General features: G+C 73.3%; 48 protein-coding genes (2 of these 48 cut by a window edge). 22 read left to right on the forward strand and 26 right to left on the reverse strand.

The window, feature by feature from the left end; all coding sequences use genetic code 11:
* The 4 genes from AOM04_RS06845 to glnA form a co-directional block, all read right to left on the reverse strand.
* Nucleotides 1-267, reverse strand: the 5' end (the start) of a protein-coding gene (locus AOM04_RS06845) for an HNH endonuclease (protein WP_169816421.1). It extends 1,200 nt beyond the left edge of the window; 267 of the gene's 1,467 nt are visible here — the first part of the coding sequence; the start codon lies at nt 265-267; its stop codon lies off the left edge, out of view.
* A 319-nt stretch (nt 268-586) separates the two neighbouring features.
* Nucleotides 587-1,465, reverse strand: coding sequence for a hypothetical protein (locus AOM04_RS06850; protein ID WP_062464042.1), 879 nt, complete (start codon nt 1,463-1,465; stop codon nt 587-589).
* The gene (locus tag AOM04_RS06855) at nt 1,462-4,461 is read right to left on the reverse strand and encodes a bifunctional [glutamine synthetase] adenylyltransferase/[glutamine synthetase]-adenylyl-L-tyrosine phosphorylase (protein WP_082104465.1); all 3,000 of its coding nucleotides are present in this window, start codon (nt 4,459-4,461) and stop codon (nt 1,462-1,464) included. The genes AOM04_RS06850 and AOM04_RS06855 overlap by 4 nt, the downstream gene beginning before the upstream one ends.
* A gap of 6 nt (nt 4,462-4,467) precedes the next feature.
* Complete coding sequence (gene glnA, locus AOM04_RS06860; protein ID WP_062464043.1) at nt 4,468-5,802, reverse strand: type I glutamate--ammonia ligase; 1,335 nt, start codon at nt 5,800-5,802, stop codon at nt 4,468-4,470.
* Nucleotides 5,803-5,876: 74 nt separating this feature from the next.
* Between glnA and AOM04_RS06865 the strand changes: the two genes are divergently transcribed.
* From AOM04_RS06865 to AOM04_RS06885, 5 genes are all read left to right on the forward strand, one after another.
* Nucleotides 5,877-7,514 carry an NAD+ synthase gene (locus AOM04_RS06865; protein WP_062464044.1) on the forward strand — a complete coding sequence of 546 codons (1,638 nt, stop codon included), beginning with the start codon at nt 5,877-5,879 and terminating at the stop codon, nt 7,512-7,514.
* A gap of 64 nt (nt 7,515-7,578) precedes the next feature.
* Nucleotides 7,579-8,385 carry a 3-methyl-2-oxobutanoate hydroxymethyltransferase gene (gene panB / locus AOM04_RS06870; protein ID WP_062464045.1) on the forward strand — a complete coding sequence of 269 codons (807 nt, stop codon included), beginning with the start codon at nt 7,579-7,581 and terminating at the stop codon, nt 8,383-8,385.
* A 2-nt stretch (nt 8,386-8,387) separates the two neighbouring features.
* Nucleotides 8,388-9,239, forward strand: a complete 852-nt coding sequence (locus tag AOM04_RS06875) for an NAD-dependent epimerase/dehydratase family protein (protein ID WP_062464046.1) — start codon at nt 8,388-8,390, stop codon at nt 9,237-9,239.
* Nucleotides 9,240-9,249: 10 nt separating this feature from the next.
* Nucleotides 9,250-9,687: a hypothetical protein gene (locus AOM04_RS06880; protein ID WP_062464047.1), complete on the forward strand. Its 438-nt coding sequence runs from the start codon at nt 9,250-9,252 to the stop codon at nt 9,685-9,687.
* Nucleotides 9,684-10,163, forward strand: a complete 480-nt coding sequence (locus AOM04_RS06885) for a hypothetical protein (RefSeq protein WP_156160645.1) — start codon at nt 9,684-9,686, stop codon at nt 10,161-10,163. Before AOM04_RS06880 ends, AOM04_RS06885 begins: the two co-directional genes overlap by 4 nt.
* On the opposite strand, the gene AOM04_RS06890 is transcribed toward AOM04_RS06885, so the two are convergent.
* Together AOM04_RS06890 and AOM04_RS06895 are read right to left on the reverse strand one after the other, a co-directional pair.
* On the reverse strand, nt 10,160-12,322 hold the full coding sequence (locus AOM04_RS06890; RefSeq protein ID WP_062464049.1) for an acyltransferase family protein: 2,163 nt from the start codon (nt 12,320-12,322) through the stop codon (nt 10,160-10,162). The two genes, AOM04_RS06885 and AOM04_RS06890, sit on opposite strands and share 4 nt — an antisense overlap.
* A gap of 86 nt (nt 12,323-12,408) precedes the next feature.
* Nucleotides 12,409-12,612, reverse strand: coding sequence for a hypothetical protein (locus AOM04_RS06895; protein WP_062464050.1), 204 nt, complete (start codon nt 12,610-12,612; stop codon nt 12,409-12,411).
* Between the two features lie 31 nt (nt 12,613-12,643).
* Here AOM04_RS06895 and map point away from each other — a divergent pair, with 31 nt between their 5' ends.
* The 3 genes from map to AOM04_RS06910 are packed head-to-tail and all read left to right on the forward strand — an operon-like array spanning nt 12,644 to nt 15,002.
* Nucleotides 12,644-13,525, forward strand: coding sequence for a type I methionyl aminopeptidase (gene map, locus AOM04_RS06900; protein ID WP_062464051.1), 882 nt, complete (start codon nt 12,644-12,646; stop codon nt 13,523-13,525).
* Nucleotides 13,522-14,364: a polyphosphate--glucose phosphotransferase gene (gene ppgK / locus AOM04_RS06905; RefSeq protein WP_062464052.1), complete on the forward strand. Its 843-nt coding sequence runs from the start codon at nt 13,522-13,524 to the stop codon at nt 14,362-14,364. Before map ends, ppgK begins: the two co-directional genes overlap by 4 nt.
* Before the next feature lie 35 nt (nt 14,365-14,399).
* Complete coding sequence (locus AOM04_RS06910) at nt 14,400-15,002, forward strand: GNAT family N-acetyltransferase (RefSeq protein ID WP_062464053.1); 603 nt, start codon at nt 14,400-14,402, stop codon at nt 15,000-15,002.
* 22 nt (nt 15,003-15,024) lie between these two features.
* Here AOM04_RS06910 and AOM04_RS06915 read toward each other — a convergent pair whose 3' ends face one another.
* Nucleotides 15,025-15,720 carry a PadR family transcriptional regulator gene (locus AOM04_RS06915; RefSeq protein ID WP_156160646.1) on the reverse strand — a complete coding sequence of 232 codons (696 nt, stop codon included), beginning with the start codon at nt 15,718-15,720 and terminating at the stop codon, nt 15,025-15,027.
* A 298-nt stretch (nt 15,721-16,018) separates the two neighbouring features.
* On the opposite strand from AOM04_RS06915, the gene AOM04_RS06920 reads away from it, so the two are divergent.
* From AOM04_RS06920 to AOM04_RS06930, 3 genes are all read left to right on the forward strand, one after another.
* Nucleotides 16,019-17,830, forward strand: a complete 1,812-nt coding sequence (locus AOM04_RS06920; RefSeq protein ID WP_082104466.1) for an AMP-dependent synthetase/ligase — start codon at nt 16,019-16,021, stop codon at nt 17,828-17,830.
* Between the two features lie 83 nt (nt 17,831-17,913).
* On the forward strand, nt 17,914-19,143 hold the full coding sequence (locus tag AOM04_RS06925; protein ID WP_062464054.1) for a bifunctional glycosyltransferase family 2/GtrA family protein: 1,230 nt from the start codon (nt 17,914-17,916) through the stop codon (nt 19,141-19,143).
* Complete coding sequence (locus AOM04_RS06930) at nt 19,140-21,317, forward strand: mannosyltransferase YkcB-related protein (protein ID WP_062464055.1); 2,178 nt, start codon at nt 19,140-19,142, stop codon at nt 21,315-21,317. The genes AOM04_RS06925 and AOM04_RS06930 overlap by 4 nt, the downstream gene beginning before the upstream one ends.
* Nucleotides 21,318-21,371: 54 nt before the next feature.
* Here AOM04_RS06930 and AOM04_RS06935 read toward each other — a convergent pair whose 3' ends face one another.
* A complete protein-coding gene (locus tag AOM04_RS06935; RefSeq protein WP_062464056.1) occupies nt 21,372-22,424 on the reverse strand; it encodes a zinc-dependent alcohol dehydrogenase family protein in 1,053 nt (350 codons plus the stop codon).
* A 57-nt stretch (nt 22,425-22,481) separates the two neighbouring features.
* A complete protein-coding gene (locus AOM04_RS06940) occupies nt 22,482-23,876 on the reverse strand; it encodes an O-antigen ligase family protein (RefSeq protein ID WP_062464057.1) in 1,395 nt (464 codons plus the stop codon).
* A gap of 170 nt (nt 23,877-24,046) precedes the next feature.
* Between AOM04_RS06940 and AOM04_RS06945 the strand changes: the two genes are divergently transcribed.
* Nucleotides 24,047-24,922, forward strand: coding sequence for an oxygenase MpaB family protein (locus AOM04_RS06945; protein ID WP_062464058.1), 876 nt, complete (start codon nt 24,047-24,049; stop codon nt 24,920-24,922).
* A 240-nt stretch (nt 24,923-25,162) separates the two neighbouring features.
* Here AOM04_RS06945 and AOM04_RS06950 read toward each other — a convergent pair whose 3' ends face one another.
* The 5 genes from AOM04_RS06950 to AOM04_RS06970 form a co-directional block, all read right to left on the reverse strand.
* Nucleotides 25,163-26,086, reverse strand: coding sequence for a DUF559 domain-containing protein (locus AOM04_RS06950; RefSeq protein WP_062464059.1), 924 nt, complete (start codon nt 26,084-26,086; stop codon nt 25,163-25,165).
* Between the two features lie 64 nt (nt 26,087-26,150).
* Entirely contained in the window at nt 26,151-27,371 is a 1,221-nt protein-coding gene (locus AOM04_RS06955) for an LCP family protein (protein ID WP_228373656.1), read from the reverse strand.
* Nucleotides 27,372-27,459: 88 nt separating this feature from the next.
* Nucleotides 27,460-28,227, reverse strand: coding sequence for a CPBP family intramembrane glutamic endopeptidase (locus tag AOM04_RS06960; RefSeq protein ID WP_062464060.1), 768 nt, complete (start codon nt 28,225-28,227; stop codon nt 27,460-27,462).
* A 101-nt stretch (nt 28,228-28,328) separates the two neighbouring features.
* Nucleotides 28,329-28,988, reverse strand: coding sequence for a response regulator (locus AOM04_RS06965; protein WP_062464061.1), 660 nt, complete (start codon nt 28,986-28,988; stop codon nt 28,329-28,331).
* The gene (locus AOM04_RS06970) at nt 28,985-30,142 is read right to left on the reverse strand and encodes a sensor histidine kinase (RefSeq protein WP_062464062.1); all 1,158 of its coding nucleotides are present in this window, start codon (nt 30,140-30,142) and stop codon (nt 28,985-28,987) included. The genes AOM04_RS06965 and AOM04_RS06970 overlap by 4 nt, the downstream gene beginning before the upstream one ends.
* Nucleotides 30,143-30,259: 117 nt before the next feature.
* Here AOM04_RS06970 and AOM04_RS06975 point away from each other — a divergent pair, with 117 nt between their 5' ends.
* Nucleotides 30,260-30,937, forward strand: coding sequence for a GTP pyrophosphokinase (locus AOM04_RS06975; protein WP_062464063.1), 678 nt, complete (start codon nt 30,260-30,262; stop codon nt 30,935-30,937).
* A gap of 8 nt (nt 30,938-30,945) precedes the next feature.
* On the opposite strand, the gene AOM04_RS06980 is transcribed toward AOM04_RS06975, so the two are convergent.
* Genes AOM04_RS06980 through AOM04_RS06990 form a run of 3 tightly spaced genes read right to left on the reverse strand, consistent with a single transcriptional unit; the run spans nt 30,946 to nt 37,167 of the window.
* A complete protein-coding gene (locus AOM04_RS06980; RefSeq protein ID WP_062464064.1) occupies nt 30,946-31,908 on the reverse strand; it encodes an aldose 1-epimerase family protein in 963 nt (320 codons plus the stop codon).
* Entirely contained in the window at nt 31,886-34,831 is a 2,946-nt protein-coding gene (locus AOM04_RS06985; RefSeq protein ID WP_062464065.1) for a DUF5107 domain-containing protein, read from the reverse strand. The genes AOM04_RS06980 and AOM04_RS06985 overlap by 23 nt, the downstream gene beginning before the upstream one ends.
* Nucleotides 34,828-37,167: a beta-galactosidase gene (locus AOM04_RS06990; RefSeq protein WP_062464066.1), complete on the reverse strand. Its 2,340-nt coding sequence runs from the start codon at nt 37,165-37,167 to the stop codon at nt 34,828-34,830. The genes AOM04_RS06985 and AOM04_RS06990 overlap by 4 nt, the downstream gene beginning before the upstream one ends.
* A gap of 134 nt (nt 37,168-37,301) precedes the next feature.
* On the opposite strand from AOM04_RS06990, the gene AOM04_RS06995 reads away from it, so the two are divergent.
* The gene (locus AOM04_RS06995) at nt 37,302-38,516 is read left to right on the forward strand and encodes a cellulase-like family protein (RefSeq protein ID WP_062464067.1); all 1,215 of its coding nucleotides are present in this window, start codon (nt 37,302-37,304) and stop codon (nt 38,514-38,516) included.
* A gap of 1 nt (nt 38,517) precedes the next feature.
* Here AOM04_RS06995 and AOM04_RS07000 read toward each other — a convergent pair whose 3' ends face one another.
* Nucleotides 38,518-39,381, reverse strand: coding sequence for an AraC family transcriptional regulator (locus AOM04_RS07000; RefSeq protein WP_062464068.1), 864 nt, complete (start codon nt 39,379-39,381; stop codon nt 38,518-38,520).
* Between the two features lie 117 nt (nt 39,382-39,498).
* Between AOM04_RS07000 and AOM04_RS07005 the strand changes: the two genes are divergently transcribed.
* The gene (locus AOM04_RS07005; RefSeq protein ID WP_062464069.1) at nt 39,499-40,260 is read left to right on the forward strand and encodes a patatin-like phospholipase family protein; all 762 of its coding nucleotides are present in this window, start codon (nt 39,499-39,501) and stop codon (nt 40,258-40,260) included.
* A gap of 138 nt (nt 40,261-40,398) precedes the next feature.
* Here AOM04_RS07005 and AOM04_RS07010 read toward each other — a convergent pair whose 3' ends face one another.
* The gene (locus AOM04_RS07010) at nt 40,399-41,403 is read right to left on the reverse strand and encodes a LacI family DNA-binding transcriptional regulator (protein WP_062464070.1); all 1,005 of its coding nucleotides are present in this window, start codon (nt 41,401-41,403) and stop codon (nt 40,399-40,401) included.
* Nucleotides 41,404-41,566: 163 nt separating this feature from the next.
* Between AOM04_RS07010 and rhaI the strand changes: the two genes are divergently transcribed.
* The 5 genes from rhaI to AOM04_RS07035 all read left to right on the forward strand — a co-directional run bounded on the left by rhaI (nt 41,567) and on the right by AOM04_RS07035 (nt 48,872).
* Entirely contained in the window at nt 41,567-42,733 is a 1,167-nt protein-coding gene (gene rhaI / locus AOM04_RS07015) for an L-rhamnose isomerase (protein ID WP_062464071.1), read from the forward strand.
* 91 nt (nt 42,734-42,824) lie between these two features.
* On the forward strand, nt 42,825-44,861 hold the full coding sequence (locus tag AOM04_RS07020; protein WP_062464072.1) for a bifunctional rhamnulose-1-phosphate aldolase/short-chain dehydrogenase: 2,037 nt from the start codon (nt 42,825-42,827) through the stop codon (nt 44,859-44,861).
* Entirely contained in the window at nt 44,858-46,276 is a 1,419-nt protein-coding gene (locus tag AOM04_RS07025) for a rhamnulokinase (protein ID WP_062464073.1), read from the forward strand. The genes AOM04_RS07020 and AOM04_RS07025 overlap by 4 nt, the downstream gene beginning before the upstream one ends.
* Before the next feature lie 10 nt (nt 46,277-46,286).
* On the forward strand, nt 46,287-47,657 hold the full coding sequence (locus AOM04_RS07030; RefSeq protein ID WP_082104530.1) for an alpha-hydroxy acid oxidase: 1,371 nt from the start codon (nt 46,287-46,289) through the stop codon (nt 47,655-47,657).
* A gap of 384 nt (nt 47,658-48,041) precedes the next feature.
* Nucleotides 48,042-48,872 (forward strand): class II aldolase/adducin family protein, encoded by an 831-nt coding sequence (locus AOM04_RS07035; protein WP_062464074.1) that lies wholly within the window; start codon nt 48,042-48,044, stop codon nt 48,870-48,872.
* 313 nt (nt 48,873-49,185) lie between these two features.
* Here the strand turns inward: AOM04_RS07035 and fucO are convergent, their stop codons facing one another.
* A complete protein-coding gene (fucO, locus tag AOM04_RS07040; protein WP_062464075.1) occupies nt 49,186-50,352 on the reverse strand; it encodes a lactaldehyde reductase in 1,167 nt (388 codons plus the stop codon).
* Between the two features lie 181 nt (nt 50,353-50,533).
* On the opposite strand from fucO, the gene AOM04_RS07045 reads away from it, so the two are divergent.
* Nucleotides 50,534-51,169: an MBL fold metallo-hydrolase gene (locus tag AOM04_RS07045; protein ID WP_062464076.1), complete on the forward strand. Its 636-nt coding sequence runs from the start codon at nt 50,534-50,536 to the stop codon at nt 51,167-51,169.
* Nucleotides 51,170-51,322: 153 nt separating this feature from the next.
* Complete coding sequence (locus AOM04_RS07050) at nt 51,323-52,231, forward strand: endonuclease domain-containing protein (protein ID WP_062464077.1); 909 nt, start codon at nt 51,323-51,325, stop codon at nt 52,229-52,231.
* A gap of 124 nt (nt 52,232-52,355) precedes the next feature.
* On the opposite strand, the gene AOM04_RS07055 is transcribed toward AOM04_RS07050, so the two are convergent.
* The 6 genes from AOM04_RS07055 to AOM04_RS07080 form a co-directional block, all read right to left on the reverse strand.
* On the reverse strand, nt 52,356-53,141 hold the full coding sequence (locus AOM04_RS07055) for an ATP-binding cassette domain-containing protein (RefSeq protein ID WP_062464078.1): 786 nt from the start codon (nt 53,139-53,141) through the stop codon (nt 52,356-52,358).
* A 4-nt stretch (nt 53,142-53,145) separates the two neighbouring features.
* A complete protein-coding gene (locus AOM04_RS07060; RefSeq protein ID WP_082104470.1) occupies nt 53,146-54,252 on the reverse strand; it encodes an ABC transporter permease in 1,107 nt (368 codons plus the stop codon).
* A 15-nt stretch (nt 54,253-54,267) separates the two neighbouring features.
* On the reverse strand, nt 54,268-55,290 hold the full coding sequence (locus tag AOM04_RS07065; protein WP_062464080.1) for a sugar ABC transporter substrate-binding protein: 1,023 nt from the start codon (nt 55,288-55,290) through the stop codon (nt 54,268-54,270).
* 154 nt (nt 55,291-55,444) lie between these two features.
* Entirely contained in the window at nt 55,445-56,332 is an 888-nt protein-coding gene (locus AOM04_RS07070) for an NAD(P)H-dependent oxidoreductase (RefSeq protein WP_062464081.1), read from the reverse strand.
* 12 nt (nt 56,333-56,344) lie between these two features.
* On the reverse strand, nt 56,345-57,289 hold the full coding sequence (locus tag AOM04_RS07075) for a ketopantoate reductase family protein (protein ID WP_062464082.1): 945 nt from the start codon (nt 57,287-57,289) through the stop codon (nt 56,345-56,347).
* Nucleotides 57,286-57,549, reverse strand: partial view of a GlcG/HbpS family heme-binding protein gene (locus tag AOM04_RS07080; RefSeq protein ID WP_062464083.1) — the 3' end only. It continues 708 nt past the right edge of the window; the window shows 264 of its 972 coding nt (coding positions 709-972); the start codon falls outside the window, past its right edge; its stop codon occupies nt 57,286-57,288. The genes AOM04_RS07075 and AOM04_RS07080 overlap by 4 nt, the downstream gene beginning before the upstream one ends.

Genomic DNA, 57,549 nt, shown 5'->3' on the forward strand with positions numbered 1-57,549 from the left:
GTCGCCGGCGTGCTCCCTCTCCTCCAGGGCTCGCCCGACCTCGAGCAGCCTGACGGCCTCGGCGCGCGTGGCGCCCATGATCGAGGCCACCAGGTCCGCGGCCGAGCGGTAGCCATGGAGCTTCGCCACCCCGCCCCCGGGGACATCGGAGTCGACCTCGATTCGGCGTGCCTCACGCGCGAGCACGAGGTCCACCTCACGGGCCAGCTGCGCCGCCCCGCTCAGGTGCGCGACCGCCTCACCGGACTGGTCATGGGAGGCGGCCATGAGCATAGTCCCCACCGCGATCCGCGCCTCGAGACACGCGTGCGCAAACCCATCCACGGCGGGACCTCCGCCGGGAAGATCGTCGAACAAGCTCTGCGCGTCCATGAGACCAGTCCATCACGAGGGTCTGACACTCACTCGCGGGCATCATCCCTGCTATGTACATATATCGCGAGGCGTCGGGGGCTGGGGACATCGGCGCAGCGGCGGGGCAAGGGCGGCGGCACGCTGGAAGCACCGTGAGCGGCAGACGGCCGGCACCGGCACCGCCAGCGAGCAGCGAGCGGCGAGCAGCGAGCACCACCAGCGAGCCGCAGCCCTACCTCCTGGCCCGCGGCCGCGTCACCAGCGCGACCACGAGGAACACCGCGGCGACCGCGAACCCGACCAGCGACACCACGCCCAAGCGCGCCTGCAGCGCGTCCACCGTGTCCTGGGTCACGAGCCGCGTGAGCGCCTCCCCCGCGGTCCCGCCGGACCCGCCGGGCAGCACCGAGGCGATCCCGTCGACGCCCCACCACGTCAGCACGAGCCACAGCCCGCCCGCGATCGCGCCGACCGCGAGCCCCGCCTTCGCCACGAACCACCGCGCGCGGTGCGTGACGAACAGCCCCAGCACCACGAGCGCGATGCCCGCCCACAGCGCCCACCGCTGCGCCAGCTCCATCACGTGGTACCCGGTGCGGACGTCCTCGAACGTCGAGGCGTCCATCACCTGGACCGGGATGGGCGCGAGGTCCACCTGGGGCGCGCGCGAGCCGACCACCGGGATCCGGGCGATCTGGGAGTTCACGTACTGGTCCGCGTCGAGCTCGAGGATCAGCGGCGCGGGGGCGCGGTCGGGCTCGGTGACCTGGGTCGCGAACTGGGCGCGCGCATCGTCCACCTGCGCGAGGAGCGCAGTGCGGAACTCGTCCGTGCGGGCGGCGTCCTCGATCCAGCCGCGCACCGTGTCGTCCAGGCCGAGGCGCGACAGGTCGACGCCCGCGTCGGCGAGCGCCGTGAGGGCGCCGTCGGCGATGGCGGTGCCCACGGCGTCGACGATCTCCTGGTCCGACAACGCGCGGGTCGCGATCGAGTGCACCGCGCTGCCATCCTCGACCGCGCTCACGACCACCCCGCTCACGGCCCACAGCGCGATGAGCGAGGCGCCCACGAGGATCAGGACGGCGGACGCGACCGTGCGGAGCGCCCTCACCGGGCGTCCTCGTCCCACCCGAAGAACAGCCGCTCCGTGACCGCGCGGGCGCGGCGGGCGTTGCGGGTGTACCGCTCGTCCAGCTCGGGCCCGGTCTGACGCGAGCCGAGGATGCCGGCGAGCACGCCGAGCTCGCGCATGTCGGCGGGCAGCACGTCGGTGTCCTTCGCGCTGCCGCGCAGGGCCAGCGCGCCACGCAGGTCGGTGGCGAGCACCCATGCCGAGCGCAGCGTGGTGGCGTCCGGGCGCGCGATGAGGTCGAGGTCCGCGGCCGCGACCAGCGCGTCCATCGTCACGGTGGTCCGCAGCTCGGGGTAGGTGCGGCCGTGGCGCAGCTGCGTGAGCTGGACCACCCACTCGACGTCCGACAGCCCGCCCGGTCCCAGCTTGAGGTGGCGGCGCGGGTCGATGCCCCGGGGCAGCCGCTCCGCCTCCATGCGGGCCTTGAGCAGGCGCATCTGCTTGAGCGCCGCGCCCGGCAGCTGCACCGGGTAGCGCACCGCATCGATCATCTGCACGAAGGCTGCACGCAGGTCGAGGTCCCCCGCGCAGGGCCGCGCCCGCAGCAGCGCCTGCGCCTCCCAGGCGTCCGACCACCGGCCGTAGTACTCGGTGCACGATGCGAGGGACCGGGCCAGCGGCCCGTTCCGTCCCTCGGGGCGCAGGTCCGCGTCGATCGCGAGCGGCGGCTGCGGGCCCACCTTCTGCAGCAGGGTGCGGATCTCCTGCGCGACCTGGACGGCGATGGCCTGTCCATCCGGGGCGTCGCCGTCCCACACGAACTGCACGTCCGCATCGGACAGGTAGCCCATCTCCAGCCCGCCGTAGCGACCCATCGCGATGACGGCGAAGCGGATGGGGAGCTCCTCGAGCCCCCGCGCCTCCGCGACGGTGTGGCGCGCGATGCGCAGCGCGCCCTCGATGAGCATGTCGGCGCTGTGGGAGACGGCGCGCGCCGCGTGCGAGGAGTTGATCATGCCGAGCGTGTCCGCGGCGGCGACGCGGGACAGCTCGCGCCGGCGCAGCCCGCGCAGCGCGGTGATCGCCTGCGCGGCGTCGTTGGAGCGCCGCAGCACCGCGTCCGCCTCGCCCCACAGCCGCTCGTAGTCGCGCGGCGCGAGGTCCTCGTCGCGGTCGAGCCACGTGACGGCCTCGCCGGAGGCGAGCAGCGCACGGGCGACGTACGCGGAGGTCGACAGCAGGCGCGCGAGCCGCTCCGCCGCCGTGCCGGAGTCCCGCAGCAGCTTGAGGTACCACTGCGTGCCTCCGAGCTGCTCGGACAGCTGGCGGAACGCCAGCAGCCCGGCGTCGGGGTCGGCGCCCTGCGCGAACCAGCCGATCATGGCGGGCAGCAGCTGGCGCTGGATCGCGGCGGAGCGCGACACGCCCTCGGTCAGCGCCTGGATGTGCCGGTACGCGCCCGCGGGATCCACGAAGCCGACCGCCCCGAGGCGCGCCCGGGCCGCGGCATCGTCCAGCCTCGCCTCGCCGGCGCTGAGCCGCGCGACCACCGGCAGGATGGGCCGGTAGAACATCTCGAGGTGCATCGCGCGCACGTCGCGACGGATGTCGGTCCACACCTCGTCCATGTAGTCGACGGTCGCGAAGCCGGAGGCGCGCGCGAGGATGCGCCGGTCCTGATCCGACTCAGGCATGAGGTGCGTGCGCGTGAGCTTGCGCAGCTGCAGCCGGTGCTCCCACACGCGCAGCTGGCGGTACGAGCGGTCCATCGCCGCCGCCTGGGGGCGCCCGACGTACCCGCCCGCCCGGAGCCGGGCGAGCGCCTCGAGGGTCCCGCGCACGCGCAGCGACTCGTCGCCGCGGCCGTGGACCAGCTGGAGCAGCTGGATGGTGAACTCGACGTCGCGCAGGCCGCCCGGGCCGAGCTTGATCTGCCTGTCCGCCTCCGCGGCGGGCACGTGCTGCTCGACGCGGCGGCGCATCGCCTGCGCGGACTCGACGAAGCCCTCGCGCTCGACGGCCTTCCACACGAGCGGCCACAGCGCGTCGATGTACGCGGCGCCCACCTCGGGGTCGCCGGCCGCCGGCCGCGCCTTGAGCAGCGCCTGGAACTCCCACGTCTGCGCCCAGCGGTCGTAGTAGGCACGATGCGAGGCCAGGTTGCGTACGAGCGGCCCGTCGCGCCCCTCGGGACGGAGGTTCGGGTCCACCTCCCACAGCGCCGGCTCGACGCCCATCCCGGAGCACGCCTTCGCGGCGGCGACCGCGAGGCGCGTCGCGACCTGCAGCGACCGCGCGTCGTCGACGCCCTCGGCGGGCTCCGCGACGTAGATGACGTCGACGTCGGAGACGTAGTTGAGCTCCCTCGCGCCGCACTTGCCCATCGCGATGACCGCGAGGCGGGTGGTGGCGTGGTCGGGCTCGTCGTGGCGCGCGATCGCGAGGCCCGCCTCGAGCGCGGCACCCGCGAGGTCGGCGAGCGCGGCACCCACGCGCGGCATGAGCTGCGCGGGCTGGCTCTCGAACAGGTCCTCGGCCGCGACGCGCATGAGGGCCCTCCGGTAGGCCACGCGCATCGCGGCGACCCCCTCGACGCCGCCGAGGCCCGCGACCGGCGCATCGTCCCGCGGGTCGGCCCCGACGGCCTCGAGCAGGAGCGCGCGCACGTCGACGGCGTCGAAGCCCTCGTCGTCGGGCCACGCCTCGAAGTCGGCGCACAGCTCCGGATGCCGGATGAGGAAGTCGCCCAGCGCGAGCGAGCCGCCCAGCAGGACCGCGAGGCGGGCGCCCGCGCGGCTCGTCGAGAGGCGGCGCAGGGTGTCGAGGTGGCCGGCGTCGCGCGCCGCCTCGGCGAGGCGCAGCAGCTGCAGCAGGCCCGCGTCGGGGTCGGGCAGGTACGACACGAGGGTCGCCGGGTCGTCGAGCGTGATGCCCGAGACCCGGCCGATCTCGTCGATCAGCCCCGCCGCGCGGGCGGGATCGGCCGCCCCCGCCCGCCTCAGCAGCGTGGTGAAGGAGACCTCGCGCGCGCTCACGACGCGCTAGAGGACGGACAGGTAGGTGTCGATCTCGTAGGGCGTGACCTGGGCGCGGTACGCCTCCCACTCCGCGCGCTTGTTGCGCAGCACGAAGTCGAAGACCCGCTCCCCCAGCGTCTCGGCGACGAGCTCGGAGCGCTCCATCGCGTCGATCGCCTCGCTCAGCGACGCGGGCAGCGGCTCGAAGCCCATCGCCCGGCGCTCCGCGTTGGACAGCTCCCACACGTCGTCCTCGGCGCCGTCGGGCAGCTCGAGGCCCTCCTCGATGCCCTTGAGGCCCGCGGCCAGCAGCACCGCGAACGCGAGGTAGGGGTTCACCGCGGAGTCCATCGCGCGGTACTCGACGCGGGTCGACTGGCCCTTGCCCGGCTTGTGCAGCGGCACGCGCACCAGCGCGGAGCGGTTGTTCGAGCCCCAGCACACGTAGGACGGCGCCTCGGCGCCGCCCCACAGGCGCTTGTACGAGTTGACGTACTGGTTGGTGATCGCGGTGATCTCCGGCGAGTGGCGCAGCACGCCCGCCATGAACTGGCGCGCGACCTGCGACAGACCCAGCTCGCTGCCCGCCTCGTAGAACGCGTTGCGGTCACCCTCGAACAGGCTCATGTGCGTGTGCATGCCGGACCCCGGCGCCTCGAACAGCGGCTTGGGCATGAAGGAGGCGAAGACGCCCTGCTCGAGCGCCACCTCCTTGATCACCGTGCGGAACGTCATGATGTTGTCGGCCGTGGTGAGGGCGTCCGCGTAGCGCAGGTCGATCTCGTTCTGGCCGGGACCCGCCTCGTGGTGGCTGAACTCCACCGAGATGCCCATGTTCTCGAGCATCGTGATCGCCTCGCGGCGGAAGTTGTGCGCCGTGCCGCGGGGCACGTTGTCGAAGTAGCCGGCGCGGTCGACGGGGACCGGCTGCTGGCCGCGCTCGAACTGCTTGAACAGGTAGAACTCGATCTCGGGGTGCGTGTAGAAGCTGAACCCCTGCTCCGACGCTCGGTCGAGCGTGCGCTTGAGGACCTGGCGCGGGTCCGACAGCGCGGGCTCGCCGTCGGGCGTGTAGATGTCGCAGAACATGCGCGCCGCGCCCTGACGCTCGCCGCGCCACGGCAGGATCTGGAAGGTGGCCGGGTCGGGCTTCGCGACCATGTCCGCCTCGTACACGCGCGTGAGCCCCTCGACGGCCGAGCCGTCGAAGCCGATGCCCTCCGCGAACGCGTTCTCGAGCTCCGCAGGCGCGATCGCCACCGACTTGAGGATGCCCAGCACGTCGGTGAACCAGAGCCTGATGAAGCGGATGTCGCGCTCCTCGACGGTGCGGAGAACGAATTCCTGCTGCTTGTCCATGGCGCCCATCTTGCCGTATCCGTGTGACGTTCGTGTGTCCCGCCCCCGCGTGCCGCCACCCCTACGCTTGACCCATGTCCGACCTCCGCATCGCGCTCGCCCAGATCAACACCTGCGTCGGCGACATCGCAGGTAACGCCGCGCTCATCCTCGACCGCTGCCGTGCCGCGCACGCGCTCGGCGCCCACGTGGTCGTGTTCCCCGAGATGACCACCACGGGCTACCCGATCGAGGACCTCGCGCTCCGCTCGAGCTTCCAGCGCGCGGCCGCCGCCGCGGTCGACGAGATCGCCGCGGGGCTCGCCGCGGAGGGCCTCGGCGCGCTCACCGTGGTGCTGGGCACGCTCGGCGTCTCGCGCACGGGCCGCCCCTTCAACCAGGCGGTGGTGATCAGCGGCGGCGAGGTGGTCGCGCGCTACAACAAGCACCACCTGCCCAACTACGGCGTGTTCGACGAGCGCCGTATCTTCGCCGCCGGCGAGGACCCGTGCGTCGTCTCCGTCGCATCGTCCCCGGTGGGCATCGCGATCTGCGAGGACATCTGGCAGGACGGCGGCACGGTGGCGCAGCTCGCGGACAAGGGACTGCGCGTCCTGCTGGTCCTCAACGGCTCGCCCTTCGAGGAGGGCAAGGGCCACACCCGCGTCGAGCTCGCCGCGCGCCGCGCCCGCGAGGTCGGCGCGCCCGTCGCCTACGTCAACCTGTGGGGCGGCCAGGACGACCTGGTCTTCGACGGCCACTCGTTCATCGTGTCCGCGGCGGGCGAGGTGGTCGCCTCCGCGCCCGGCTTCACCGACGCGATGATCGTGTGGGACGTGCCGGCGACCGGGGACGATGCACCCCCGTCCGGCATCGCGCCGCGCGAGAGCGACGACGAGCAGGCCTACTGGGCGTGCGTCACCGGCCTGCGCGACTACGTCCTCAAGAACCGCTTCCGCTCGGTGATCCTGGGGCTCTCTGGCGGCATCGACTCTGCCCTCACCGCCGCGATCGCGGCGGACGCGATCGGCGGCTCCAACGTCGTCGGCGTCTCCATGCCGTCCGAGTTCTCGTCCGACCATTCGAAGGACGATGCGGCGGACCTGGCCACGCGCATCGGCGCGGACTACCGCGTGGAGCCCATCGGGCGCCTGGTCGACGCCTTCCAGGACCAGCTCGCGCTCACCGGCGTGGCCGAGGAGAACCTGCAGGCGCGCCTGCGCGGCGTCATCCTCATGGGGATCTCGAACCGCGAGGGCCACCTGGTGATCGCGCCGGGCAACAAGTCCGAGCTCGCGACCGGCTACGCGACCATCTACGACGCGGGCTCGATCGGCGGCTTCGCGCCCCTGAAGGACCTCGACAAGACGCGCGTGTGGCAGCTCGCGCGGTGGCGCAACGCCTACGCCGTGTCGCGCGGCGAGGTCGAGCCGATCCCGGTGAGCTCGATCGAGAAGCCGCCGTCGGCCGAGCTGCGCCCCGGACAGGTCGACCAGGACTCGCTGCCGCCCTACGAGCTGCTCGACGAGGTGCTCGACGCGTACGTCGAGCACGCCGAGGGCCGCGCGGAGCTGCTCGCGCGCGGCTTCGACCCCGCGGTGGTGGACCGCGTCGTCGGGCTGGTCGACCGCGCCGAGTGGAAGCGCCGCCAGTACCCGCCGGGCCCCAAGGTCACGGCGCTGGCGTTCGGCCGCGACCGCCGCCTGCCGATCACGAACCGCTGGGTCGAGTAGGCGCGCGGGGCGCACCACGGCCCGCGGATGTGGCAGGGGTCTCGCATCGTGAGAAGGTGAAGGCATGACGCGTAAGAAGGTCCGGATCCACCACTTCCAGGAGATGAAGCAGCGCGGCGAGAAGATCGCCATGCTGACCGCCTACGACTTCCCCACCGCCCGGGCGTTCGACGCCGGCGGCGCGGACATCCTCCTCGTCGGCGACTCCCTCGGGGACAACATGCTCGGCCTCGAGTCGACCGTCCCGCTGACCCTCGACGAGATGATCCCGTTCGCCCGCGCCGTGGTCCGCGGCGCCGAGCACGCCTTCGTGGTCGCCGACCTCCCGTTCGGCTCCTACGAGGTCTCCCCCGAGCAGGCCGTCGAGTCCTCGATCCGCATGGTCAAGCTGTCGGGCGCGCACGCCATCAAGTTCGAGGGCGGCCGCCGCATCGCCCGCCAGGTCAAGGCCGTGACCGATGCGGGCATCCCCTTCTGCGGACACCTCGGCTTCACCCCCCAGAGCGAGACCGCGCTCGGCGGCCGCCGCATCCAGGGCCGCGGCGACCACGGCATCGACGAGCTCGTCGCGGACGCGCTCGCGCTCCAGGAGGCCGGCGCGTTCGCCGTCGTGCTCGAGATGGTCATCGCGCCCGCCGCGAAGGCGGTCACCGAGGCCCTCGACATCCCGACCATCGGCATCGGAGCGGGCCCCGACACGGACGGCCAGGTCCTCGTGTGGCTCGACATGGCCGGCGTCGGCAACTGGCACCCCCGCTTCTCCAAGCAGTTCGGCGCGGTCGGCCAGGCCATGATCGACGCATCCGCCGCGTACGTCGACGAGGTCAAGGCCGTGACCTTCCCCGCCGCCGAGCACACGTTCGAGAGCTGATCATGGGCTCGATCCTCGTCACCGGGTCGGAGGGCAAGCTCGGCCGCCACGTGGTCGCGCGCCTCACCGCCGACGGCCACGCCGTGCATCGTCTCGATGCCAAGCCGCTGCCGCCCGCGATGGACTACACGCGCATCGACCTCACCGACGCGGGGCAGACCATGGACGCGATGTTCGGCGTCCAGGACCGCTACGCCGGCGTGGACGCCGTGGTCCACCTCGCCGCGATCCCCGCGCCCGGCCAGCTGACCGACACCGCCACGTTCCACCACAACATGGCGGCGACGTTCAACGTCTTCCAGGGCGCACGCCGCGCGGGCATCCGCGACATCGTCTACGCGTCCTCGGAGACGGTGCTGGGCCTGCCCTTCGCGATCGACCCGCCGTACATCCCGGTCGACGAGGAGTACGACGCGCGCCCCGAGTCGAACTACTCGCTCGTGAAGCACCTCGAGGAGCAGATGGCGATCCAGCTGTGCCGCTGGGATCCCGAGCTCAAGATCCTCGCGCTCCGCTTCTCCAACGTCATGGACGTCGAGGACTACGCCGCGTTCCCCGCCTTCGACGCGGACCCGACGCTGCGCCGCTGGAACCTGTGGGGCTACATCGACGGCCGCGACGGCGCCCAGGCGGTGTCGCGCGCGCTCGCCTACGAGCCCCGCGGCTTCGACCGGTTCGTCATCGCGAACGCCGACACGGTGATGTCCCGCTCCTCCGCGGATCTCGCGGCCGAGCAGTTCCCGGCGGTGCCCGTGGTGAAGGAGCTCGGCCGGCACGAGACGATGCTGTCGATCGACAAGGCGCGCCGCCTGCTCGGCTACGAGCCTCAGCACAGTTGGCGGCACCACGTGTAACGTCCCTGCTATGGGGGACGATGCGGGGGTCACCGGGCGCGACAAGCGCGGCTTGGGATGGCTCGCGGCTGCGGCGGGAGGGTTCGCGCTGTTCCTCGCGCTCGCCGGGCTTGGCGAGAGCTGGGGCGCGGGCGACCACCCTCGCGGGGTGAGCGTCGCGATCGTGCTCCTCGCCGCCTCGGCGAGCCTGGTCATCGTGCTCACCGTGGTGGCCGCGGGACCCCGCGCGACGAGCCGCTCGGCGACCGCGGGGCTCGCGTGCGCGGCGCTCGAGCTCGTGGCCGTGTCCCTCGCCTCGCGGTGGCAGCTGCTCCACCACGACCTCAGCGACATCGGGACGGGCCTGCTGCTGGTGCCCGCCCGGCTCCACGCGATCGGGTCGTTCGCGGGCTTCGCGTACGCGTGGCACGCCCGACACCGCGCCCGCGCCGCCGGGGTGACCGCATGAGCGCCGCGGCGATACAGGACGATGCGGCACGGCCTGGCCGCGGCGGCCGCGTGTGCGCGTGGATCGCCGCCGCCCTCGGCGCGTTCCTCTGGTATTGCGCGCTCGAGGGCGTGCGCGGCTTCGCGGAGTCCGACAACCGGGGATGGCTCGGCAACGCGACCGGTCTCGACGAGGCCATGCCGTGGCTCGTGGCCCTGTTCGCCACCTTCGCGGCGACGATCGTGCTCACGGTGGTCACCACCGGCACGCACGCCACCGCGCGCAGCGCGATCGGGGGCCTCGCGTGCGCGGGCGCCGAGCTCGTGCTCACGATCGTCGCGCTCGCCTGGGACTATCCCGAGGCCGGCCTGGGCCTGCTCGGCTACGACCTCATGTTTGGGATCGTGCTCCTCCATGCGGGCGCCTCGGCGGTGGGGTTCGTGCTCGCGTGGGACGCGCATCGTCCCCTCGCGCCCGCCGCGCCGCCGGCCGGCTAGGTCCCCAGCGCGCCGCTCAGCTCCCACGCCAGGACGGGCGCGAGCGTGCGCACGTACGTGTCGGTGAGGTGGAAGCCGCCCCGGTACACCACCACGTTGTCGATCACCGCGGGACACGAGGCCGCGTCGCAGAAGTAGTCCGTGAGGTCGACCACCGCCACGCCGGGCGTGCGCGCGGCCGCCTCCCGCATCGCCGGGCCGCCGCTGCCCGCGACCGACGACGACCGGGTCAGCGCGCACGCGTCGGGGTCGGCCACGTGGCGCGACACGCACTCGTCGATGTCGGACGGCGGGATCGGGTTGTCGAGCAGCGCGACCACCCGGATGCCGTCGGCCTGGAGGCGCGACCACCGGCGCGCGTAGCCGTCGATGCCCGCCGCGAGCGACATGGTCACATCCGCGGACGAGCCGAGCGGCGACGCGACGCCGTAGATGCCCGAGGTGAGGACCACGTCCGGCGGATCCTCCTCGAGCGCGGCGACGACGGCGCGGTTCCACGCGTCGCACGTCTCGTACGGCCGCGACCGGATGATCAGGGTCGCCTCCGAGAAGGAGCAGCTCGCCTTCGAGGTGAGCTCGACCCGCCAGCCGTGCTGGTCGCCGTACGCGTCGAGGGCGCTGTACCACTGGATCGACTTGGAGTCCCCGACCACGACGATCCTGCGGGACGCCTCGGTGTCGCCCGCGACGCACCACCGCGGCGTCACCTCGTCGAACTCGATGATGAGGTGGCAGTCGGGGTCCGAGTACTGGGGGCGGTCGTCCACGGCGACGTCGGGATCGGGCACGGGCCTCACCGCGCCGGACGCCGGGATGAGCGGCCAGCGTGCGGACGGGTCGGGCCACAGGGCGGCGCCGCCGTGCGGAGCGGTCGGGTCCATCGTCGCCAGATCGAGCACCTCGGGCTCGCCGGGCGACGTGAGGTCGATCGCGGCGACCCGCGAGGCGTCCTGGTCCGGGGCGGACACCGCCACCGCGACGCCGAGCCCGACGCCGCACAGGCTCAGCGCGGCGCCCATGAGGATCGACCGTCGGTCCGAGGCGACGAGGGCCGGGGCGAACCGCACGGGGTTCTCGATGAGGCGATGCGTCAGCCACGCGAGCACCACCGCCGCGGCGACGGCCGCCGCGGCGGTCCCGGGCGCGAGCTCGCCCCACGCCTGGCGTGCGGCGACGAGCAGCGGCCAGTGCCAGAGGTACAGCGAGTAGGACAGGGCGCCGAGCCAGAGCACGGGGCGCCACCATCGGCCGGTCATCCAGGCGTGCGAGTCGACGGACGCGCCTCCCGCACCCCCGGCGACCATGACGAGCGCGGCCCCGGCCGTGGGGACCAGCGCGAGCGCGCCCGGCCAGGCCATGTCGGCGCGCATGCCGATCGCGGCGCCCGCGATGAGCACGAGGCCGAGCAGCGCTCCCGGCCCGCGCAGCCGGACGTCCAGCCGCACCCACGCCGGCGCACCGATCGCGACGAGGCCGCCGAGCGCGAGCTCCCACATGCGCACGCCGGTGTCGAAGAATGCGACGTCGGGGTTCGCGCCCGTCTCCGCGAGGCACCACGCCAGCGATGGCAGCGCGAGCGCGCCGAGCGCCACCGCCATCGCGGGACGGGTGCGCCACCGGCGGCGGCGGATTCCCCACGCGACCGCCGCGAGCAGCACCGGCCAGACCAGGTAGAACTGCTCCTCGACGGAGAGCGACCAGAAGTGCAGGGCGGGCGAGGGCGACATCTGCGACCCGAGGTAGTCCACCGCACGTGCCGCGAACCCCCAGTTCGCCACGTACCCGGCGGCGGCGGCGATGTCCCGGCCGTAGTCGTCGCGGTACGCGCCCGGGGCGAGCGTCACGGCGAGCGCAGCGACGGCGGCCAGCACCGTGACGGCCGCGGGGATGAGGCGCCGCGCCCGGCGCGCGTAGAAGCGCATCAGGCGCACCCGGCCCGTGGCGTCGATCTCGCGCACGAGCAGCCCCGTGATGAGGAAGCCCGAGATCACGAAGAACACGTCGACGCCCACGAAGCCGCCGGGCACGAACGTCACGCCCGCGTGGTAGGCCACCACCAGGGCGATGGCGAGCGCACGCAGGGCCTCGATGTCGGGGCGGAAGCGCGTGCGCGCGCCGGAAGCGCGCGGCAACGCCGCCGTCAGTCCCCCCACGGTCACGCGCCCACCCTAGGGATGAACGCCCATATGCCAGCGGTGACACGCTCGGGCGAGTTCAGCACCTCACGCCGGACGCGCGGGGCGCGCTACGAGCCGGACCCACCCCAGCGGTCGTCGTCCTCGTCCCAGGACTCGTTGCGGTGCTTGGCGATGTCGAGGGCTCCCGCGGCCTCCTCGCGGGTCGCGTAGGGCCCCATGAGGTGCTCCCACGGGCTCTGCCGGCCCTTCTCCACCTGCTTGGTCCTGGTGTTGAAGAAGTACTGGACCGGCTGGTCGCTCTCGGGTGACATCGGCATCGCCTCCGTGAATAGACTGCCAGGCATGAGCCCTGTCCGCGAGAGCATCACCAAGGGCGTCGTCACGCCGGTCCGCGAGGTCCCCGCCTCCATCGCCCGCCCCGAGTACGTCGGCAGGAAGCGCGCCGCCGACTGGCGCGGCGGCGACGTCCACTCCCCCGAGACCATCGAGCGGATCCGCGTCAGCGCCAAGCTGGCCGCGCAGGCCCTCGCCGAGGTGGGACGCCACGTCGCCCCCGGCGTCACGACCGACGAGCTCGACCGCATCGGCCACGAGTTCCTGGTCGACCACGGCGCCTACCCGTCCACGATCGGCTACCCCGGCGCCGCCGGCCGCCCCCCGTTCCCCAAGGCGATCTGCACCTCGGTCAACGAGGTCATCTGCCACGGCATCCCCGACTCGACCGTGATCGAGGACGGCGACATCGTCAAGGTCGACATCACGGCGTTCAAGGACGGCGTGCACGGCGACAACTGTGGATCGTTCATCGCGGGCGAGGGCACCGAGGCGTCGCGCAAGCTCGTCGAGGTCACGCACGAGGCGATGATGCGGGGCATCAAGGCCGCCCAGCCGGGCCGCCAGGTCAACGTCATCGGCCGGGTCATCGAGAAGTACGCCGCGCGCTTCGGCTACGAGTCCGTCCGCAGCTACACGGGCCACGGCGTGGGGCCCGCGTTCCACACCGGCCTGATCATCCCCCACTACGACGCCGCGCCCCACCACGACGACGTGATCGAGGTCGGCATGACCTTCACGGTCGAGCCGATGCTGTGCATGGGGTCGGAGGACAGCCACGAGTGGGACGACGGCTGGACCGTCGTCACCAACGACGGCTCGTGGGTCGCGCAGTTCGAGCACACCATCGTCATCACGGAGAACGGACCGGAGGTTCTGACGCTGCCATGAGCAAGAACATCGCGATCGGCGTGGACATCGGCGGGACGGGCATCAAGGCCGCGCCCGTCAACCTCAAGACCGGCGAGTTCACCGAGGACCGCTACCGGATCCCTACTCCTCAACCGTCCACGCCGGACGCGATCGGGCGCACCGTCGCGAAGGTCATCGCCAAGTTCAACCCGCCGCGGAAGGTGCCCATCGGCGTCGCCTTCCCCGGCGTGGTCCAGCACGGCGTCGTCAAGACCGCGGCGAACGTCGACGACTCGTGGATCGGCACCGACCTGCGCGCGATCATCCGCGACTACGCGGGCCACGACGTGCACGTCCTCAACGACGCCGACGCCGCCGGCTACGGCGAGTTCAAGTTCGGCGCCGCTCACGGCCGCAACGGCTCGATACTCATGACGACTCTGGGCACCGGCATCGGCACCGCGATGATCGTCGACGGCGTGCTCGTGCCCAACCTCGAGCTGGGCCACATCATGATCGACGGCCACGACGCCGAGGACCGTGCCGCCGAGTCCGCGCGCGACCGCTACGGCTACGACTGGGACCAGTGGATCGAGCAGCTCCAGAAGTACTACTCGGAGCTCGAGCGGCTGCTGTGGCCCGACCTCATCATCGTCGGCGGCGGGGTGTCGAAGTCGCACCACATGTTCCTGCCGAAGCTGCGCCTGCGCGCCCCGATCATCCCCGCAGACCTGCTCAACGGCGCCGGCATCGTCGGCGCCGCCGCCGCCGCGGCGGCCGAGGTCAAGCGCGAGGAGAACGAGACCAAGGAGGCCGAGAAGGACGCCCGGAAGGCGGCCAAGAAGGCCGCGAAGAAGGCCGCCGCCGAGCACGCCTGACCCGGCCGCGGGGCGCCCGCCCCTAGGCTCGCGCCATGGCCCTCCACGACGCCCCGGTGCTGTCTCACCCGCTCGCGCGCCTCGAGCCGCTCGCGCCCGCCCACGTGGACGACCTCGCCACCGCCGTGGCGCCCGGAGAGCTGTGGCGCACCTGGTACACCCGCATCCCCTCGCCCGTGGAGATGGCGGGCGAGATCGACGCGCGCCTCGCGGCGCAGGCCGAGGGCAGGGTCGCCCCCTGGGCCATCGTCGAACCGCGCTCGGGCCGCGCGGTCGGCATGACCACCTACCTCAACCTCGACGCGACCAACGGCCGGGTGGAGATCGGGAGCACCTGGATCGGGCGCGAGGCGCAGGGCACGGGCATCAACCCCGCCGCGAAGCTCCTGCTCCTGTCGCGGGCGTTCGACGAGCTGGGCTGCATCGCGGTCGAGCTGCGCACGCACTGGCACAACCACCAGTCGCGCGCCGCGATCGCGCGGCTGGGCGCGCACCAGGACGGCGTGCTGCGCCAGCACCAGCGCTGGCACGACGGGACCCTGCGCGACACGGTCGTGTTCTCGATCCTCGATCGCGAGTGGCCCGCGGTCCGGGCGGGGCTCGAGGCGCGGATCGCTCCCCGCCTCGCCTCGCTTTAGCGGGGACGATGCGGCGGTCGCCCTAGGAGGCGTCCTCCGCGAGCAGGCGGTACAGGTCGCGGCGCGCGGTCGCGACGATCTCCGCGGCCTTCTCCGCGACGTCCGGGCGGTCGTAGCGGCGCGCGATGTGGCCGACCGCCTCGTGCAGCTCGTGGAGCTCGCGTCGCAGCGCGATCGCCTGCTCCTTGCTGTCGTCCCGCTCGAACATGGCATCGAGCGCACCCTCGCGCTCGTCGGCCCATGACCGACCGGCGCCCGTGAGCGAGGCCGTCTTCCGGCCGTCGACCACCTCGATGGCCACCAGCCCCTCGTCCTCCAGCGCCTGGAGCGTCGGGTAGATCGAGCCGGGGCTGGGGACCCAGGCTCCCCCGCTGCGCTCCTCGATCGCCTTGATGAGGTCGTAGCCGTGGCGCGGCTGCTCGGCGAGCAGCAGCAGGATCGCGGCGCGCACGTCGCCGCGCGGGCGCCCCCCGCGTCGGCCGCGCCCGGGACCGTGGCCCGGACCGCCGTGACCGGGTCCCCCGTGGCGACGGCCGCCGCGGCCGGGACCCTCCGGCCCCTCGAACCCCGGCCGGTCGAGGCCATCGGGGCCGTCCTCCGCGCCGAAGCCGCCGCGGCGGCGCAGGGCGCGCGGGCCGCGCGCCTCGGACGGGTCGGCCCAGCCTGGGCCGAATCCTCCGCGCATCCCGCGCGGCGTGTGCTGATGCGAGCTCGTCATCGCTCGCTCCCTTCGTTTGTTCCTATCAGTGCGCTATCACGATATATCGCGTTACAGCGGATGGCAAGCGTCCGGTAGGAACCCCGCAGCCGGTTCCCACACGAGATCCGCTATCCGCGGCTCGCGCGTCGGGGAATGCGACGGAAGTTGCAGAGAACTCCGCGCGATCCGCGCGCGTTGTGTGGGAAGAGGTCGGGGCGCGGCGCCGGCCAGCCCGCGTCGGGCGACCCGCCGCGCGCCCTGCGTGTCGGGACCTACGCCCCCGTAAGTTACGGTCCCGTAGCCTAGAATCGGAGCCATGAGCCAGTCCCCCCGCGCGGAGTCGACGACGCCGTTGATGATCCGCACCGCCGACGACTACACGTTCACCGCGCTGCTGCGCGACCGCGTCACCGCCGAGCCCGACCGCATCTTCGCCGAGTACAAGGACGCCTCGGGCGCGTGGGTCAAGGTCAGCCGCGCGCGCTTCCAGGAGGACGTCGCCCGCATCGCGAAGGGCCTGATCGCGCACGGCATCGCGCCCGGGCAGACGGTCGGCCTGCAGGCCAACACCCGCTACGAGTGGGTCGTCGTGGACTTCGCCATCCAGGCCGCGGGCGCGATCACGGTGCCCGTCTACCCCAGCTCGTCCGCGCACCAGGTGGCGTGGATCCGCGAGGACGCCGAGCTCGCGATGCTCATCGTCGAGGACGACCGCATGGCCGACGCCGCGCGCGAGATGGACGCCCCGCCGCGCCTGCTCGTGATCGACGGCGCCGAGGAGCCCGCGCTCGACGTGCTGGCCGAGGCCGGCGCGATCGTCGACGACGCGACCCTCGCCGCCGCATCGTCCGACGTGCGCGCCGACGACGTCGCGACCATCGTCTACACGTCGGGCACCACCGGGCGGCCCAAGGGCGTCGCGCTGAGCCACCGCGCCTTCGTCGAGCACCCGCTCAACGGCGCCGCCCACCCCGACCTCGGCACCCTCGCGCAGAACGATGCGCGCATCCTGCTGTTCCTGCCCCTCGCGCACGTGCTGGCCCGCCACGTCGAGATGCTCGCGCTCGCGTGCGAGGCGGTCATCGGGTTCGCCCCGAGCCACAAGACCCTCGCCTCGGACCTCCAGACCTTCCGCCCCACCTGGCTCATGGCCGTGCCGCGGGTGCTCGAGACCTTCTACAACGTGGTCGACGAGCGCACCGGCGGCGGCATCAAGCAGAGGCTCTTCCGGTGGAGCGCGTTCGTGGCGCGCAAGGTCGACGAGAAGCGCGGCCGCGGCGGCCACGGGATCGTGCTGCGCGCCCAGATGGCCCTCGCCAACGTGCTGGTCCTCAACAAGGTCCGCGACGCGCTCGGCGGGAACCTGCGCCACATCGTGTGCGGCGGCGCGCGCCTCGTGCCGCGCGTGGCCCACTTCTACGGGGGCCTCGGCATCGCGTGCATGGAGGGCTACGGCACCACCGAGCTGGCCGGCCCGATGACCATCAACCCGCCGTCGGACGTGCGCGTCGGCACCGTGGGCTTCCCCTACCCCGGCGGCACCGTGCGGATCGCCGAGGACGGCGAGGTGCTCGCGCAGGGCCCCAACATGTTCGTCGGCTACTGGAAGAACCCCGAGGCGACCGCCGAGGTGGTCACCGACGGCTGGTACCACACGGGCGACCTCGGCTCGATCGACGCCGACGGCTACCTCACCATCACGGGGCGCAAGAAGGAGATCCTGGTCACCGCGGGCGGCAAGAACGTGCAGCCTGCGAGCCTCGAGGACGCGATCCGCCCGTACGCGCTCATCCAGGAGGTCGTGGTGGTCGGCGACGGCAAGCCGTTCATCGGCGCGCTGCTGTCGCTCGACGAGGCGATGCTGCCCGGCTGGCTCAAGTCCAAGGGCCTGCCGTCGATGACCGCGTCGGAGGCGGCCGCCGACGCGACCGTGCGCGAGCACATCCAGCACATCATCGACCAGGCGAACCGCCTCGTGTCGCGCGCGGAGGCGATCCGCGAGTGGCGCGTGCTGCCGCGCGAGCTGTCCGAGAAGTACGAGGAGATGTCCGCGTCGCTCAAGGTCCGCCGCCGCCAGGTCGAGGCGCACTTCAAGGACGTCATCGACGGGATCTACGCGAAGGCCTGATCCGCCCCGCATCGTCCGGCGCCTCGGCGACCTGAGGTCGGACTCTCGGCGTTCTCCCAGCAAACGGGGGCAACCTGGGACCCATGGCCTTGATCGACGAGCCGACCCGGACACCGCTCATGACGCCGGCGCGCCCTGCGACCACCGACGTCGAGATCGTGGTGCCGGTCTACAACGAGGAGGCGGCGCTCGAGGCGAGCGTGCGCCGCCTGCACGCCTACCTGCGCGACACCTTCCCCTTCACGTCGCGGGTGGTGATCGCCGACAACGCCTCCACCGACGGCACGCTCGCCATCGCGGAACGGCTGTCGCGCGAGCTCGCCGGGGTGCGCGTGCTCCACCTCGACGCCAAGGGCCGCGGCCACGCGCTGGCCGAGGCGTGGGGCGCGTCCGATGCCGCCGTGGTCGCCTACATGGACGTCGACCTGTCGACGGACCTGCGGGCGCTGCCACCGCTGATCGCGCCGCTGCTGTCGGGACACTCGGACGTCGCGATCGGCACGCGCCTGGCGCGCGGCTCGCGTGTGGTGCGCGGGCCCAAGCGCGAGCTCATCTCCCGCACGTACAACCTCATGCTCCACACGTTCCTGCGGGCCCGCTTCTCGGACGCCCAGTGCGGCTTCAAGGCCATCCGCGCCGATCGCGCCCGCCAGCTGCTGCCCTACGTCGAGGACGGCGGCTGGTTCTTCGACACGGAGCTGCTGGTGCTGGCCGAGCGTGCGGGCCTGCGCATCCACGAGGTCCCCGTCGACTGGACCGACGACCCCGACTCCCGCGTCGACATCGCCGCCACCGCGTGGGGCGACATCCGCGGCATGGCCCGGGTGGGCCGCGCGCTCGCTACCGGCCGCATCCCGCTGTCGTCGCTGCGTGAGCCCGACGCGATCGACGTGCCCGCTCCCCCGCGCCTCATCGGCCAGGTGGTCCGCTTCGCGATCGTCGGCGTCGCATCGACCCTCGCCTACCTGCTGCTCTACCTGCTGCTGCGCCACGTCATGGAGGCCCAGGCCGCCAACGCGGTCGCGCTGATCGTCACCACCGTCGCCAACACCGCCGCGAACCGTGCCTTCACGTTCCGGACCGCGGGCGGCGGCCAGCTGCGACATCAGCTCCAAGGCCTCCTGGTGTTCGGGCTGGGCCTGATCCTGACGTCCGGCGGCCTGCGCCTCCTGCACGTGATCGACCCCGACGGTACCCGCCTCGAGGAGGTCATCGTGCTCGTCGCGGCGAACGTCGCCGCCACCCTGCTCCGCTTCCTGCTGTTCCGCCACTGGGTCTTCCGCGGACCCGCCGACGAGGGGACCACCCGATGACCACCGACATCACCGCTGTCGACGCGACCGCCGCATCGTCCCCCGCGCTTCCCCCCGGGGACGATGCGGCGCCCCCCGCCGCTCCCCCGCGCCGGTCCTTCCTGGGCCGGCTGTGGCGGGGCCGGCCCGAGGATCCGGCGTGGGCGCGGCCCGCGCTGCTGGGGCTGCTGCTCGCGACCGCGGTGCTGTACCTGTGGAACCTGTCGATCAACGGCTGGGCGAACTCGTACTACGCCGCCGCGATCCAGGCCGGCACCGAGTCGTGGAAGGCCTTCTTCTTCGGCTCGTTCGACGCCGCCAACCTCATCACCGTCGACAAGACCCCCGGCAGCCTGTGGGTGATGGAGCTGTCCACCCGCATCTTCGGGATGAACAGCTGGGCGATGCTCGCCCCCCAGGCCCTGCTCGGGGTCGCGTCCGTCGGCGTGCTGCACGCGACCGTGCGCCGCGTCGCCGGACCCGCCGCGGGCCTCATCGCCGGCGCCACCCTCGCGCTCACCCCCGTCGCGGTGCTGATGTTCCGCTTCAACAACCCCGACGCGCTCCTGGTGCTCATGCTCACCCTCGGCGCCTACGCCACCGTGCGCGCCATGGAGAAGGGCTCGTGGCGGTGGCTGGTGCTCGCCGGCACGTTCGTCGGGCTCGGGTTCCTCGCGAAGATGATGCAGGCGTTCCTGGTGATCCCCGCGTTCGCGGGCGCCTACCTCGTCGCCGCGCCGATCGTGCTGCACCGGCGCATCCTCCACGTCCTGTCGGCGGCCGCCGCCGTCGTGGTCGCGGGCGGCTGGTGGGTCGCGATCGTCGAGCTGTGGCCCGCCTCCTCCCGCCCCTACATCGGCGGCTCCCAGACCAACTCCGTGCTCGAGCTCATGCTCGGCTACAACGGCCTGGGCCGCCTCACGGGCAACGAGACCGGCTCCGTCACCGGCGGAGGCGGCGGCAACGCGGGCCCCAACTGGGGCAGCACCGGCCTGACCCGTCTCTTCACCGACGACTACGGCGGCCAGATCGCGTGGCTGCTGCCCGCCGCCCTCGTGCTCATGGGCGCGCTCCTGTGGGTCACCCGCCGCGCGGCTCGCACCGACACGCTGCGCGCCTCGACCATCGTGTGGGGCGGCTGGCTGGTGGTCACCGCGCTCGTCATCTCGCTCGGCGGCGGCATCATCCACACCTACTACACGGTGGCCCTCGCGCCCGCGATCGGCGCCCTCGTCGGGCTCGGAGCCGTCACCCTGTGGCGGCAGCGCGGCACCTCCGCCTTCGCGCGGTACACCCTCGCGGGCACCGTCGCCGTGGCGGCGCTCACCGCGTTCGTGCTGCTCGAGCGCACCTCCGACTGGAACGCGTGGCTCGGCCCGCTGGTGCTCATCCTCGGGGCGGCCACCGCCGGCGTGCTCGCGCTGCCGGCGCGGCTCGGCACGCCGACCCGCTGGGCGGGCGCGGCGGTCGCCTCGGCCGGGCTCGTGGTGGCGCTCGTCGGACCCGCGGCCTACGCGGTCGACACCGTCTCCACCGCGCACACGGGGTCGCTGCCGACCGCGGGCCCGTCGACCGGCTTCGGCTTCGGCAACGGCGGCACCGGCTTCGGGCGCGGCGGCGGCCAGCTCCCCGGCGGCGGCCAGTTCCCCGGCGGCGCCTCCCAGAACGGGCAGACCGGCCAGGGCGGGCCCGGCGGCGGAGGGATGCCCGGCGGCCAGGCGCCCGGGGGCACGTCTCAGAACGGCGGCCAGCTGCCCGGTCAGGGCGGCACCACGGGCGGCACCACGGGCGGCTTCGGCGGCACGGTGGGCGGCGGCCTCATCAACGGCTCGACGCCGTCGGACGCGCTGGTGCAGCTGCTCGAGCAGGACGCGTCCTCGTACACGTGGGTCGCTGCCACGGTCGGCGCGAACAACGCCTCGGGCTACCAGCTCGCGACGGGCGACCCGGTGATGGCGATCGGCGGCTTCAACGGCTCCGACCCGGCGCCCACCCTCGAGGAGTTCCAGCAGTACGTCGCCCAAGGCAAGGTGCACTACTTCATCGGCGGCGGCGGCTTCGGCGGCCAGAACGGCGGCTCGGAGGCGTCGAGCGAGATCGCCACGTGGGTGGAGCAGAACTTCACCGCGCAGACCGTCGACGGCGTCACCGTCTACGACCTGTCGAGCGGCGCGACCCCGGCCACCGCGGCCTGACGCGGAGGAGCCCCCGCCGATTCCACCGGCGGGGGCTCCGACCGCGGCGCGGGCCTACGGGCGCAGCAGCACCTTGGTCGCGCGGCGCTCGTCCATCGCGGCGTACGCCTCGGCGGCCTCCTCGAGTGGGAGCTCGAGGTCGAACACCAGGCCGGGCGTGATGCGGCCGTCGATCACCTCGGGCAGCAGCTCCTCGATGTAACCGCGCACCGGCGCGACGCCGCCGCGCACGCCCACGTTGGTGTTGAACATCTGACGGACCGGCAGCTCGGGGCCGCCGTTCGGCACGCCCACGAAGCCGACCTGGCCGCCCGGACGGGCCGACCGCAGCGCCTGGTCCATCGACTCCTTGGTGCCGACGCACTCGAGCACCACGTCCGGGCCGATCCCGTCGAACATCTCCTTGAGGCGGGCGATGCCCTCCTCGCCGCGCTCGGGCACCACGTCGGTCGCGCCGAACTCGCGCGCGAGCGCCTGGCGGGCCTCGTGGCGGGACATGGCGACGATGCGCGACGCGCCCAGGCGCTTCGACGCGATGATCGCGCACAGCCCGACCGCGCCGTCGCCCACGACCGCCACGGTCGAGCCCTCGGTCACGCCGCCCGAGACGGCCGCGTGGTGACCCGTGCCCATGACGTCGGACAGGGTCAGGAGGCCCGGGACCAGCGCATCGTCCGGCATGCCGCCGGGCACCACGACGAGGGTGCCGTCGGCCATGGGCACGCGCACGCGCTCGCCCTGGCCGGCGTCGGCGAAGCCGTGCTCCTCGGTCTCGCTGCCCCACCAACCGCCGTGCTGGCAGCTCACGCTGGCGCCGTTGCGGCAGTTCACGCACGTGTTGTCGCACTGGTAGAACGGCGCGATGACGAAGTCGCCGGGGCGGACCGCCTCGACGTCCTCCCCCACCTGCTCGACGACGCCGACGAACTCGTGGCCGATGCGCTTGGGGCTCGCGGTCGGGGTCACGCCGCGGTACGGCCACAGGTCGGAGCCGCACACGCAGGCCGCGACGACGCGCACGATCGCGTCGCGCCCCGTCGACAGGACGGGGTCCGGGACGTCCTCGACGCGGATGTCGCGCTCGCCGTGGATGATGGTCGCGCGCATGGCGGTCTCCTCTGGTCGGTGTGGATGGCTCCAGCGTATGGGCCCGGAGGCCCGGGCCTACAGGGCGGGGCGCCGCGTGTGGACGGTGATGGGGTCCTCGGCGTGGGCCTCGTCGTCGGGAGGCGCACCCGTGTGCACGAGGGACGGGTCGACGATCGTCAGGGTGAACACGCCCGGGCCCGAGCAGTAGAGGATGACGAGCAGGAACCAGCCGCCCTCGACGAGCATGCGCGACTCGGTGAGCGCCTGCAGCGCGAGCGCGGCCGTCAGCAGCGCCCAGCCGAGCGGGATGTAGGTGTCGCCGCGGCTCGCGCGCTCGACGAGGCGCCACGCGCTGCCGAAGGACAGCACCACCATCACGAGCAGCAGCACGACGCCGATGAGGCCCAGCTGCAGCCACGCGTCGAGGAACGCGTTGTGCCCGTGGGCGGCGACCACGCCCGCCTTGTCGATGATCGTCTTGTACGGGTCCTCCCAGATGGGCCAGTAGCCCACGTAGCCCCAGCCCTCCGGGCGGTGCCACGCGTACTGGACCACCTGGTCCCAGATCGCGGTGCGGTTGGTGGCGTCCGGCCCGCGGTCGAACATCGCGAAGATCTCCGCGCGGAACTTCAGCGTGAGCACCGCGACCGCGGCGGTGATCGCGAGCACGCTGAAGGACAGCACGCGCTTCATGCTGGGCTTGGCGCGCCGGATGATCAGCGCCGCGATGACGAGCCCCGCGAGGTAGACCGCGGCGACCGTGACCGTGGCGGACAGCGTGAGCAGGTGCACCAGGACGGCGCCCGCGAGGGTGAGCCCGCCGTCGATGAGCCGGATGCGGCGCTCGAGCAGGAGGATCAGCGCCGTCATCGCGGCGAACAGCGCGATCGCGGCGAACGGGTTGCGGTTGCCGACGAAGCCCTGGACCGGGCCGCCGGAGAACATCGCGGCCTGCGACCACATGATCGGGAACCCGCCGCCGTCGACCTTGGCGATGCCCGACAGGTCCTTCATGAGCGGCGGGAACGGGTGGCGCACCACGATCGACGCGAAGAGCTCGAACGCGATGCCCATGAAGAGGCTGATCTGGAGCCCGCGGTGAAGGTGGTCCATGAACTGGCCGCGCGAGGTGCCGCGCGCGACGAGCACCGCGACAAGCGTGGTGATCACGAGCACGCCGGACGCGAGCGCGGTCACCGGTCGCGTCGCGGACCAGGTGGTGCTGAGCACCGCGAGCGCGGTGAACACCGCGACGAGCGGAGGAACGTGGAGGCGGCGCAGGTAGCGGCGGAACGCGATCAGGACCGCGGCGACGGTCACCAGCACCAGCACCGAGTACGCCGGCACGCCCATGAGGTAGCGGAAGCCCTGCCCGGAGAACAGCAGCACCACCGTCCAGACGGTGACGGCGGCGCGGGCGCGCTGCGACGTGCTGCGGGCGTACCAGGACGCGAGGGAGCTCGTGGGCATCCGGTGGGGACCTCCTTACCAGGGACGGTACTCGTCGTCGGCCGGCACGGCAGGGTCGGGGCCGCCCTCGGAGCACCTCACTGCGGAGTGAGACCGGCGCGCCATCCTAACCCGCTGTGGGGGCGCCGCCGGCGTGCAGCGCGCCCTCTGCGGCGGGCGATACTGGCGGGGTGACCACCACCGCGAACCCCGTGACGCGCGCCCGCATCCGCGTGGGCCGGGCGATCTTCGCGCGCGTCGGCGGTCCCGACGGGCCCGCGAACCGCGACCGGATCCACCTCACGCCGGGACCGCGCTGGTTCCCGCAGGGCAGCGCGATCAAGCGCGTGCACGGCGACACCTCCATGTATCTCGGGGGGCTGCGCGCGCTGCTGCTGCAGTCGTTGCACCCGCTCGCGATGGCGGGCGTGGCAGGGCACTCGGGGTACCGGGGCGATCCGTGGGGCCGGCTGGCACGCACCGCGACGTTCATCGCGTTCACCACGTTCGGCACGGCCGACGACGCGCAGGCCACCGTCGACCGGATCCGCGCCATCCACGAGCGCGTGCGCGGCAAGGCGGCGGACGGCCGCCCGTACCGCGCTTCGGACCCGCACCTGCTCACGTGGGTCCACGTCGCGGAGGCCGACTCGTTCCTGGCGGCGCACCAGCGGTACGGCGTGCACCCCCTCGACGCGGCGGGCTGCGACGAGTACGTCGCACAGTCTGCTCGTGTGGCGCGGGCGCTCGGTGCGATCGACGTGCCCGAGACCGTCGCGGACCTGCGCACCGCGATCGAGGCGTACCGGCCCGAGCTCGCGGCCACCCCGGAGGCGCTCGACGCGGCGCGCTTCCTGCTGCGGGAGCCTCCGCTCGGCGGATGGGCGCGGGTCCCGTACGCGCCGCTCGCCGCGGGCGCCGTCGCGCTGCTGCCCGACTGGGCACGGCGCGACCTGGGCGTCGACACGTGGGGAGCGCGGACGCTGGGGCCGCTCGGCGGCGCGGTCGCGATCCGCACCATCCGCTGGGGCACGCGGCCCAACCGGCCGACGCAGAACGTCGACTGACGCGGCTGCCGTCCTGAAGGCGGCGCGGAGCGAGGCCCGGCTGCGAAGCGACTCGAAGCGACCAAGGTTCACGTTCGAGACGGGTCGAAGGCGACACGGATCCGCACGGTTGTTGCGGGCCCCCGTGCGCTCCGCCATCGGCATGGGCGTCGGCGGGCTCCCACCGCGGCTCGTGCGCCTCCCTTCCCCGACCGTCACGCATGCGACTTCGTGTCGCTCCGGGGCGCTCGTCGAGGTGGATCATGCGTGCAGCTGTCGTTCTCGGATCCGCATCACCGCCAGCACCGTGTCGCGGCACCACTCCGGGCGCGTCATGACGTCGACATAGGGGAGCCGCAGGACCTGGATGCCGAGCGTCGCCAGGTCGGCGTCGCGCTCGTCGTCGCGTTCGCGGTCCTCCCCCGCCGCGTGGTTGCCGTCGCCATCGAGCTCGACCGCGAGCAGCGTCGCCGGGTCGTACATGTCGAGACGGTACGAGGAGCCACGCGCCCACACCGCGTGCTGCCGGACGAAGGCGCCGAAGTCCCGCCCCGTGAACGTGCGCGTGAGCCCCTCGAGCTCGAGGAAGCTCTCCGCACCCTCATCGAATGCCGCGAGCACCGCGATCAGCCCCGCGCGGTCGCGCACGCGCGGGGCACCCGCGAGCGCCTCGCGGACCTGTGCCACGGCCACGACTCGCCGCTGCAGAGCCGCGAGGATCACGCCCGCGCTGTCGTCGGCGCCCGGGGTCCCCGCGCGCGCCCTGCGCCAGAGGTCGACGACCGCGTGGGCCGGCGCCGCGACCCGGCAGCCGTACCAGTCGGCATACTCGGGAAGGCATGGCGCCCGGACCGCGGAGAGCCACGCGCATGCGGGGACCCGCCGCCCGTCCGCGATGGTGGCATCGACGCGCGCGGGCGGCACGTCCTCGGCGCCGAGCGCGAACAGCGCGGCGCGGCCCGTGATCACCGCCCCGCACTCGGACGCCGCGTGCGCGCGAGGAAGGAAGGCCTGCGCGTGCGCGGCGGCGGCGAACCGCCCGTGGAACAGCGCCGCGACCTCGCCGCGCGCGATCGCGGTGCGCACCTGGCGAGCCGAGGTCATCGCGACCAGCTCCGCGCGCGAGAAGCTGCGGTCGCCGGCATGCACGCTCGACGGCAGCAGCAGGGCGTCGCGCCGGGTCATGCTCCCGTCGTAGACCACCCGCGGCCGTCGGCGGCGGCCCGCCGCCGATCTGTGGACAGGCGGGCTACCCGACCCCGCCGACCGTGGTGCCGGGCTCGAACTCGCCGTTGGCGATCTTGGCCCAGAACGCGTCCTCCTGGTCGGGGTCCAGCAGCACCGTGGAGCCCACGCCCGCGACCGAGTAGCCCATGTCCTTGATCGGCGGCGTGCCGGTCACGGCGTCGCCGCCACGCGTCGAGTTGAACGCGAGGGCGATGCGCGCGAGGTCGATCGGTCCCGTCTCGTCGCTCACCCGGAACGCGTCCAGGCCCGCGCTCACCACGGGCACGAGCCTGAACGGGTTGAGGATGGTGCCGGGGCTCATCACGCTCTTCGCGACCGCGCTGACCAGCTGCTGCTGGCGCTGCGTGCGGCCGATGTCGCCCAGCGGATCCGAGTAGCGCATGCGCGAGAACGCGAGCGCCTTCTTGCCGCCGACGGTGTGGCAGCCGGCCTTCCACGTGAGGTGGGACTTCTCATCGTCGACGTCGTGGTCGTAGCACAGCCGCACGCCGCCGACCGCGTCGACGATCTCGGCGACGCCGGAGAACCCGACCTCCATGTAGTGGTCGATCGTGAGGTTGGTGACGCCCTCGACCGTCTGCACGAGCAGCTCCGGGCCGCCCCACGAGAACGCCGCGTTGATCTTGTTGTAGCCGTGGCCCGGGATCTCGACGTAGGAGTCGCGCGGGATCGAGATGAGCGCCGTGGGCCCGTGCTCTGGCTTGTGGAGCACCATGATCGTGTCGGTGCGGGCGCCCTGGACCGTGGAGCTGTCGTCCCACCCCGCGCGCGAGTCCGAGCCGACGATCAGCGTGGTGAAGCCGGGCGTCCCCGCCGCGCCGGACAGCGCGGTGACGTGGTTGATGTTCGCGTTGACCCACACGTAGAACGAGCCGAACGCGATCGCGAGGATGAGCACCAGCGCGAGGAGCACGTTGCGGACCGGGTGACGGCGCCGACGCTTCGGGGGCGCCGCCGGCGCGGTCGCGGGGGGCGCGGCCTGCGGCCGGGTGGACGATGCGGGCCGCGCCTGGGGCGGCTGCGGCGCCTGGGCGGGCGGCGGGGCCTGGCGGGCGCCGGGCCGCGCGGGGGCGGGCTGCGGCGCCGGGCGCACGGTCTCGCGTCGCACGGGCTGCGAGGGGCGGGCGGTGCCGGGGCGCTCCTGGCCGCTGCGCGGCTGGATCGAGGGCGGCATGCGGCGCGGCTGGTCGCCGCCCGGGGTGCCGTCACGGTCGTCTGTCACGGTGCGAGGGTAACGCGTGCATGTTTCGGGAACGCGCAAGCCCCCCGGGAACCTGGGAAGTCGCGCGGGACGACGGCCCCGGCGCGGCTCAGAAGAGGGACGCGCCGCTGAGGAGCATCGGGACGGAGAACATCGCCCAGTCGTTGACGATGTGCGCGCCGGTCGAGACCCACAGGTTGCGGGTGACCACGTACGCGAGCGTGAGGAGCACCCGGGCCAGCGCGATGTAGAGCAGGCACTGGAGCACGTTCCAGTCGTAGGTCGGCAGGTGCAGCAGGCCGAACATCACCGCGGTGGCGATCCACGCGATCGCCAGGGCGGCGCCGCGCGACCAGCGGAGGCGGCGCACCAGCACGGACATCAACGCGAGCAGCGGCAGGATCGTGATGAGCTCCTCGCCGAGCAGCTGCGGGATCGACGCGAGGAGGAACTGGACCCGCTCGCCCGAGGTCGCCTCGGCGAGGAGGTCGCCGGCCGGGTTGGCGTTGCCGCCGATGGCGTTGTTGAGCGCGATCGCCACGGTGAGGCTGACCGTGAGGTTGAGCACGCCGAACCCGAGCATCTGCGCGACCTGGCGCGGGCCGACGCGGCGGAAGATCCCGGTCCAGCCGCGGGGCGCGGCGCACGCCAGCGCGATCAGCGGGATCGCCGGGAACAGGATCACGTGCGTCCAGTGCTCGACGGCCTGTCCGCCCGGGAGCGGCAGCAGCACCAGCTGCGCGAAGGCCACGGCGCAGGCGGCGACCACGACGAGCCAGCGGCGGCCATCGATCCGGTCATAGAGGGGAAGGTCAGGGTTGGCGGAACGGCGGGTCGGGCTCGCGGGAGCCGGGGTGGCCACGGGGCTGGCGCTCATGTCATCTCCTTGTTCGGTGATGACTCCAGGCTCCCGCGCGCGGGCCACCGGCGAATCGTGCGCGCGCAGACACCTGCGCGTACCGCGATCGCGGTACGCGCCTAGCTTCCGGCGAGTCCCGCCTGGTAGGCGGCCACCACGAGCTGCGCGCGGTCGCGCGCGCCGATCTTGGTCATGGCACGGTTGACGTGGGTCTTCGCGGTGAGCGGGCTCACGAACAGCCGCTGCGCGATCTCCTCGTTGCTCAGGCCCTGCGCGACGAGCAGGACCACCTCGCGCTCGCGGTCGGTGAGGTACCGGAACAGGTCGCCCTCGACCGCGGGCTGCGGGCGCTCGTCGGCGACGTGCGCGATGACGGCGCGCGTGGCGGCCGCGGACAGCAGCTCCTCCCCCGCCGCCACCGTCCGGATGGCGCCCAGCAGCTCGGCGGGCCGCACGCCTTTGCCGAGGAAGCCGCTCGCGCCGCCGCGCAGCGCGCGCAGCACGTAGCCGTCCTCCTCGAAGGTGGTGAGCACCACGATGCGCACGTCGGCCAGGTCGGGCTCTGCGGCGATCGCCTCGGTCGCCTCGAGGCCGTCCATGCCGGGCATGCGGATGTCCATGAGCACCACGTCGGGGCGAGCCTCGCGCACCACCCACAGCGCCTCGGCGCCGTCGGCGGCCTCGCCCACGACCTCGATGTCCTCCGCGGTCCCGATGATCGCGACGAACCCTCCGCGGATCAGCTCCTGATCGTCGACCACGACCACCCGGATCGTCATGTCCCCGTCCTCCTTCTCAGCGGCAGCGCGGCGCGCACCACGAACTCCTGGCCCTCCGGGCCCGCGGACACCCCGCCGCCCGCCGCGTCCGCCCGCTCACGCATCCCGACCAGGCCGAACCCCGAGCCCAGGCCCGCGGCGCCGCTCACGGCGTTGCGCACCTCGACGGCCAGGTCCGAGCCGGCGGCCGAGATCGAGACCGTCGCTGCGCCCGTACCGTAGCGGCGCGCGTTGGACAGCGCCTCCTGGACGATGCGGTACGCCGCCTGGTCGGTCGCCGCCGGCAGGTCGGCGGGTGCCTCGGCCCGGCGGAGCTCGACCGCGAGGCCGGCGTCGCGGGCCTGCGTGATCAGCGCGTCGAGCGCGGCGAGGCCGACGGCGGGCCGCGTGTCGTCTTCCTCGCCCTGGCGGAGCACGCGCAGCATGACAGGCAGCTCCTCGAGCACGCGGGCACCGGCGTCCTGCACGCGACCCAAGGCCTCGGCGGCCTCGTCCGGCCGCGTCCCGAGGAGCGCCTCCGCGACGCCGGCCTGGACGTTCATCACCGCGACGTGGTGGCCCACCGCATCATGCAGCTCGCGCGCGATGCGGAGCCGCTCCTCGGCGACACGCGTGCGGGCGACCGCCTCGCGCGTCTCCTCGGCCTGGAGGGCGCGCGCCCGCTCCTGCGCGACCGTGCGCCGGTAGAGGTTCGTCGCGACGCCGACGGCGGTGACCAGCGCCATCCAGACCTCCGCCGACACCGTCACCGAGTCGGTGGCCTCGCGCGCGGTCCCGACGGCGACCGCCGCGCCCACCACGCCGGCCGTGCCCGCCCCGATCGCCAGAGCGACGGGGATCCGCGCCACGCGCGACGCGGCCGTGTACAGCGCGACCACCAGGGGCACGAAGGCGAGCGGGGTGTCCAGCGCGGCGAACGCGGACGCCGCGAACAGCGCGAGCACGACGGCCAGCACGGGTACGGGGCGTGCGCGCCTCCACGCCAGGGCGGCGCACGCCGCAAGCGCCGCGAGGGTGCCGACCGCGGCGAGCCCGCCGACGCCGTCCTCGACCAGCACGAGCACCGCGAGCGCGGCGGCGAGCACCCCGCCGCCCAGTGCGTCCCGGCCGCGCTCTGTCGCCGGACGCGGGACCCGGCCCCGCATCGTCCCCATGCCCGTCAACCTAGCGCGGCTCTCCCACGCTCCCCGGGAACGCTGGGCGGCTCGCGCTCGTCAGACCCTAGGGACGGCCGCCGTCCCGTGGGCACGAAGAGGAGCACGATGACGCAGATGACACCGCTCGACACCGTCGCCGCGCTGGGCAGGACCGCGGCGCCGCCGCTGTCGCCGGACCAGATCCGCGCCGTCCGCCAGGAGATCCAGCGGTTCCTGCTCCAGTACGAGTTCGGGCTGCGCGAGATCGAGACGAAGCTGACGATCCTGCGCGACGAGTTCCTCGAGCTGCACGACTACAACCCGATCGAGCACATCTCGAGCCGCGTGAAGTCCCCCGACAGCCTGCTCGACAAGGTGGCCCGCAAGGGCATCGCGCGCGACCTGGACTCCATCCGCGCCGAGATCACGGACATCGCGGGCGTGCGGCTGACGTGCGCGTTCAAGTCGGACGTGTACCGCCTGTTCGGGCTGCTCACGCGGCAGGACGACGTGTCGGTGCTGCGCGTGCGGGACTACATCGCCCACCCCAAGCCGAACGGCTACCAGAGCCTCCACGCCGTCGTGGAGATCCCGGTGTTCCTGTCGTCGGGCTCGGTGTCCGTGCCCGTCGAGGTGCAGTTCCGCACCGTCGCGATGGACTTCTGGGCCAGCCTCGAGCACAAGATCTACTACAAGTACGACGCGGACGTGCCCGAGTCGCTCACCGCGGAGCTGCGCGAGGCGGCGGCCACGGCGGCCGAGCTCGACGAGCGGATGGCGCGGCTGCACCGCCAGGTCCACGGCGGCGGCTGACCCGGCGGTCATGCGCCGAGCGCGCGCAGCCCGAACGTCGCGACGGTGGTCACGCCCGGCGCGAGCACGATGAGGTCGCGCCCCGAGTTGAGCGCGTCGGCGGGGCACGTCATGGGCTCGACCGCGACGGCGGCGCGCGGGCGCCCGTCGTCGACCTCGTCTGCCGTGTACGCCTGCACCCACCGATAGGCGCGGTCGAGCGTCATCTCGACGCCGCTCCCGCTCGCGGCCGTGAGGCGCACGCGCGCCGTGCCGTCGGCGTCGCGTCGCAGCGCGGTCCAGCCATGGTTGAGGACGCGCGCGCCGATGGGCCGCGGGGTGCGGAGGTCCAGCGCGCCGCCGTCGTGCGTGGCCACGGGGACGATGCGCTCGGGCAGCAGGCGGTCGGGCGTCACGAGCATCGCCTCGTCGGCGGGGATCTCCAGGGTCCAGCCGTCCACCGCGTGCGGGGCGGCGGGTCCGGCAAGGAGGTACGGGTGGACTCCGAGGCCCACCGGGGCGGGCGTCGCCGACTCGTTGCGCACCGTCACGACGTGGGTCAGCCCCTCCGACGACAGCGCGAACGCGACCTCGATGTCGAGCCGCCACGGATACCCCGGTCCCGCCTCGAGGGTGGCGCCGAGCACCACGCGCTCGGCGGCGACGCCCCGCGCCGCGAAGTCGAGGCCCGCGACGAGCCCGTGGTTCGCGGTGCGCCGCCCGGGCTCGTTGATGGCGAGCGTGTGGGTCTCACCCGCGAACGGATAGCGGCCGTCGGCCGTGCGGTTGGGCCACGGCGCGAGGAGCGCGCCGCGCATCGCGGGGCGTTCCTCGTCGGCGGCGAACGGCAGCACGAGGTCGTGGCCGCGATGGGTCAGCGTCCGCAGGCTCGCGCCGACGCTCGCGATGGTCGCCTTGTACCCGGCCGCCGTGACCGTGTGCTGCGCGCCGGACGTCGCCCTCCCGGGCTCAGGCACCGGGCGCGGTGCCATCGCGCTCGGACCCCTCGCGCGCGAACAGCAGCAGCTCGGGCAGGCTGGTCGCGAAGTAGTCGGTGACGCCGTCCTCGCGCACGGGCGCGGGCGGCGCGTAGAGCGCGCGGGCCTCGCCGAGGCTCCGCGGCGGGTCGACGACCCCGTGGCCGAGCGCGGCGTTGGCGCGGTCCCAGGCCGCGAGCGCGCGACCCTCGCCGCCCTCCCACGGGTGGAAGGCGCGCGAGGTGAGGATGGCGAGCGCACGCGCCGCCTCCCCCGCGGTCACGAGCAGCTCGACGTACTCGATCGTGAGGTCGTCGCGCGTGAGCACCGACTCCTCGAGGGGACGCAGCGCGCCGAGGCGCTCCGCGGCACCGTGACCGAGCCTGACGGCGAGCTGGTCGCGCTCGTACAGCAGGCGTGCGTCGCGGGGCGCGGCGGCGAGTGCCTGGGCGTAGCGGGTCCACGCGAGCGCGTCGTCGTGGGCGACGTTGTAGGCGGCGAGGCCCGCGTTGCGCAGCAGGACGGGGTCCTCGAGGCCGAGCGCGATCGCGGCCTCCCACTCGTGCGCGGCCTCGGCGCGGCGGTCGTGCGCGTAGAGCAGCATGCCCAGCAGCGCGCGGGCAGCGGCGTCAGCGGGATCGGCGGCGATCGCGGCGACGAGGGCGTCGTGCGCGTCGAGGCCGCGCGGGAACGCGAGCGCGCGGTCGGTGCCGCGGGCGGCGGCACGCCGGCGTGCGGCCTCCCCGCGCCGGCCCGCGCCGTCGAGCAGCATCGCGGCCAGGTACTGCGCGACCGGTCGGACGTTGCCCGACCCGTTCGGCGGCGCGGCGATGGCGACGTCCAGCGCCTCGAGCGCGCCCGGCACGTCACCGGCCTTGGCGAGATCGAGCGCGACGTCGACGAGCATCCCCGGATCCGGGGCGACCGGGCGACCCGCGAGGACGCGCAGGGTCGCGTCGAGGCGGTCGGCCTCGAGCGCGCGCTCGAGCAGAGCCTGGGCCTCGGCGGCGCGACCGGACCGGCGGAGGAGGATCGCGCGCACGGCGGTGCGGCGGGTGTCGTGGCCCACCGTGCCGTCGAGCGACTCGAGGACGCGCAGCGCGGCGCGGTTCCGTCCCCGTCGCGCGTGGGATCGGGCGAGCTCGAGCCCTGCGGCCGCGGCCCACGTGCCGTCCCAGCCGGCCTTGCCGAAGGCGCGCTCGGCCTCGTCGTCGCGGCCCAGGCGCGCGAGCACCAGGCCCGCGAGGTAGAAGGCCTCGGCGTCGAGGGGGTTGGCGTTGCGCCGGGTCTGGCGCGCCAGCGCGGTCTCGATGTGGGGCAGCGCATCGGCGTAGCGGCCCGCGCGGTACCACCGGTCGGCGATCGCGAGGTGGGTGCGCGCGTCGCCGGGATCGCGGCGCAGCGCCTCCTCCCACCACTCCATCGGCGAGCGGGTCGGGTGCCGGTACTGGCTGAGGTGCAGCCCGGTGAGGTAGAGCTCCTCGACCGTGGCCGTGTCGGCGGGCGCGGGAGGCTCCTCGGCGACCCACGGCTGCTCGTCGGGTGCCTCGACCGTCGCCCAGCGCACCAGGAGGCCGCCCTCGGCGTCGCGCAGCTCGAACGACTCGGCGCCCGTGAAGGCCGGGTGCGAGAGCGTGGCGGTCTCTCCTGGGGCGAGGTCGACGATGCGCTCGGCCAGCACGGCGTCGCCGTCGAGGAGCCGCGCGACAGCACCGCGCTGGGGGGACGTGACCGCGAAGGTCGCGACCAGCGCATCGTCCCGCATGACATTGACCGCGGCATCGGGCGTGGCGGCATGCGCCGGCCCGATCGCGGGGATCGGGTACCACTGCTGCGAGAAGACCTTGGTCTCGCCGGGCAGCAGCCACGAGAAGTCGGGCTGGTTGTCGGTGTAGACGCCCGCCATGAGCTCGACGTAGGGGCCGTCGCCGTCGGTGAGCTGGTCGTCCCACGCGTGACCGAAGGGCGCGTTGCCCCAGGTCCACTGCTTCTTGCCGGGCGAGACTCGGCGCTCGGCCCAGTGCACGAAGCCGGCGCCGGCGGCGTGGTCGTAGCCGCCGAAGAAGTCCTCCTGCGAGTCGACGATCATGTACGAGGTCGGCACGGGGATGTTGCGGTAGAAGTCGATGCGGTCCGCGCCCGGCTGCTGCGCGGCCAGGGCCGGGTAGTCGACGTTGTAGTACGGGCGGTCGGCCTCCGGGAACGCCGTGAGGGCCCGCCTCGCGTGGTCGGCGACGTAGCGCACGTCCTCGGGGAAGAACGACTGGTAGTCGTCGTGGACCCGCGCGGCGACGTTCGACCACCACAGGAAGGTCTGGCGCTCGCTCGTGCGGTTGTGCACGCGCACCACCAGCTCCACCACCGACGAGTCCGGCCGCAGGCGGATGCCGTGCTGCGCCGACATGCGGGCGAACGGGTCGTGGTCGTAGCACCACACCGTCACCGACCCGTCGGCGCCCGTCTCGATCGACGTCTCGACCGGGAGGTACGTCGCGGGCCGGTGATGCTGCGGCCAGTTGAACTCGACGCCGCCGCTGATCCACGGCCCCGCCAGACCCACCAGCGCGGGCTTGATCACGTTGTTGCGGTAGAAGAAGTCGTAGCACGTGGTCTTGTCGTAGCCGACGTGGATGCGGCCGCCGAGCTCGGGCAGGACCATGAGGCGCACGTACGCGTTCTCGAGATGGACGGCCCGCCAGTCGCGCGTGACGGGCTCGTCCGCGATCGACTCCGTGAAGGGGAGCGGGTACACCTTGCCGCTCGATCCCTGGTAGACCCGCTTGTCCAGGTACATCGGGTACGGGCTGGGCGCCCCCGCCTCGTAGGTGCGGATCGGGACCGGCTCGCTCCACGCGATCGCCCCGCCCGCCGCGAGCTCCGCGGCGAGCGTCGCGGGGGCGTCCGGGAGGGCGATGGCGGCGGCGGTCTGGGAGGTCATGGCCTGTCTCCTGCGGTGAGTCGGGTGCGGGCGACGCGGATCACGTCGAGAGAGCGGACGGTGATGCCGTCGGGGACGGCGCGGACGCTCGGGTCGACCCACACGCCGGTCGCGGCGCGCCACGGGAGCAGCTCGAGCACGAGCCCGCCGGCCGCGACCTCGTCGCGGACGGGAGTGAGGTCGATGTCCCAGTCCCGGCCGTGCCAGAAGTGGTCGCCGATGACGCGCCCGTTCACGACCGCGCGCCCCACGTCCCCGGTCCATCCGACGCGCAGCAGCACCCGGTCGACGCCGTCGAGCGCCTCGCGCGGGATGGCGACCGGGACGCGGGCGGCGCCCGAGAAGTCGGTGGGTGCGCTGAGGCGGTCGAGCGGGCCTCCCCGGACGATGCGCGGCGGCGCGGGCGCGACCACGGCGCCCGGGGCGCCGAGGGGCACCACCCCTCCCCCGGTCGCCACCGTCCGGTGCGCCCACAGCGCGCCGTCTCCGGGCGGCGCGAGCACCGCGAGGGCGGCGGCGGGGCGCTCGGAGTGCAGCACGAGGTCGCCGTCGAGGGCGTAGACAGGGCACTCGGACAGCACCGGCCGCGCCGCGCCCTCGATGTCGAGGACGTAGAGCCGGTCGGCGGTCGCGGGGTCGGCCACGAGGATGCGCGTGCCCGGCACGTCGACCACCGTCTCGGGCCCGGGCGCGCGTGTCAGCGTTGCCGCGGTCGAGCCGCCGTCGAGCTCGACGTCCACCGGGCCGGCCACGTCGACGTCGCCCTCGAGGACGATCTCGACGGGCACGCCGTCGGTGGCCGCGAGCACGAGCAGGTCGCGGCCGTCCTCGAGCGGCACCCGGGTCACGATCCCGGCGGTCGCGCTGCGCAGGGCGAGCCCGCCGGCGAGCGGGAAGCGGAGCGGCCAGGCGACGGACACCCCGGCGGGCAGGTCGACGGGCCGGCGCGGCACGGTAACCGTGCCGTCCTCGAGGGCGACCTGGAACCGCACCCCGGGCTGGGCGGGCAGGGGCGCGCGATCGGGCTGGTACGTCGTGGCGAACAGGTACCCGCGCGCATCGTCCGCCCGCACGGCCCATCGCAGGTCGTCGCCGTCCTCGCCGCCGCCGACCGTGGCGCGCATCGCGGCGATCGCGGGGTCCGTCGCGAGCCACAGGTGCTGGCGGCGCAGCAGGTGGTGGTGGTCGCGGATCTGGCCGTGCTCGCCGATGGGGGCGTGGAAGTCGTACGTGAGGGTAGGGACGTCGTTGGGGTAGCCGGTCGCGTGCGACTCGTGCTCGGTGCCGGCCGCGCCCGTGCGCTGCGTCCCGCCGGCGTACATGTAGTAGCCCTGCCACACCGATCCCGAGCCGATCTTCGCGAGCGCGAGCGCCGCGACGTCGCGCGGGGTGACGAGCGGCCGCCGGTGGTAGGCGACGTGCATGCCGCCGCCCAGCTCGCACGTGGCGAAGGGCACGGCGGAGTCATCCTTGAGCGCCACCCGGCCGGGTGCGAGGACGATGCCGTCGAGGGCCTCGCGCAGGTCCGCCCCGACCGTGAGGTCGTCGCGGACCTCGGAGTACCGGAAGTGGAAGGCGGAGAAGGCGGGCCAGTCGGTGGCGGTGTCCTCCCAGAAGCCGTCGGCGTAGGCGCTGTAGACGGGCATGAGGGTCGCGGGGACCTCGGCGCCGCCCCAGCCGGTGGCGGTCCAGAGGGGCACGTCGAGGCCCGCCTCCTCCGCGATGCGCCTCAGCGTCGCGAGGTGCTCGGGCTGGTCGTACAGCTCGTTGTCCATCTGCGCGCCGATGACCGGGCCGCCCTCGGCATGGCTCAGGCCGGCGAGCTGGGCGACGATCTGTGCGTAGAGGGGGCGGACCAGGTCGAGGTAGGCCGGGTCGTTCGTGCGGGGGTTCACGTCGAGGGCGAGCAGCCAGTCGGGGAAGCCGCCGTGACGGGCCTCGCCGTGCGCCCACGGGCCCATGCGCACGATGACGTCGAGCCCGTGTCGCGCCGCGGCCTTGACGAACGCCCGCAGGTCGAGGTTCCCGTCCCACCTGAAGTCGCCCGGCGACGGCTCGTGCGCCTGCCACAGCACGTAGGTGGCGACCGAGGTGAGGCCGCCGGCGCGCGCGTGGCCGAGCACCTCGTCCCAGCGCTCGCGCGGCAGCCGCGAGTAGTGCACCTCGCCCGTGATCGGGAACGTCGGGACGCCTCCGCGCTCGATCCAGCCGCTGGTCACCTCGATGCGGTCGGCGGCGCCCTCGGGGTCGCCCAGCGGCAGGTGCCCGCGGCGCACCTCGGAGGCGGGACGGACGCTCAGGCGCCGGTCGGCGCGCACGGCCTCGTTGCTCGTCATGGCGCCATCGTATGGACGTCCGGGCAACCCCGCGCTGGACGCTTGAGCGCGCGGCATGGACGGATCGACTGTCTGCGAAGGCGGGGCGGTGCGCGACCGTGGGGAGGCAGCGCATCGTCCCGTACCGTCGGAGCGTGCCGACCGACCGCCTCGCGATCTCCCTGTGGGACTTCTCCTGGTACACGCGCGCCACGGACGCGTACGCCGACCTCGACGACGCGGTCGCGCAGGCGGTCGCGCGCGGCTACAACGCCCTCCGCATCTGCGCCGCTCCGCTGCTCCTCGCGGGCGGCCACGGCCTGCCCGAGGAGCTCGGCGTCACCTCGCTGGGCGCGTGGCCCGGAGGCCGCCGCGGCGCGGGCACCCGCTGGTACGACGTGCCGCGCGACGCGACCGTCCACCTCCGGCGCCGGCTCTTCGCGCTGCTGGAGGCGGCCGCGCGGCACGGCGTGCGGGTCATCCTCGCGAGCTGGGAGCACCAGCAGTCCCCCGCGTTCTCCGCCGACGAGCGGTGGTGGCGCGCGATCGACGCGGTGCCGCACGAGGATCGCCTCCGGGACCTCGCGGGCGCGTTCACCGCGCTGCTCGCGGACATCCGCGCCGCGGGCCTCCTCGACGCCGTCGCGTTCGTCGAGCTCCACAACGAGGTCGACTTCTCCCGCGTGCCTGGGGACGCCCACGCGATCGACGAGGCGATCGGGCTCGTCTCGCGCGAGCACCCCGACGTCCCCGTCACGGTCAGCTACGGCAAGCCGCCGCATCGTGACATCGCCTCCTTGCCCGGATCGCTCCAGGTCGGCCAGTTCCACGTCTACGCGTACGGGGTGCTCGACGCGCTGCAGCGGCGCATCGACGTGCGCGGGACCGGCACCGACGGCTTCCCGAACGCGGCGCTGCGGGCGCTGCTGCGGGACGATGCGCCGACGCTCGCCGAGTACGGGCGGCCCGAGGCCTGGCGGCTCGAGGCGACCGTGGTGACCGACCAGATGCTCTACACGTACGACGCCGTCGACCCGGCCCGCTGGGACCGCTGGCTGCACGAGCACTACGGCGAGCACCGCGACGCGATGCACGACGCGATCCGTGCGCGCGTCCGCGCGATCGGCGCGTGGGCGCGGGCGAGGGACGTGCCGTTCGTCGTCGGCGAGGGGTGGGTGGGCTACACGCCGCTGCGCTCCACCTTCGAGGACGGTCCCGTGGGCCAGGAGCTCGCGGAGACCGGGATCGCGGAGGCCGTCGACCAGGGAGCGTGGGGCGCGGTGCCGACGTCGAACGCCGCGCCGCACCACCCGCTGTGGGGCGACGTCGCGTGGCAGCGCCGCGCGACCGCGATGATCCGTTCCGCCTAGGTCACCCCTTGCGCAGGTCCCGGTACTCGCTCGGGCTCATCTCGTGGACCTTGCGGAACTGCCGCGAGAAGTACAGCGGGTCCGTGTAGCCCGCGGCGTCGGCCACGTCGGCGACCCGCATCGCGGTCGTGTCCAGCAGACGGCGCGCCTCCGCCATGCGCCGCGCGGTCACGTAGGCGAGCACGCCGCCGCCGGTCGCGCGGCGGAACAGCGCCGACAGGTGGGAGGGCGACACGCCGACCATCGCCGCGAGCTCGGACACGCGGACGGGGCCGTCGAAGCGCTCGTCGACGTACGCCATCGCGCGCGCGAGCGGGTCGCCGCGCTCGGGCACGGTGCGGTCGACGGCGATCTGCGTGAGCAGCTTCCACGCGGTCCCGGCGGCCCCGAGCAGCTGGGCGGACGCGACGGCGCGCTCGAGCGTCGTGACGACCTCGTCGAGCAGGGCGACTGCGCGCTCGGCGTGGCGCAGCGCCATCACGGGACGCTCGGCGGTGAGCCCGGTCGCGGCCACCAGCTCCGCGACGTCCGACCCGCGCAGGTGGCACCACCAGATGGTCCACGGCGCGGCCTCCGAGGCGCCGTAGCGGTGAGGCGTCCCGCCGGGGATCACCGCCGCCGCGCCGGCGCCCACCGCATGCCGCACGCCGGCGAGCTCGACCCATCCGGCGCCGCCCACGCACACGATCATGATGGTCTCGGGCACGCCGCGCGGCCTGCTGCGCGCGTGGAAGCGCGCGGCCGGGAAGAACCCCGCGTCGGTCACCACGAGCCGTCGCGTCACCGGGCTGCGCAGCGCCGCGGCGACGCGCGAGCGCTCGACCACGTGCATCCGCTGCCGCTCGAAGCCCTCGACCAACTCCACCGGGTCATCGTGGCAGGCGCCGCGCGGCAGCGGGTGGCGCCGCGCGGCGCGGGACGATGCGTCGGGCGGGGTCCGGCGCCGGGTCGCCGTGCCATGCGACGCGCCTAGAGTGAGCACGTGATCGACCTCGTCTCACCCACGCTGGGCCTCGCCCTGGGCGGCGGCGGGACGCTCGGCGGTGCGCACATCGGCGTTCTCCAGGTGATGCACGAGCGCGGCATCCGGCCGGGCGTGGTGGTGGGGACGTCCGCGGGCGCGCTGGTCGGTGCGGCGTACGCGATGGGCATCGACCCGTACCGGCTCGAGGAGCTGCTGCTCGACGTGCACTGGCAGGACGTCGCGGCCGTGCCACGCCGCCCGGGTGCGGGGCTGCTCGACGCGGCGGCGCTGCGCGAGTCCGTCACCGAGCTGATCGGCGGCGACGTCCTCATCGAGGACATGCCGATGCGTTTCGCGGCCGTCGCGACCGACGTGGCCTCCCGCCGGGCCGCGGTGATCGAGCGCGGCTCTCTCGTCGACGCGCTGCGCGCGACGATCTCGGTGCCGGGGCTGTTCCGTCCCGTGCAGGTGGACGGCCGGCGGCTGCTCGACGGTGGGCTCAGGGCGAACCTGCCGCTCGAGGAGGCGCTCGGCGTGGGCGCGAGCCCCGTGATCGCGGTGCGGGTCGCGCCCGACTGGGACGTCCCCGGCTACTCGAGCTCGCGCATCGTGCGAGGGCTCGAGGCGCGGCCCGACGTGCTGGTCATCTCCCCCGTGCTGCGCGGGCGCACCTGGTGGCAGACCAAGGACCTGGCGGGGGTGGTGGCCGCCGGGCGCGCGGCCGCCGAGGCGGCGCTGGCCCCTCCGCCCCGACCTCTTCCCACACACACGGACGGCTGAGACCGCTCCCGCGATGCAACTCGCGCGGTGAACCCCGACGTGGACGCCGGCACGTGCCGGATCCGTGTGGGAAGCGGTCGGGGCGGGCGAGCGGGCGAGCGGGCGAGCGGGCGGGCGGTCGAGCAGGCGGTCGGCGAACTACCGGACGGTCGACTCGCGGACCACGAGCTCGGGCTTGTAGACCACGCGACGCGGTTCCGCCGCGCCGTCCGCCTGCTCGAGGACCAGCTCGACGGCCGTGGACCCGATGAGCTCGCGCGGTTGGCGAACCGACGTGATGGGCACCACGGCGGAGGCCGCGAAGGCGATGTCGTCGTAGCCGACCAGTCCCACGTCCTCGGGCATGCGCACGGGGTCCGCGGCGAACAGGAGCGCGCGCTGGATCCCGATGGCGAGCAGGTCGTTCGCGGCGACGATGCCGTCGACGCGGCCCTCCTTGATGAGCGGCACGAGCGCCTCGCCGACGCGGCGGCCCTCGTCGAGCGACATCTCGTCGGCGCCGAACAGGCGGATGGTGGCGGTCGGGTCGGCGGACACCGCGGACGACGCGCCCTGGAAGCGGTCCGCGACCTGGCGGATGCGCAGCGGCCCGCCCACGAAGGCGAGGTGGCGCCGCCCGGTGTCGAGGAGGTGGCGCGCGGCGAGCGCGCCGCCGGCGACGTCGTCGACCGAGACGGACGAGAAGGCCGACTCCCCCGCCTCGCGGTCGACGAGCACGACCGGGATGCCGTGGGCACGGATCTGCGCGAGGCGCGACAGGTCGTCGCCCGCGGGCGAGATGAGCACGCCGCCCACGCGCTGCTGCTCGAAGACGTCGAGGTGGCGCTCCTCGCGCTCGACCGAGTCGTCGGAGTTCGCCATGAAGACGCTCAGGCCCTCGTCCGCCGCGCGGTCCTCGGCGCCGCGCGCGACGTCGGTGAAGAAGGGGTTGCCCGAGTCGAGCACCACGAGCGCGAGCGAGCGGCTGCGGCCCTCGCGCAGCTGGCGGGCCGCGCCGTTGGGGACGTAGCCGAGCAGGCGGATCGCGTCGCGGACGCGCTCGACGGTCTCGGGCTTCACGTGCTCGGGGCGGTTGAGCACGTTGGACACCGTGCCGACGGAGACGCCGGCGTGAGCCGCGACCTCCTTGACGCTGACGCCCATCGCGCCTCCTTCCCTCGGGTTCCGTTCAGGATACTGAAACCTTCCATCCCGTTCGGGACACGCCGCGGATTTGACGACCGGCACCAGCGCGACATAGATTTTGAAACGATTCATTCACGGGTGCCTCTGGCGCCCTCGCATGTCCCCTCAAAGGAGAGTCACGATGGTCTTCAGCAGCCACGTCGCCAGCCGTCTCGAGGAGCAGGCCATCGAGCTTCCCTCGTGGGCCTTCGGCAACTCCGGCACCCGCTTCAAGGTGTTCGGCACCCCCGGCACCCCGCGCGACCCGTTCGAGAAGATCGCGGACGCCGCGCAGGTCCACAAGTTCACCGGCCTCGCCCCCACCGTCGCCCTCCACATCCCGTGGGACAAGGTGGACGACTACGCGGCGCTGCGCACGCACGCCGAGGACCTCGGCGTCGCGCTCGGCACCATCAACTCGAACACCTTCCAGGCCGACATCTACAAGCTCGGCTCCCTCACGCACCGCGACGAGAAGGTCCGCCGCACCGCGATCGACCACCACCTCGAGTGCATCGACATCATGGACGAGACCGGCTCGCGCGACCTCAAGATCTGGCTCGCGGACGGCACCAACTACGCCGGCCAGGACGACATGCGCGGCCGCCAGGACCGCCTCCACGAGTCGCTGCAGGAGATCTACGCGCGCATCGGCGAGGAGCAGCGCCTGGTGCTCGAGTACAAGATCTTCGAGCCGGCGTTCTATCACATGGACGTGCCGGACTGGGGCACGTCGTACGCCCAGTGCGCGGCGCTCGGCGAGCGCGCGACCGTGTGCCTCGACACCGGCCACCACGCCCCCAGCACCAACATCGAGTTCATCGTCATGCAGCTGCTCCGCCTCGGCAAGCTCGGCTCGTTCGACTTCAACTCGCGCAACTACGCCGACGACGACCTCATCGTCGGCGCCGCCGACCCGTTCCAGCTGTTCCGCATCATCGTCGAGGTGCTGCGCGGCGGCGGCTACGGCAAGGACGGCGACACCGCGTTCATGCTCGACCAGTGCCACAACATCGAGGACAAGATCCCGGGCCAGATCCGCTCCGTGCTCAACGTCCAGGAGATGACGGCCCGCGCGCTGCTGCTCGACCGCGACGCGCTCGACGCCGCGCAGGCCGAGGGCGACGTCCTCAAGGCCAACGGCATCATGATGGACGCCTTCTACACCGACGTCCGCGCCGACCTCGCCGCCTACCGCGAGGAGCGCGGCCTGCCCGCCGACCCGATGCACGCGTTCGCCGAGTCGGGCTACCTCGCGCAGATCGCCGCCGACCGCGTCGGCGGCGTCCAGGCCGGCTGGGGCGCGTAGACCTCCGTCCCCTCCCCGCCGGGCGGGGCGCTCGACCGCCCCGCCCGGCACCCCGCATCGTCCACCCTCACGTCCCCAGAGAGGACCCCTCATGACGAACCCCACCGCCGACGCGCTCATCGCGCGCTCCAACCGCCTCGGCTCCGACCCGAAGAACACCAACTACGCGGGCGGCAACACGTCCGCGAAGGGCCTCGCGCTCGACCCCGCCACCGGCGAGGACGTCGAGCTCGTGTGGGTCAAGGGCTCCGGCGGCGACCTCGGCACGCTCGGCACCAACGGCCTCGCCGTGCTCCGCCTCGACCGCCTCCGCGGCCTGGTCGACACCTACCCGGGCGTCGAGCGCGAGGACGAGATGGTCGCCGCGTTCGACTACTGCCTCCACGGCCGCGGCGGCGCCGCCCCGTCGATCGACACCGCGATGCACGGCCTCGTCGACGCCGCCCACGTGGACCATCTCCACCCCGACGCCGGCATCGCGATCGCGACCGCCGCGGACGGCGAGCAGCTGACCGCGACCATCTTCGGCGACCAGGTCGTGTGGGTGCCGTGGCGCCGCCCCGGCTTCCAGCTGGGCCTCGACATCGCCGCCATCAAGGAGGCCAACCCGCAGGCGATCGGCTGCATCCTCGGCGGCCACGGCATCACCGCGTGGGGCGACACCTCCGACGAGTGCGAGGCGCGCTCGCTCGAGATCATCGACACCGCCGCCCGCTACATCGCGGAGCACGGCGCGCCGGAGCCGTTCGGCCCGGCGCTGCCCGGCTTCGCCGCGCTGGCGGACGATGCGCGCAAGGCCAAGGCGATCGCGCTCGCCCCCGTGATCCGCGGCCTCGCGTCGCACGACCGCCCGATGGTGGGCCACTTCACCGACGACGCCGTGGTGCTCGACTTCCTGGCCTCGGCGGAGCACCCGCGCCTGGCCGCGCTCGGCACCTCGTGCCCCGACCACTTCCTGCGCACCAAGGTCAAGCCGATGGTCCTCGACCTCCCGGCCGACGCCTCGATCGAGGAGAGCATCGCGCGCCTCCACGAGCTCCACGCCGCCTACCGCGACGACTACCAGGCGTACTACGACGCCCACGCCGACGCATCGTCCCCCGCCATGCGCGGCGCCGACCCGGCGATCGTGCTGGTCCCGGGCGTGGGCATGTTCTCGTTCGGCGCGAACAAGCAGACCGCGCGCGTGGCGGGCGAGTTCTACATCAACGCGATCAACGTGATGCGCGGCGCCGAGTCGCTGTCGACCTACACCCCGATCTCGGACGCCGAGAAGTTCGCGATCGAGTACTGGGCGCTCGAGGAGGCCAAGCTCCAGCGGATGCCGAAGCCGAAGTCGCACGCCACCCGCGTCGCCTTCGTGACGGGCGCCGCGTCGGGCATCGGCAAGGCCATCGCGACCCGCCTCGTCGCCGAGGGCGCGTGCGTCGTCATCGCCGACCTCGACCTCGAGAAGGCGCAGGCCGCCGCGGCGGAGCTCGGCTCCACGGACGTCGCGATCGGCGTCGCGGCGAACGTCGCGGACGCGGACGCCATCACGGCGGCGATCGGCGAGGCCGTGCTGGCCTTCGGCGGCGTCGACCTCATCGTCAACAACGCCGGCCTGTCGCTGTCCAAGCCGCTCCTCGAGACCACCGAGGCCGACTGGGACCTCCAGCACGACGTCATGGCCAAGGGATCGTTCCTCGTGTCCCAGGCCGCGGCGCGGGTCATGATCGCGCAGCGCATGGGCGGCGACATCGTCTACATCGCGTCGAAGAACTCCGTGTTCGCCGGCCCGAACAACATCGCCTACTCCGCCACCAAGGCGGACCAGGCCCACCAGGTGCGCCTGCTCGCGGTCGAGCTGGGCGAGCACGGCATCAAGGTCAACGGGATCAACCCCGACGGCGTGGTGCGCGGCTCCGGCATCTTCGCCGGCGGCTGGGGCGCGAACCGCGCCAAGACCTACGGGATCGAGGAGGAGAAGTTGGGCGAGTTCTACGCGCAGCGCACCATCCTGAAGCGCGAGGTGCTCCCCGAGCACGTCGCGAACGCCACGGCCATCGTCACGGGCCCCGACATGTCGCACACCACCGGCCTCCACATCCCCGTGGACGCCGGCGTGGCGGCGGCATTCCTCCGTTGACCGCCGCGGTCGCCGCGGTCGACCTCGGCGCGACCTCCGGTCGCGTCATGGTCGGACAGGTGGGCCCCGACACCCTCGAGCTCCGCCAGATGGGCCGCTTCCCCAACGGCCCGGTGCACACCCCCGACGGGCTGCACTGGAACGTCCAGCAGCTCTACGCGCACGTCCTCGACGGGCTGCGCTCGGCGTCGCGCTGGGACGACGGGATCCGGTCCATCGGCATCGACTCGTGGGCGGTCGACTACGCCCTCCTCCGCGGCGACCGCGTCCTCGGCGAGCCGTTCCACTACCGGGACGAGCGCACCGCCCACGGCGTGTCACTGGTCCACGCCGACGAGCCGTTCTCCCTGCTCTACGCGCGCAACGGGCTGCAGTTCCTGCCGTTCACCACGCTGTACCAGCTCGCGGTGGAGCGCGAGGCGGGCATGCTCGGCGTCGCCGACCGCCTGCTCCTGGTCCCCGACCTCATGGCCCACTACCTCACGGGCGCCACCGTGGCCGAGGCGACCAACGCCTCCACCACCGGGCTGCTCGACGTGGCGACCAAGGAGTGGGACGGCGAGCTCATGGACCGGCTGCGCCTGCCGCGCGGGCTGTTCCCGCGCATCGTCCAGCCGGGTGAGAGCATCGGCACCCTGCTGCCCCACGTCACCTCGACCACCGGCCTCGCCGGCGACACCCCCGTCATCGCGGTCGGGTCGCACGACACCGCCTCCGCGGTGGTCGCGACCCCCATGACCGAGCCGGGCGGCGCGTACATCTCGTGCGGCACCTGGGGGCTCGTGGGCGTCGAGACGGAGTCGCCGGTGCTCAGCGACGCGGCGCGCGAGGCGAACTTCACCAACGAGGGCGGCGTCGACGGCCGCACCCGGTTACTCCACAACGTCATGGGCCTGTGGATCCTGTCGGAGACCATCCGCACGTGGGAGCGCGACGGCTCGACCGTGGACCTGCAGCGCCTGCTGGCCGAGGCGGCCGCCGTCGAGCCGGGCGACATCTTCGACGCCAACGACGACGTGTTCATGCCGACCGGCGACATGCCGGAGCGCATCGCGACGTGGCTGTCGTCGCGAGGCTTCCGGGTCCCCGCATCGCGCGCGGAGATGGCGCGCTGCATCATCGAGAGCCTCGCGCAGGCCTTCGCGGACGCGGTGCACGATGCGGCGGCCCTGTCCGCGCAGGACGTGCGCCGGATCCACATCACCGGCGGCGGCTCGCTCAACGAGCTGCTGTGCCAGCGCACCGCGGACCGCGCAGGGATGCCGGTGGTGGCCGGCCCGGTCGAGGCCACCGCGATCGGCAACGTGCTCATCCAGGGCCGCGCGATCGGCGCGATCTCCGGCTCGCTGGAGTCGCTGCGCGACTTGGTCGCGCGTACGTTCAACCCCAGAGTCTTCACCCCGAAGGGACACTGACCGAATGAAGATGGAGCGCCGGGTCCCCCGGCCCGCCGACCTGGCACCGCTGCTGCGCTTCAAGGGCATCGAGCCCAACGGCCGCACGCGCCGGCTGGCGAAGGCCCACACCATCGCCGACCTGCGCGCGATCGCGAAGCGACGCACCCCCAAGGGGGCGTTCGACTACACCGACGGCGCCGCCGAGGAGGAGCTGTCGCTCGCCCGCGCGCGCCGCGCGTTCCGCGAGATCGAGTTCCATCCCGCGATCCTGCGCGACGTGTCGAACGTCGACACGTCCGTCTCCATCTTCGGAGGCACGTCCGCGATGCCGTTCGGCATCGCGCCCACGGGCTTCACGCGGATGATGCAGGCCGAGGGCGAGCGCGCCGGCGCGTCCGCCGCGGGCGCCGCGGGCATCCCGTTCTCCCTGTCGACGCTCGGCACCACGTCGCCCGAGGGCGTGCGCGAGGCCAACCCGGACGGCCGCAACTGGTTCCAGCTGTACATGCAGAAGGACCGCGACAAGTCGATGCAGCTGATGCAGCGTGCGGCCGAGGCGGGCTTCGACACGCTGCTCGTCACGGTCGACGTGCCGGCCGCGGGCGCGCGCCTGCGGGACTCGTACAACGGGTTCACCATCCCGCCGCAGCTCACCCCTCGCACCGTGCTGAATGCCATCCCGCGGCCCGAGTGGTGGTGGAACTTCCTCACCACCGAGCCGCTGACGTTCGCGTCGCTGTCGGAGTGGAACGGCACCATCGGCGAGCTGCTCGACTCGCTGTTCGACCCGACGGTCGACTTCGACGACCTCGAGTGGATCCGCGACCAGTGGCCCGGCAAGGTGGCGGTCAAGGGCATCCAGACGCTCGACGACGCGAAGGCCGTGGTCGACCGCGGCGTGGACGGCATCGTGCTGTCCAACCACGGCGGCCGCCAGCTCGACCGCGCCCCGATCCCCTTCCACCTGCTGCCCTCGGTGGCGGCGGAGCTGGGCGGGAGGACGACCATCGTGGTCGACACGGGCATCATGGCCGGCGCGGACATCGTCGCGGCGCTCGCGTGCGGCGCGGACTTCACCTTGGTGGGCCGGGCGTACCTGTACGGCCTCATGGCCGGCGGGCGTGAGGGTGTGGACCGCGCGATCGAGATCCTGTCGCGCGAGGTGGTCCGGACCATGAAGCTCCTGGGCGTGTCCTCCGTGGCCGAGCTCAACCCCGGCCACGTGACGCAGCTCCAGCGGATGGTGCCGATCGCTCGGCCCTCGGCCGGTGCCGGCGCCGCCGCCGCTCCCGCCGCGAAGGCGGCGCCCGCCAAGCGCGCCCCCGCCAAGCCCCGCGCGAAGGCGGCCGCGAAGCCCGCCGAGGGCCTGATCGCGAGCCCGAACCGCACGAAGAACTGACGCGCCTCGACGGGCGGGCCCCTCCTCCGGGAGGGGCTCGCCCCCGTCGTACGCGGCAATGGTGGGGGTTGGTGTCGCTTCGCGCGCGTGCGAGGGCGCGACCATGCGTCCCGTTGTCGCTTCAGGCGCGCCACCGATATCGGAGCGCCGCGCCTCGGCGGAGCCCCGTCATCCCGAGCGAACGACAACGCCAGACACGGTTGAGGTTCCCCGGCCCACGCAAGCGGCAGGAAGTCGCACGATCGTCTCGGCGCCCCGCGCGCCCGCGCCATCCGACCCGGGACCAAGGGCGCAGCACCGCCACCCGATTCCATGATTGAATCGTTTCATTCCCGGAAGGGACGGCGCGCCGCAGGGGTCGCGCCACCGACACAGGAGGACATCGTGACCGTCATCGACCAGCCGAGGCCCACGCTCGACGAGATCATCGCGCAGATCGGCGAGGCGGGTGCCCGCATCTGCGACATCGAGGCCTCCGAGGCCGGCGCCGGCAACATCTCCGTCTACATGGGCTGGGACGTCGAGGTCCGCCGCCACTTCCCGAACGCCGAGGAGATCGAGCTCCCCGTCCCCGCGCCCGCCCTCGCCGGCGGCACCGTGCTCGCGACCGGCTCCGGTCGCCGCCTCCGCCAGATCGAGCAGGAGCCGCTCGCCGCGATCGGCGCGGTCAAGATCCACGAGGGCGGCCGCACCGGCACGCTCTACACCTCCAACGTGCGCAAGTTCGCGCGCCTCACCTCCGAGTTCAACTCGCACCTCGCGGTGCACCAGGACCAGGTCGAGCGCCGCGGCATCGACTTCCAGGCGGTCGTCCACGCGCAGCCGCCGCACCTCACCTACCTCTCGCACATCCCCGCCTACCGCGACACCGCGCGCATGAACGCCGCGATCCTGCGCTGGGAGCCGGAGAGCATCGTGTCGCTGTCGCAGGGCATCGCGGTGCTGCCGTTCTTCATCCCGGGCTCGGAGGAGATGGGCACCGCCAACGTCGAGGGCCTGCGCCAGTTCGAGATCACGCTGTGGTCCAAGCACGGCACCATGTCCCGCTCGGACATCTCGGTCTACCGCGCGGTGGACCGCGTCGAGTATGCCGAGACCGGCGCGAAGTACGAGTACATGGACCTCGTCGCCGGCGGCCGCGCCGAGGGGCTCACCAAGGCCGAGGTCCGCTCCGTCGCCGAGACCTTCGGCATCGACTCCCCCTGGCTCGCGTAGCCGTAGCCTGCTCGCCGTCGGGCCCGCGCTCCGTCTGGGGCGCGGGCCCTCTGCGCGCGCCGGGCGTCGGGCGCCGCTCGCCCCTTTGGCATCGGATCGTGCGGCCCGAGGCCTTCCCAGGCTCGTGCGGCATCGTCTGGTGCGATCCCGGTGTGGAGCCACCGCCGGCTCCCCCACGGCGGATCGCACCAGACGATGCCGCTGAGAGCCGGGTCCACGCCCACGTCGCACGATTCGATGCGACAGACACCGACGGGCCCCGGCCCGCCTCGTGGTGAGGCGGGCCGGGGCCCGTCGGCCGGGGCGCTGAGGCTCAGCCCACCGTCACCCCGAGGAGCGACCGGTAGAGGGTCTCGAACTCGGCGACGCTGGTGTCGCGCGGGTTGCCGCCGGCGCAGACATCGTCGAACGCGGCCTGCGCGAGCGCGGGGATGTCCGCGGACCGCGCGCCGATCTCGTCGATGGTGAGCGGGTTGCCCAGGTCCCGCGTGAGCTCGGCGACGGCCTCGACGGCCGCCTCCCGTGCATCGTCCAGGGGCATCGCGTACGCGCCCTCGACGCCGAACGCGGCCGCGATGTCGCGGTACTTCTCCCCCGTGTGCGGCGCGTTGAACGCCATCACCGGCGCGAGCAGGATGCCGTTCGCGACGCCGTGCGGCGCCTGGTAGAACGCTCCGAGCGGGTGCGCCATCGCGTGCACGATGCCCAGGCCGACGTTCGAGTAGCCCATGCCCGCCACGTACTGCGCGAGCGACATGCGCTCCATGGCCTCGGCGTCGCCGTCGGCGGCCGCGCGCAGCGAGGACGCGATGATCTGGATCGCCTTGAGGTGGAACAGGTCGGACAGCTCCCACGCGTCCTTGGTCGTGTAGCCCTCGATGGCATGCGTGAGGGCGTCCAGGCCGGTCGCGACCTTGAGCGCGCGGGGCGCGCTCGCCATCATCCCCGCGTCCACGACCGCGAGGATCGGGATGTCGTGCGGGTCGACGCACACGAACTTGCGGTTGCGCTCGACGTCCGTGATGACGTAGTTGATGGTGGTCTCCGAGCCGGTGCCGGCGGTGGTCGGCACGGCGATGATCGGGACGCACGGGTTCTTCGTCGGCGCGACGCCCTCGAGCGAGCGCACGTCCGCGAACTCGGGGTTGGCGACGATGATGCCGATCGCCTTGCACGTGTCCTGCGGCGAGCCGCCGCCGACCGCGATGAGCACGTCCGCACCGGACTCCTGGAACGCGGCCACGCCGGACTGCACGTTCTCGATCGGGGGGTTCGGGAGCACGTCGCTGTAGATCTCGTACGGGAAGCCGGCCCCGTCGAGCAGGGCAGTCACCTTGCCGGTCACGCCGGTCTCGATGAGGACCTTGTCGGAGACCACGAAGGCCTTGGAGAAACCGCGAGCCTCCAGCTCCCCGGGGATCACCTCGATCGCACCCGCACCGAAGTAGGCGGTCTGGTTCCAGATCATCCGATGTGCCACGTCGCACCTCCATGTCCGGGCCCGCGCGCGGCGCGTCACCGCTGGAGACGCCGGCCCTTGCATTGAATCGTTTCACTACGCGCGGCGCCCGACGAGAGGCTTTGGTCCCAGGCCGGACGCCGCTATGCTCACTGAGTGGAAGTAACTTTCTCGTAGTGAGACGAGCCCGCGAAGGAGCGCCATGCGCCTCACCCACCTCGGCCACGCCTGCTTCCTCGTGGAGACGGACGATGCGCGGCTTCTGATCGACCCCGGCGTGCTGTCGGAATTCGGCGGGGTCCGAGGACTCGACGCGGTGCTCGTGACCCACCAGCACGCGGACCACGTCGACGTCGACGGGCTGGAGGCGCTGCTCGCCGCGAACCCGGGCGCGGCGCTCGTGGTGGATCCCGACACGGCACCCGCGGTGGCGGCGCTGTCGATCGACGCCGTGGTCGCGAGCCCCGGCGACCGCCTCACGTTCGGCGGCTCGACGGTCGACGTGCTCGGCGATCTCCACGCGGCGGTCTACGGCCCGGTGCCGGGCTGCACCAACAACGCCTATCTGGTCGACGGCGGCGCCTTCCTGCATCCCGGCGACTCGTGGGTGCGCCCCGAGGTCCCGGTCGACATCCTCGCGGTGGCGATCGACGGCCCGTGGCTCAGGCTCGCCGACGCGATCGACTACGTGCGCGCGGTGGCCCCCCGGGTCGCGGTGCCCATGCACGAGGGCGAGACGACCGACCCCGCGAAGTACGCCGGGATGCTCGCCGCGCTGAGCCCCGACGGCGTGGTCCGCCGGCTCGTCCAGGGCGAGGCGGCCTCGTTCGACGGCTGACCGGAGGCGCCCGAGGGGCCGCGCGCTCGAACGGCATCGGCCCGTGCGATCGTGACGCCCGAATCCTGGCATCGGCATCGCCTGGTGCGGCGTTCTCCACAGAATTGTTCTCGGGGCTGCACGGGCCGCCGTTGACCGGCTACTCCTGAGCCCATGGCTACCGCCGCGCATCTCCCCGAGGAGGTGCATCGTGGCGCGCGCACCTACACCTGGGCGGAGCTGGTCACGCTCGCGAGCGTCCACCACGTCCGCACCGCGGTGGCCTCCCAGGAGGTGTCCGCCGTGCTCCCGGGCCGCTACGCCCCGACGCCCCACCTGTGGTCGCTCGTCACGCGGGCGCACGCCGCGACCGCCGCCGGGGCGGGGCTGCTCACCGGCGCGGGAGCGCTCTTCGCGTGGGGCGGGCTGAAGCGCGCCCCGGACCGCGTGCTCGTCACCCGGGCGCGGGGGCACCGCCTCCCGACGCGACCGTGGCTCGAGTCGTTCGAGACCCGCGCCAGGCTGGCGACAGCCGGGACATGGGGACCCGTCCCGCTCGTCTCCCCCGCCGTCGCATGCGTCCACGAGTGGACCCACGGAGATCCCGAGCGGCGCGCCGGCCGGGTCATCGAGACGTTGCGCAGGAAGGCGACCACCACCGACGCCGTGCGCGCCGAGCTCGCCGATGTGGCGCGGATGCCCGACCGCGCAGGCCTGCTCGAGACGCTCGACGCCTTCGACGGTGGCGCGCACAGCTTCCTCGAGCTCGAGGCGATGACGCGGACGTTCTCGGGCACGGAGTTCGCGCGGTTCGTCCGCCAGCACGAGGTCCGCGCCCGCGGCAGCCGGTACGTCATCGACATGTACGACCCCGCGACAAGGACGGCGGTCGAGCTCGACGGGGACGAGAACCATGCGTACGGCGAGGATCGCGAGCGTGATCTCGACCGCGACGCGGACCTCGCGACGCTCGGGATCCAGACCGTCCGGCTCACGTACAAGCGCGTGATGGACACGCCCGGGTGGTGCATGCGGACGGTGAGGGCGGTCCTGAAGGCGCGGTCGCAGCAGCCGATGCCGTAGCAGCCATTCCGGGGCCTTCCCCGCACGATCCGATGCCGCAGCCGCCAGGTCGACCCACACGCAACACGGCGCCGGCGGAGGATCCCTCCGCCGGCGCCGGCCCCCTCAGCCCCCCTCGAGAGGCTCAGTCGAACATCGAGGGGCGCGCTCCCGTGATCCAGCCGACGATGTGGTCGTTGTCGGTGTCCTCGGTGCGGACGTCCGCGACCTTCTTGCCGCGGTTGAGCACCACCATGCGGTCGCACACCGCCCCCGCGAGCTGCAGGTTGTGCGTGACGAGCACGATGGCGATCCCCTGGTCCGCCATGCGCCGGACCAGCGCCTGGACCACCTGGGTCTGCTCGTAGCCGAGCGCCGCGGTGGGCTCGTCGAGCAGCAGGATGCCGTTCTGCTCGCCGGTGACGCGCGTCGCGCTGCGCGCGAGGGCGACCACCTGGCGCTGGCCGCCGGAGAGCATCTCGACAGGGCGGGTCATGGCGGCGGTGCGGACGCCGAGCTTGTCGAGCTCCGCCTCCGACCGCTTGCGCTGCGCCTTGTGGTCGACGAATCCCAGCAGCCCGAAGAGGCCGGGCCGCAGGATCTCGCGGCCGATGTTGAGGTTGGTGGCGATGTCGAGCGCCTCGACCAGCGCGAGGTCCTGGTAGACCATCTGGATCCCGGCCTCGGTGGCGGCGCTCGGCGAGTGGAGCTCGACCTCGTCGCCGTGCACCTTCACGGTGCCTCCGGTGGGACGATGCGCGCCCGACATGATCTTGAGGAGCGTCGACTTGCCGGCGCCGTTGTCGCCGAGGAGCCCGACGACCTCCCCCTGGCCCACGCGGAAGTCGATCGAGTCGAGCGCGCGGACGTAGCCGTAGTGCATGTCGATGCCGGAGAGCTCGAGCGCGGCCGTGGTGGTCGTGGCGGTCATGACCTCACCTCGTTCCCGTGTGGACGGATGCCTGGGCGGTGGCCATCAGGCGCTGCGACACGGTCCTGGTCAGCGACCGGTCGAGGGCGAGCGAGCCGAGCAGCAGCAGGCCGGTCGCGCCCGTGGCCCAGTAGGGCTGGATGCCCTTGATGGTGAGGCCGTTCGCGATGGTGGCGAGCACGAGCGCGCCGACCGCGACGCGGGGCAGGCTTCCGCGCCCGCCGACGAGCGACACGCCCGCGAGGGCGACGGCCGTGAGGGCCGTGAAGATCAGCGCGGGGCTGGCGTTGGGGTTGGCCTCGGTCACGGTGGCCGTGGTGACGAGGCCGCCGAGCGCGGCGCAGCCGCTGCTGATCATGAACGCCATCACCTTGTAGCGGTCGCTGTGGATGCCGGAGCGGCGCACGGCCTCCGCGCTGCCGCCGACGGCCATCAGCCTGATGCCGTCGCGTGTCTTGGTGAGGAACACGGTGCCGACGATGAAGACGCCGGCCGCGATCCACACCGGTGCCGGGACCCCGAGGTAGCGCTGCGTGCCCATGAAGTCGAGCTTCGACAGGCCCGGGATGGTGTAGCCGCCCGCGACGATCGCGGCGAGCGCGGACGTCACCGACAGCATCGCGATGGTCACGATGATCGGGTTGAAGCCGCGCAGCGAGATGACCCCGTTGATGAACCCGATGACGACGCCGATCACCAGGCCGACCACGAGGGCGAGCCACACGGGCATGTCGTGGATCACCATCCAGCCGGTGACGCAGCTCGACAGCGCGGCGACGCCGGGGATGGACAGGTCGAGCGCGCCGCAGATGATGCCGACGGCGACGCCGGCCGCGAAGATCGCGCTGATCGCCGCCGCGTTGGCGATGAGGATCGCGTTGTTGAGTGTTCCGAAGTAGGGGTTGGCCCACACCGCGAACACGATGATCAGCAGCAGCCACAGCACGAAGATGCCGCGGTCGCGCAGGAAGATCAGGCCGCGCACGCCGGCGCTGTCCTTGGTGGGGGCCGCGACGGGCGCGCCCCCGGGGGCCGGGGCGGGCGAGGCGGCGCCCCCGGGGTTGCCGGGGGTCGCCGCGCCGTTCGCCTGAGCAGGGGTGGTCATCGTCATGTCTCTCCGTGCCGGTCAGTTGCCGGCGGTGGTGACCTTGAGCGGGACGGTGAGCAGCTCGCCCTCCGCGGTCGGGTCGGCCTGCATCGTCACGAGCGTGTCGAACGACTGGACCATGTCGTCGTTGAACTGCAGCGCGACGGTGGCGTACATCGTGCCGTCCTTGACCAGGCCGAGGACCTCGTCGTTGCCGCCGAAGTCCGTGACGCACGGCAGGTCCTTGCCGGCCGCCTTGAAGGCGCCGATGGCGCCGAGCGCGCCCTCGTCGTTCGCCGCGGCGACGACGTTGACGTCGGGCTTGCCCTGGAGGATCGTGCCGACGTCCGTCTGCGAGGCCGCACGGTCGCTGATGGTCCAGTTCTGCACCACGGTCGCGTCGGGCGCGGTGGCCTTGAGCGCGTCCATGAAGGCCTTGTCGGACTCCTCCTTGCCGGCGGTGCCGGCCGCGGACTCGCCGTAGATCACGGTGCCCTTGCCGCCGAGCTTCTCATTGATGCACATGCCGGTCTGCTCGCCGAGCGCCTTGCCTCCGGCCGCGTAGTCGATGGTGTCGAACGTGATGCCGGGCTGCGGGCCGTCGAAGCCGTAGTCGGCCGGGACGCCGTTGATGAGGACGGGCACGCCCTTGTCCTGAGCCGTGTGGAGCACGTCGGTCATCGACGCGGGCGCGATCGCGATGATCCACAGCGCGCCGGCGCGGCCCGACTCGAGCACGTCGGTCACCTGCTGGACCTGCTTGGTGGGGTCGAGGCTCGGGTCCTGGACCACGACCTCCCAGCCCTTGCTGCCGCCGTAGCCGGTGACGCCCTCGGACAGGCCCTTCATCGCGGGCACCTGCAGGCCGATGGGCGAGAAGATCAGCGTCTGCGGCAGGTCCGACGCGGGGGCCGCGGAGGAGGTCGCGCTGGTCATGGACGATGCGCTGGTCGAGGGCGACGGGGTGTCGGTGCCCGGCGACGAGCACGCCGCCAGCAGGAGCACGGTCGCGGCGCCCATGACGGCCGCCGAGCGCTTGAGGTGAAGACGGGTGCTGCTCACGGGGATCTCCTTTGATTCCGCGATACGGGGTGTCCTGCAGACTTTCACATCGTGAAAGCGACTTTCGTCGGTGTTCAACATGTTAAACACCGCGTCGTGGGTTGTCTACGGTCCGCGCCGCCGAGACGAGGTTGTGACCTCGCCGCGGCGGCGCTCAGCGGGGCGGTCGGGTCACCACCGCCTCCCGGTACGGCGCCGCACGCTCCTCGACCACTGCGGCCTGGGCGGCGTGCGCCTGGGCGGTCGCGACGAGCTCCTCGTAGTGCGCGTGGCGCTCTGCCATCGAGATGACGGAGGTGTCGAGGTCGGTCCACTCCACACGGCCCGAAGCGTCGGCGAGGCGGCCGCGCGCGCCGCACGTGGCGCACTCGACGTCCGCGCCGCGCAGCACCACGACGTCGAGGTGGCACATCGGGCAGACCCCGGGCGGGCCGAGATACTCCGCCTCCCCCAAGGGTCGCCCGATCTGGCTCGCGACGTGGCGCCCGAGCCGACCCGCCCGCCCCACCGCGTCGGGATCGAGCACCACGGAGCGCGGCGTCCCGGCCCCCTCGACCACCATCTGGTCGACCACGGACGTGCTCATCGAGAACGTCAGCGTGTGCATGACGGGCAGCGCGAGCGCCTTCCACTGCGGGGTGAGCGAGCCGCCGCACGCGATGAAGCCCGCGACGCGGGGCCGCAGCACACGCTCGTCGACGCGGAACGGCACGGCCGGCGAGCCGCCCGCGCGCCGCACCTCGAGCAGGCCCTTGATGATCGCGGCGTCGGCGTTGGGCCCGAGCAGCCGGTCGCCCAGCACCTTGAGCCGGCCCGGCACGGTGCGGCTGATGATCGGCGCGCTGATGATCCACGCGTCGCACTCGATGAGCCGCTCCCAGAACCAGTCCGCGTCGTCGTCCCCGCCGTCGAGCCGCAGGTCGGCCAGCCGCACGAGCTCCGTCGCGGCGCCGGACTCCCCCGCCGCGCGCAGCGCCTCGATCAGCAGGATCTCGGCGCTGCCGCCGACCTCCCCGCACGCGAGCCCCAGCACCTTCGTCATGTCCGGCCTCCCTCAGTGGTCCACGCGCGGGTCGTCGACCCAGCTCGACTCGAGCCCGTGCACGAGCGCGACCATCGCCTCGTGCAGCGGGGTGGAGACGCCCACGCGGCCGCCCTCGGCGGCGATGCCGCCGTTGAGCGCGTCGACCTCGGTGGGCCGCCGCGCGATGACGTCCTGGAGCATCGAGGGACGATGCGCGAAGGCCTCCGCGATCGCCTCCTCGACGGCCTCGGCCGGGTCGCGCAGCAGCGCGATGCCCGCGGCGGCGCACACGGCCTCGGCCTCGGCGATGAGCGCGTCGACCCGCGCGCGCAGCCCGGGATGCGTGCACACCTGGCCGACGGTGAGGCCGGTGAGGGCGGCGAGCGGGCTGGTGGCCGCGTTGAAGACGACCTTGGTCCACTGGGGGCCGCGCGCATCGTCCATCGCGAAGGCGCGCAGGCCGCCGCGGGTGAGCAGGTCGGCGAGCCGCGCGACGTCGGTGGACGATGCGGGGCTCGGCTCGAACGGCCCGAGCCACGAGTCGCCGGGGGCGTCGTAGCGGACCGCTCCGGGCGCGGTGACGGCGCCGGCGGTGACGATGGTGCCGCGGATCACCCGCGGGACGACGGACGCGATGGTCTCCTCGTTGCCCAGGCCGTTCTGCACGCTCGCGACGGCGGCGTCGCGCAGGGCGTGGGCGGCGGCCGCGACCGCCTCGCGGGTGTGGCCGGCCTTGGTCGCGACGATCGCGAGGTCGCACGGCGGCAGGTCGGCGGCGTCGGTGAGCGCGCGCACGGGAGCGACGAAGTCCGCGGCGCCGGTGACGCGCAGGCCGTCGCGGGCGATCGCCGCCATGTGCTCCGCCCAGGGGTCGACGGCCCACACCTCGACGGCGGGCACGCGCGCGAGGTGGGCGGCGTAGAGGCTGCCGATCGCGCCGCATCCCAGCACCGCGACGCGGGTCGGGGCGGTCATCGGGCCGCCTCCGCGGCGAGAGCGGCACAGGCCTCGGGGTCCGCTCCGCCGACGCCGAGGCCGCCGACCACGCGGCCGTCGACCACGAGCGGTGCCCCGCCGGGCGCGGCCAGGAACGGGGACGACGCGAGGGCGCCGAGCGCGGGGGCGGCGGCGCCGAAGGCCCCGCCGAGGTCTGCGCTCGGGACCCCGAACCGCGCGGCGGCGGACGCGGTCGCCCGCGCGACGTCGACGCCCCCGGCCACCGCATCGTCCATCCG

Source organism: Demequina soli (assembly GCF_000971195.1).
GTDB lineage: Bacteria > Actinomycetota > Actinomycetes > Actinomycetales > Demequinaceae > Demequina > Demequina soli.

What these genes read in the sequence shown, in the direction of transcription:
- glnA (WP_062464043.1), bottom strand. Translation starts at nt 5,802, where the DNA reads ATGGACAAGCAGCAGGAATTCGTTCTCCGCACCGTCGAGGAGCGCGAC.
- AOM04_RS06865 (WP_062464044.1), top strand. Translation starts at nt 5,877, where the DNA reads ATGTCCGACCTCCGCATCGCGCTCGCCCAGATCAACACCTGCGTCGGC.
- panB (WP_062464045.1), top strand. Translation starts at nt 7,579, where the DNA reads ATGACGCGTAAGAAGGTCCGGATCCACCACTTCCAGGAGATGAAGCAG.
- AOM04_RS06875 (WP_062464046.1), top strand. Translation starts at nt 8,388, where the DNA reads ATGGGCTCGATCCTCGTCACCGGGTCGGAGGGCAAGCTCGGCCGCCAC.
- AOM04_RS06880 (WP_062464047.1), top strand. Translation starts at nt 9,250, where the DNA reads ATGGGGGACGATGCGGGGGTCACCGGGCGCGACAAGCGCGGCTTGGGA.
- AOM04_RS06885 (WP_156160645.1), top strand. Translation starts at nt 9,684, where the DNA reads ATGAGCGCCGCGGCGATACAGGACGATGCGGCACGGCCTGGCCGCGGC.
- AOM04_RS06895 (WP_062464050.1), bottom strand. Translation starts at nt 12,612, where the DNA reads ATGTCACCCGAGAGCGACCAGCCGGTCCAGTACTTCTTCAACACCAGG.
- map (WP_062464051.1), top strand. Translation starts at nt 12,644, where the DNA reads ATGAGCCCTGTCCGCGAGAGCATCACCAAGGGCGTCGTCACGCCGGTC.
- ppgK (WP_062464052.1), top strand. Translation starts at nt 13,522, where the DNA reads ATGAGCAAGAACATCGCGATCGGCGTGGACATCGGCGGGACGGGCATC.
- AOM04_RS06910 (WP_062464053.1), top strand. Translation starts at nt 14,400, where the DNA reads ATGGCCCTCCACGACGCCCCGGTGCTGTCTCACCCGCTCGCGCGCCTC.
- AOM04_RS06915 (WP_156160646.1), bottom strand. Translation starts at nt 15,720, where the DNA reads ATGACGAGCTCGCATCAGCACACGCCGCGCGGGATGCGCGGAGGATTC.
- AOM04_RS06920 (WP_082104466.1), top strand. Translation starts at nt 16,019, where the DNA reads ATGAGCCAGTCCCCCCGCGCGGAGTCGACGACGCCGTTGATGATCCGC.
- AOM04_RS06925 (WP_062464054.1), top strand. Translation starts at nt 17,914, where the DNA reads ATGGCCTTGATCGACGAGCCGACCCGGACACCGCTCATGACGCCGGCG.
- AOM04_RS06930 (WP_062464055.1), top strand. Translation starts at nt 19,140, where the DNA reads ATGACCACCGACATCACCGCTGTCGACGCGACCGCCGCATCGTCCCCC.
- AOM04_RS06935 (WP_062464056.1), bottom strand. Translation starts at nt 22,424, where the DNA reads ATGCGCGCGACCATCATCCACGGCGAGCGCGACATCCGCGTCGAGGAC.
- AOM04_RS06940 (WP_062464057.1), bottom strand. Translation starts at nt 23,876, where the DNA reads ATGCCCACGAGCTCCCTCGCGTCCTGGTACGCCCGCAGCACGTCGCAG.
- AOM04_RS06950 (WP_062464059.1), bottom strand. Translation starts at nt 26,086, where the DNA reads ATGACCCGGCGCGACGCCCTGCTGCTGCCGTCGAGCGTGCATGCCGGC.
- AOM04_RS06960 (WP_062464060.1), bottom strand. Translation starts at nt 28,227, where the DNA reads ATGAGCGCCAGCCCCGTGGCCACCCCGGCTCCCGCGAGCCCGACCCGC.
- AOM04_RS06965 (WP_062464061.1), bottom strand. Translation starts at nt 28,988, where the DNA reads ATGACGATCCGGGTGGTCGTGGTCGACGATCAGGAGCTGATCCGCGGA.
- AOM04_RS06970 (WP_062464062.1), bottom strand. Translation starts at nt 30,142, where the DNA reads ATGGGGACGATGCGGGGCCGGGTCCCGCGTCCGGCGACAGAGCGCGGC.
- AOM04_RS06975 (WP_062464063.1), top strand. Translation starts at nt 30,260, where the DNA reads ATGACACCGCTCGACACCGTCGCCGCGCTGGGCAGGACCGCGGCGCCG.
- AOM04_RS06980 (WP_062464064.1), bottom strand. Translation starts at nt 31,908, where the DNA reads ATGGCACCGCGCCCGGTGCCTGAGCCCGGGAGGGCGACGTCCGGCGCG.
- AOM04_RS06985 (WP_062464065.1), bottom strand. Translation starts at nt 34,831, where the DNA reads ATGACCTCCCAGACCGCCGCCGCCATCGCCCTCCCGGACGCCCCCGCG.
- AOM04_RS06990 (WP_062464066.1), bottom strand. Translation starts at nt 37,167, where the DNA reads ATGACGAGCAACGAGGCCGTGCGCGCCGACCGGCGCCTGAGCGTCCGT.
- AOM04_RS07010 (WP_062464070.1), bottom strand. Translation starts at nt 41,403, where the DNA reads ATGGGCGTCAGCGTCAAGGAGGTCGCGGCTCACGCCGGCGTCTCCGTC.
- rhaI (WP_062464071.1), top strand. Translation starts at nt 41,567, where the DNA reads ATGGTCTTCAGCAGCCACGTCGCCAGCCGTCTCGAGGAGCAGGCCATC.
- AOM04_RS07020 (WP_062464072.1), top strand. Translation starts at nt 42,825, where the DNA reads ATGACGAACCCCACCGCCGACGCGCTCATCGCGCGCTCCAACCGCCTC.
- AOM04_RS07030 (WP_082104530.1), top strand. Translation starts at nt 46,287, where the DNA reads ATGGAGCGCCGGGTCCCCCGGCCCGCCGACCTGGCACCGCTGCTGCGC.
- AOM04_RS07045 (WP_062464076.1), top strand. Translation starts at nt 50,534, where the DNA reads ATGCGCCTCACCCACCTCGGCCACGCCTGCTTCCTCGTGGAGACGGAC.
- AOM04_RS07050 (WP_062464077.1), top strand. Translation starts at nt 51,323, where the DNA reads ATGGCTACCGCCGCGCATCTCCCCGAGGAGGTGCATCGTGGCGCGCGC.
- AOM04_RS07055 (WP_062464078.1), bottom strand. Translation starts at nt 53,141, where the DNA reads ATGACCGCCACGACCACCACGGCCGCGCTCGAGCTCTCCGGCATCGAC.
- AOM04_RS07060 (WP_082104470.1), bottom strand. Translation starts at nt 54,252, where the DNA reads ATGACGATGACCACCCCTGCTCAGGCGAACGGCGCGGCGACCCCCGGC.
- AOM04_RS07070 (WP_062464081.1), bottom strand. Translation starts at nt 56,332, where the DNA reads ATGACGAAGGTGCTGGGGCTCGCGTGCGGGGAGGTCGGCGGCAGCGCC.
- AOM04_RS07075 (WP_062464082.1), bottom strand. Translation starts at nt 57,289, where the DNA reads ATGACCGCCCCGACCCGCGTCGCGGTGCTGGGATGCGGCGCGATCGGC.